This is a genomic window from Rhizobium sp. M10 (assembly GCF_002531955.1).
Lineage (GTDB): Bacteria > Pseudomonadota > Alphaproteobacteria > Rhizobiales > Rhizobiaceae > Rhizobium > Rhizobium etli_C.
In genome coordinates this window covers 113,497-170,440 of sequence record NZ_NWTA01000007.1, presented here as the reverse complement: position 1 = coordinate 170,440, position 56,944 = coordinate 113,497, and the positions used below count along the sequence as shown (strand labels likewise).

Genomic DNA, 56,944 nt, shown 5'->3' with positions numbered 1-56,944 from the left:
ATCATGCCGACGGCGTATTTGAAAACCTCGCGGCCTTCCATGCGCAGCTTGCCGACGCTGCCGGTCGTCGACGGTCCGCCGTCGACATAAAGCTTGTCCTTGTGCGAACCGTCGGAACGCAGATGCGCGGTCAGCACGCCGCGGTCTTCAGACGTCCCCTCGCCTTCGGCCGCCTCCAGCACGATCGCGCCGGCGCCGTCGCCGAAGAGCACACAGGTCGTGCGGTCGTTCCAGTCGAGAATGCGCGAAAAAGTCTCGGCGCCGATCACCAGAACGCGTTTTGCAAGGCCGCCGCGGATATAGGCGTCCGCAGTCGTCACCGCATAGACGAAACCGGTGCAGACGGCCTGAACGTCAAAGGCGAAGCCGTGGCGCATGCCGAGACGGTTCTGGATGTTGACCGAGGTCGCCGGAAACGTGTTGTCGGGCGTCGAGGTGGCGCAGATGATGAGATCGATGTCGTCGGGCGTCAGCCCGCCATTTTCGAGCGCCGCCCGCGCGGCCGCCTCGCCGAGCGAGGCCGTCGTCTCGTCGTCGCCGGCCACGTAACGCTGGCGGATGCCGGTGCGCTGGACGATCCATTCATCCGACGTATCGACGATGGCTTCCATATCTTGATTGGTCATCACGCGCTTCGGAAGTGCGGCTCCGAATCCGCGAACCACTGAACGGATCATATTCGATTGAACCCCATCGCTCATGCCGCTTCCGGGCCCATCGGGGGCAGGCGCTTGGCATGATATTTCTTAAGATCGTTTTCTATTTTCTGATTGAGGCCGTTCTTGGCCATGTCGTAGCCGACCTCGATCGCGGCGGCGATGCCTTCGGCATTGGCGCCGCCATGGCTCTTGATGACGATGCCGTTCAGGCCGAGAAACACGCCGCCGTTGACCTTGCTCGGATCGAGTTTCTCGCGAAGCATGTCGAAGGCGCCTTTGGCGAAGAGGTAGCCGATGCGGGCGAGCAGCGTGCGCGACATGGCCGCACGCAGATATTCGGCGATCTGCTTGGCCGTGCCTTCGGCGGTCTTGAGCGCAATATTGCCGGAGAAGCCTTCGGTGACGACGACGTCGACGGTGCCCTTGCCGAGATCGTTGCCCTCGACGAAGCCGGAATATTCGAGCGAATCGATATTCGCCTCGCGCAACAGCCTACCGGCCTCCTTGACCTCTTCCTGGCCTTTCACCTCTTCGACGCCGACGTTCAGAAGGCCGATCGTCGGGCGTTCGATCTCGAAAAGCGCGCGCGCCATGGCGCCGCCCATCAGAGCGAAATCCATCAGCTGCTGCGCATCGGCGCCGATCGTCGCGCCGACATCGAGCACGATGCTCTCACCCTTCAGCGTCGGCCAGATCGCCGCGATCGCCGGGCGCTCGATATTGGCCATGGTGCGAAGACAGAACTTCGCCATCGCCATCAGCGCCCCGGTATTGCCGGCCGAGACCGCGACATCGGCATCGCCCGTTTTCACCGCTTCGATCGAACGCCACATGGTGGAGACATAGCGGCCACGGCGCAGCGCCTGGCTCGGCTTCTCTTCCATGCTGACCGCAAGCTCGCAATCGTGAAAGACCGATTTTTCCTTAAGTTTCGGAAATTTGGCGAGAACAGGATCGCACTGTTCCTTAAGACCGTAAAAAACGAAAGAAATATCCGGATGCCGATCCAGCGCCTTGGCAGCGCCGGGGATGACAACCTGGGGACCAAAGTCGCCACCCATGAGGTCGAGAGATATTCTGATCACGCGTCCCTGATCCTTCTTTCCGCCGAGGGGCGAAATTTCGGCCAAAATACTGGTTTTGGCGTCGCATACAACTGAATTGTGTCAAATGCCAGCGAGGCTTCAGTCCTTTTTCCAGTCCTTGAGAACCGCGAAAGCGGAGGGCTTTTTATCGTTCTCGCCGCTATCTTCGATATGACCTTCGAACTCGACGCCCTCTTTGCGCGGATAGGGGTCGATCGCAAGAGCGGCGAATTCCGCGACCACCTCGCCGGCATCGATCGTATCGCCGACAAAGGTCTCGGGCAGATCAGGACCGTCTGGATCGAGCAGCATTTCACCGGCGTCATTGCCGGGCTGGCGGGCAAGCTTGGAACCTTCAGGCACGAAAATCTGCTCGAAGTTTTCGTCGATGGTGGCTTCGACCGGTTCGAGCGTCACGACGCAGGACTGGACGATCTTCGCCTGCACGCGGCCCTTGACGCGCACGCCGTCGCGCTTCCAGCGGCCAATCTGCAGATCGGCGCTCAGAGCCTCGACGGAGACGACGTTCCAGGCCTCGGCGAGCGCCTTCAATTCGCTGGCGTCGGCCTCGATATGGACCTCGACGGGGTTGGCGGAGATATGGCCGACCTTGACGTGATAGGAGAAGGGAACATCGTCCCGATCGTTCTTCATTATTTCCTCCTTCAGGCGACCGGCGGCAGCGTTGCCGAGCCGCCGGCAATCATCTCTTCCGGAACGGCGGACAGATGGGCTTCTGCCGCCACCATCCAGCCGGCAAGGCCGGACATATCGGCCGGCGCCGGGCTTTCGGGGTAGATATTGCGCTGGAGGGCGAGCGCAAGCGCTTCGCGATCGCCCGCATCCATCGCCTTCGAATAGGCTTCGAGCCGGCCGTAGAACATGCCGGCGAGCTTCTTCATGCGTTTCGGCACGCTGTTGTCACCAATGCCGAGTTCGCGGATCGAATAGTCGATGTCCTGGAAAAAGGCGTCGACGATCTCCTGGGCGATCTCCTGGCCGCTGACAGCAGAGGCACGCGTACGGCGAAAATACAGAATCATCACGATCGACAGCATTTCGAAACGGCCCATGACCGTGTCCGGCACATTGAGCCGCTCATAAAGTTCCGGCATGCGCGCGGCGGCCGTCAGCGCCGCATATTGCCTGTCGACGATCGCCTGATTGTTGTTTTTCTTGCGGAAGAGACCGAAGATCATTGTTTTTTCCGGAAATGCCTCAATCTTCACGCCGGCTGGCGTCTGGCCTTGTTGCATGATTTCGAAAGCTGGTTTACCGAAGCAGGCGCGAATTGCAATGCCGATCGTAGCCAGTTTCGGGACGACGCCTTCGAGGCGTTGGGAAACAAATTCGGGACATTCGACCCGGAATGGCCACAATGGTTTTGCAGGAGGAAGCGTGCAAGGCCCAAACGGCTGCTATCGACACTCAAGGGAGTAGATGTCGTTGAAGAAACGGTATTTCAAGTCTGACATGAAGTTCTTCAGCAGCGCGGCCATTGCCTTCATAATCGCCTCAACCACTGCTCTTTCGGGCTGCCAGACCGGCACCGTGCTCAATGGCGGCTACGTCGCCGACCAGCAGTCGCTCAATCTCGTTCCGGAAGGCTCGAGCCGCGAGCAGGCGCTGCTTTCGCTCGGCACCCCGTCGACGACGGCGACCTTCGACGGCGAAGTCTTCTATTACATCTCGCAGCGGCGCACGCGTTCGGTCGCCTTTCAGAAGCTGAAGGTCGTCGATCAGAGCGTTCTGGCGATCTATTTCGACAAGGACGGCGTCGTCAGCCGCCGCGCCAATTATACGCTGCAGGACGGCAAGGTGTTCGACACGATCGGGCGCGTCACGCCGACCGGCGGCAAGGAACTCACCTTCCTGCAGCAGATGCTTTCCGGCGGCAGCGCTGCGAGCGCCGCCCGCAGCCTGTTCGGCGGCGGCGCCGGCGGCACGCCGCAGAATCCGAGCAGCCTGCGCTGATCGGACAAGCTTCAACGACAAAACCCGCCGGATCGCTCCGGCGGGTTTTTTGTTGACAAACCTCGTGTTTTTACTCGGCGTCATCTTCGGCCCAGGAGATTGGACGCCCGCCCCTCATCCGGCTGCCGCCACCTTCTCCCCGTAAACGGGGCGAAGGGCGATAGTCGCACTCTTTCCGTCCCTTACCAACGTCTCGCATGGCACGTCCCCTCTCCCCGTTTTTACCGGGAGAGGGTTAGGGTGAGGGGCTGCCAGCCGCTGTTGCAGCCATCAACCGGCGAGAACGGCGAGCAGCAGAAGTGCCACGATATTGGTGATCTTGATCGCCGGGTTGACGGCAGGGCCGGCTGTGTCCTTGTAGGGATCGCCGACGGTATCGCCGGTAACGGAGGCCTTGTGCGCATCCGAACCCTTCATGTGACGCACGCCGTCCTTGTCGACGAAACCGTCCTCGAAGCTCTTCTTGGCATTGTCCCAGGCGCCGCCGCCCGAGGTCATCGAGATAGCGACGAAGAGGCCGTTGATGATGACGCCGAGCAGCGATGCGCCGAGGGCGGCAAAGGCGGAGGCCTTGGAGCCGGAGATCAGAAGCACGCCGAAATAGACGACGATGGGCGCCAGCACCGGCAGCAGCGACGGCACGATCATTTCACGGATGGCCGCCTTGGTCAGAAGGTCGACGGCCTTACCGTAATCCGGCTTTTCCGTGCCCTGCATGATGCCCGGCTTCATCTTGAACTGGCGGCGCACCTCCTCGACGATCGAGCCGGCGGCGCGGCCGACGGCTGTCATGGCGATGCCGCCGAAGAGATAGGGAATCAGGCCGCCGAACAGCAGGCCGGCGACGACATAGGGGTTCGACAATTCGAAGGAGATTTCGCCGATATTGGCGAAGTAGGGATATTGGTCGCCATGGGCGGCGAAATATCTGAGATCGTTGGCATAGGCGGCAAAAAGCACCAGCGCACCGAGGCCGGCCGAACCGATCGCGTAACCCTTGGTCACCGCCTTCGTGGTGTTGCCGACGGCGTCGAGCGCATCGGTCGACTTGCGCACTTCCGGCGGCAGATGCGACATTTCGGCGATGCCGCCGGCATTGTCGGTGACCGGGCCAAAGGCATCGAGCGCAACGATCATGCCGGCAAGACCGAGCATGGCGGTGACCGCAATGCCGGTGCCGAAAAGGCCGCCGAGCTGATAGGTGGCAAGAATGCCGCCGACGATGACGATGGCCGGCAGGGCGGTCGATTCCAGCGAGACCGCCAGACCCTGGATGACGTTGGTGCCGTGACCGGTCACCGACGACTGGGCGATCGAAACGACCGGACGCTTGCCGGTGCCGGTATAATATTCGGTGATGACGACGATCAGCGCGGTGACGACGAGGCCGACAAGGCCGCAGACGAAGAGGTTCGTGCCCGTCACGTCGGCGCCGGCAACGGTGCCGAGCGAGCCCCAGCCGACCGTCAGCGAGGTGGCGGCGCCGAGACCGATGATCGACAAGAGGCCGGTGACGATGAGGCCCTTGTAGAGGGCGCCCATGATCGAGCCGTTCGAACCGAGCTTGACGAAGAAGGTGCCGATGATCGAGGTGATGATGCAGGCGCCGCAGATCGCCAGCGGATAGATCATCGCGGACTCGAGGATCGGCGCGCCGGCAAAGAAGATCGCGGCGAGAACCATGGTGGCAACGACGGAGACCGCATAGGTCTCGAAAAGGTCGGCGGCCATGCCGGCGCAGTCGCCGACATTGTCGCCGACGTTATCGGCAATCGTCGCCGGGTTGCGCGGATCGTCCTCGGGAATGCCGGCTTCCACCTTGCCGACGAGGTCGCCGCCAACATCGGCGCCCTTGGTGAAGATGCCGCCGCCGAGACGGGCGAAGATCGAGATCAGCGAAGCGCCGAAGCCGAGCGCCACCAGCGAATCGATGACGTCGCGCGAGCCGCTCTCATGGCCGAGACCGACGGTCAGAATAGTGTAGTAGATGGAGACGCCGAGCAGCGCGAGGCCCGCCACCAGCATGCCGGTGATCGCACCCGACTTGAAGGCGATGTCGAGGCCGGCGGAGAGGCTGGCGGACGCGGCCTGCGCGGTGCGCACGTTGGCGCGGACGGAGACGTGCATGCCGATGAAACCGGCAGCGCCTGACAGCACGGCGCCAATCAGGAAGCCGATGGCGGCCGTGGCGGAAAGAAGCAGCCAGGCTGCGATGAAGACAACGACGCCGACGAGGGCAATGGTGCGATACTGGCGCGTCAGATAGGCCTGAGCGCCTTCGCGGATATAGCCCGCGATCTCCTGCATCCGGCTGTTTCCCTGATCGGCGGCAAGCACCGACCGGGTTGCCCAGGCGGCATAGACCACCGAGAGCAGACCGCATGCAATTACGCATAAAAGAATGGTCATTTCGCTCTTTCCTCCCATAGGCCGGAGTTCACTCCTCCTCCGGCAGATACGCCGCCGACTCGCCTTCCTCTCCACAGAAATGCCACAGCTAAGCGGTGCGGAGATTGCGTGGTCGATCACGTGGCGTCAAGACCGCAACGGGCGAAAACCGTTACGCTGAGAAGAAAGACGAAGGGAGATCGTTTGGCGGCTAAGAACCTATCTCTTCGCCTCGCCGCGGACCTGCTTGGCGATGCGGTCGAGCACGGCGTTGACGAGCTTCGGCTCGTCGTCCTCGAAAAACGCCTGTGCGATCTCGACATATTCGGTGACGATGACCGCCACCGGAACGTCCTTGCGGTCAAGGAGTTCGAAAACGCCGGCGCGCAGGATGGCGCGCACGGTGCTGTCAAGCCGCGACAGAGCCCAATCATCCTGCAGCGCTGCAGCGATCAGCGGATCGAGGCGGACCTGATCACGCACCACGCCGGAGACGATGGAGCGGAACCAGCCGGCATCGGCCTTCAGGTAGGTCGCGCCGTCGATTTCCTGGCCGAGGCGATGCGCCTCGTATTCAGCGACGATTTCCAGAACGCCCGTGCCGCCGACATCCATCTGATAAAGCGCCTGAACGGCAGCAAGACGGGCAGCGCCCCGCTGGTTCGCAGTCTTGACCGGCCGTTCCGTCTTGTCGTCACTCATTCTTCATGCACCCAGTTTCTGCTTCAGCTCGATCATCGTCAGAGCTGCGCGAGCGGCAAATCCGCCCTTGTCCTTGTCCGAGCGGCGCGCGCGCGCCCAGGCCTGTTCGTCATTTTCCACGGTCAGTATGCCGTTGCCGATGGCAAGGGACTCGCTGACCGCGAGATCCATCAAAGCGCGCGAGGATTCGTTCGACACGATATCGAAGTGATAGGTCTCGCCGCGGATGACCATGCCGAGGGCGACATAGCCGTCATAATGCGTGCCGCCATTGTCGTCTCCATCGAGCGACATGGCAATCGCTGCCGGAATTTCCAGCGCGCCGGGAACGGTGACGACCTCAAAGGTGGCGCCGGCCTCTTGCAATGCGAAGGTCGCGCCTTCGAGCAGGGCATCGGCCATGTCGTCGTAGAAGCGGGCCTCAACGATCAAAATATGGGGAGCGGTCTCTCTCGGCATGGTTCACCTTCGGTTTATGGGGCGTTTTCCACTCGGCAGGCCGCGGTCAAAACATGCCTTCATCAGAATGGCAAGCACTTTCGCCCGATGCCGCAACGCCAAAGACGAAATATCGGCAAAGGGATAGCTGCACAGCTGAGCAGGCCTTTCAAACCAGTTTCCCCGGACGCCTGGAAAACGGCAATTCGAAGGCAATTTTCATGAAGAATTTTTAATGGATTTTCAGTGGCTTAGTCCATTGAATCGCGAAGAGGGCAACGCCAATTCCATGTCGTGACGAGACGATCCCCTGCAAAGACAGCCGACCGTCAAAGCAGATGAAAGGATACAATCATGAACCGCGTTGTCACAATCACCCTCGCCGCCGCCCTCTCCTCGCTTGCATTTGCCGGCGCCAGCCGGGCCGAAAGTCTTGGGATGAACACCGCCCACGGCATCGAGCAGACGCTCAGGACCTTCCAGGGCAATGACTTCAACGTCGAGCAGGTCCATAATTGGCGCAATCTCGATGACGAGACGACAGGCCCGCGCTCGGCGCCGGAACGCTCCGGCCAGGCCATCCGCGGCATCCAGGCTTCGATCGACGCCAACCGGTCGCTTGCCCGTCGGCTCAACCATGAAGGCGTCGACGTCCGCAACATCGTCAATGCCGAACAGGCGGCTGACGGAAGCCTGACGTTCTACGTCCGCTGAGGTTCCAGCGCATCGCCAACGACAGAGCGTCCCGGCGCGTTCCGCCCGAAGCGCGGCGCTCAAAGCATGGGCGGCGGTCTCCTCTCCGCCCATGCCGGGAATTTCCCGGATCAGCGCAGACGGGCATTGAATTTTCCGCCAAGATGATAGCTTCTCTTCCTGCAACAGGAGGACATCATGGCGACGGAACCGAAAACGGTGCTCAATATCGCCGATCTCGCGCTCGATCACTGGAAACAGGGCGAGTTCTACGAAGGGGCCGACGCCTCGTTCGGCGCACGTCTTGGTCTGGCCGGTCTCGGCATCAGCTATAATGAAGTGCCGTCGGGCAAATCGAGCTGCCCCTTCCACAATCACCATGTCGAAGACGAGCTTTTCTACGTGATCGCGGGCACCGGCGAATACCGCTTCGGCGACGAGCGCCATGCGATCAAAGCCGGCGACGTGCTCGGCGCGCCGGCCGGCGGGCCTGAAACGGCGCACCAGATCATCAACACCGGCACGGCGACCCTCGTCTATCTCGGCATCTCGACGATGGCGAAGACCGAGATCGTCGAATATCCCGATTCCGGAAAGTTTCTTGCCAAGACCAACAGAGATGGCGCAAGGCCCGGGCGATTCCGGCATATGGGACGCGCGGAAAATCCTCTCGATTACTGGGACGGCGAAGCCGGCGCCTGACCGTACAGCTTTCAGGGGAACCGATGTGACCGACATTCCGACGCTCGAAACGCAGCGGTTGATACTTCGCCCTCACCACCTCGACGATTTCGAAGCGCATGCAGCGTTGTGGGCGAACGAGGATGTCGTCCGCCTCATCAGCGGCGCGCCCTCGACGCGCGAGCAGAGCTGGGCCCGTATGCTGCGCATTGCCGGCATGTGGCATCATATGGGCTTCGGCTTTCTTGCGATCGAGGAAAAGGCAAGCGGCCGGTTCATCGGCGAAGCCGGATTTCTCGAAGCCCGCCGCGAAATGGAGCCGTCAATCGAGGGAACGATGGAGGTCGGCTGGGTGCTGATGCCGGCGGCCCAGGGCCGCGGTTATGCCACCGAGGCGCTGACAGCCCTGATCGGCTGGGCGGCAGCGCGTTTTCCGGGAAAGACAATGAGCTGCATCATCAGCCCCGAGAACGTGGCGTCGCTCAGGGTCGCAGCCAAGCTCGGCTTCCGCGAGACGGCGCGCGCACAGTATAATGGCGAAGTCATTCAGTTTTCGCGTTAGGGAATTTCGTCGAGCGGGTTGCCCAGCGCCCGTCGATATGGGAGGAGACCGACCGCTATTGCGGTCTTGTTGACACGTGCCGATATCGCCGATGGCGACAGCAGGCTCAAGCAAAAGAATGTCGACGCGCTTCGGCTTGCGGCACCCGACTTCATTCCCGGATAGATCCGGCTTCGCACCTGCTACGCGCAAGGAACGCGCTATAGAAACATCCCCAAGGCAGATACCTTCGCACCCCTCACGCTGACAGGAGGCAATGACGGGCGAGCAGCGTGGTAATTGCAGCCGGCAGAAACTCCCCATCCACAAGAGGCTGATTACAGATATGACCATTTTCATTGTTTGCCATAAGGATTTGCCGAGCTACCCTCCTCCGGAGGGCTCGAAAATCATATGGCTCAATTCCAAACCGCCTTTGGACAACAGGGGGATGGATGTTATCGCCGGTTATGATTTTTTCAGCGAGCCGGAGGAGATTCACGCGAAATTGTCAGGATCGCTGGGAACGCTAGTCATCGCAAAAGTCGTCTCGGAAGAAACTGTAAAACCTCGCAACATTACCATCTGGCAGTATCGTAAATTTTTAACAAGACTAAGAATCGGAACGCCGAATCCCGAATATCCCGGCATGAATATAGCAACTTCAGAAGAAGTAGAAATCACAAGACCAGAGAATCCGGCGATTTTTTCAGAAGATTTCTTTCTGCCTCGTCCATTGAATCTACATAACATATCGTATCACTATGCAGGCTGCCACAATATTGTTGACTTTTTCAGATATACGGCGTTTTCAGTCGAAGCAAATACTTTAACGCAAGCCGAAGCTTTGCATTTTTTTAATTCCGGCACTCTCGTTCCTGGAGGTATTGAGCTCGGCACATATCCGACGGACTGGTGGCTGGATACTTTTGTGCGCCTTGTGGCGCCGTCTCTTGAATTTGCGAAACGATATCAACCGTTTCAAGCCGAAGATCCCGTGCAGAAACGTGCGATCTCATTTTGCCAGGAGCGTCTGGGAAGCTATCTTCTAATCAAGCGGTTGGCCGAGCTCTATGGCAACAACCTGCCTGGGTTCTTGTTCGGAGATATGGCTACCGTATCGAATGATGGTGTTTATAGAACCGGCGTATAAACCGAGGCAATCCCAAACGTAGTATCGCAAGTCTTTGCGATACTGGCAGCAGAAGCGGCTGAGCGAGCAAAGCTGGCTAGAGAAAACTGACCCCGGATAGGTCGAGCTCCTGCAATCCCTCCAGGCTGACCAGCGAAAGTCCTGCGAACAGTGTGGCGCAAGCTTCACATCCAATAGTCGATACCCAAACCAGCCCGAAGCCGTTTCGTGAATCGCGAAGACGGCGGCCATGCACGAAGGACGATGCCTTGACGATCAATCAGCCTATTCCCGCTCTGCCGGCCGGTCTTCCTGATCTGGCGCTTCTCACGGAAAAAGCTGCCGGCACGGGGTCCGTCATTATCTACCAGCCTTATCTCGGCCCTTCGCAGCGCAGCCAGCTCGACGCGACTGCCGTACCGCTCGACATCTCATTCAACACGCAGGCTGCGACCCGCGAATACGAGCTCTTCCGCATCCTGCATGCGCATCACGAGGCGATCGGCCTCGGCGAGGACGTGTTCTGGGGACTGCTGTCCAGCAAATTCGAGGTGAAGTCGGTGACGAGCTTCCCATCCTTCGTTACCGAGGCGGAAAAGGCCAGGGCGGAAGGTGCGGACGCCTATCTCTACAATCCGCTGATCGGCCACGCCGCGATCTACAGCAACGTCTGGGAGCATTCCCTGCTTGGCGGCCGTCCAGGCATGGAGCCGATCTTCCTCCATATCCAGCAGCTCGGCTATCCGATCGCGCCGCCGCAAGACAAAACCGCCTTCATGTTCTGCAACTATTTCTGCGGCAACAGGAAGTTCTGGTCCGGATATTTCGCCTTTTGCGAAGTCATTCTGGAATCGCTGGAAAATGAATGGCGCCGCGGCACGCCGGCGGGCATTGCCTATGCCGGTTCGGCGCAGTATTCACGCGACGCCAACGCGACGATGCGCCCCTTCGTGATCGAGCGTCTGCTCGGGCTCTATGTCCAGCAGGCTGCTACAACAGGATTGAAGATCGCCGCCTTCGTGCCGGCGCCTGCCGATTTCGAGTGGAAGTTCGGTGGCCGCCTCGGCCGGATGCTGCATGGTCTCTTTTCCGCCAAGGAAGCTTTTCTTCAGAGCCCCGACGAGGCCCACTTGGCCTCTTGGCAGGAGGGCCGCCAACCACTGATCAAGCAGCCGCACCTTATCTGGTTCGCCGATGATCCGCCGGTCTGGATGCCGCGCGGCCAGTTCACGGGTGGCCGCGAACTGATGCGTGCCTATGCTCCGCAGGCTTCCGGCGCCTCCCCGGCGCCGCAGCAGGCTGTGCGTACCGAGATCCCCGCCGCCCAGAAGATCGAGCAGCCGCTTCGCAACGCATTGCAGCCCTTTGCCGGCGGATGGCAGGCCCACAAGGATCGCCATTGCATCTGGATCGTGACGCCTGCCAATTACAACCACAGCCACGCCTTCGACGAGGTTGCGCTCGGTCTGCAGGGTGCCTTCCATGAGCTGGGCGGTTCTGCGCCGATCGTCAGAGACATGAACGAGTTCGCGGACCGTGCGCCGATCATTTATGGCGGCAACCTCCTTCCGGCCGAAATCGTCGATCATCTGCCGAAGGACAGTGTCATCATCAATCTCGAGCAGGTGTCCGAAGAAAGCATCTGGATCAATTCGCGCTATATGTCGATCCTGAGGGCAATGCCGGTGCTCGACTACAGCCCGCGCAACCGCGAAAACCTTGCCGCCAAGGGTATCGATCACGCCGGCGTGCTCGAAATCGGTTACAACAGTTGCCTGAGCCAGATCCAGCATGCCGTCGTCAAGGATATCGACGTGCTCTTCTACGGCTCGATGAACGAACGCCGCCATCACATCCTGAAGACGCTTGAAGAGGGCGGGCTCAAGGTCGCGCATCTCTTCAACATCTATGGTGCGGAACGCGATGCGGCGATTGCCCGCGCCAAGATCGTCATCAACATCCATCATTATGCGAGCGGCGTCTTCGAGATCGTGCGCATTTCCTACCTGCTCGCCAATCGGGTTTGCGTGCTGACGGAAGGCGACATCCGCGATCCGGACCTCCAGCCCTTCATCGGCGGCTTGGCAATCGAGCCCTATGACGACATGATCGAGCGCTGCTACAAGCTGATCGCAGATGCCGACGAGCGCGATACCATTGCCGCAAAAGGCCTTGCCGCCATCCAGAGCCGCTCGCAGGCGGAGATGCTGATGAGCGTTATGAAGGCGGGCGCCTGATGAAGGCCGCAGAAAAGGTAAGTCATGCATATTGAGACCGCCGCCATCGAGGGCATCGTTGCGATCACGCCGCCACGTTTCGGCGATCACCGCGGCTACTTCTCCGAGGTATTCAAGGATGCCTGGTTCCGGGAAAATGTGGCCGACGTCACGTTCGTCCAGGACAATGAATCGCTTTCGGCGCAGGCCGGCACCGTCCGGGGGCTGCATTTCCAGATACCGCCCTTTGCACAGGGCAAGCTGGTGCGCTGCCTTGCCGGCCGGATCATGGATGTCGTCGTCGATATCCGCGTGGGATCACCGAGCTTCGGCAAATGGCTCTCTCAGGAGCTCTCACCGGACACCGGCAAACAGCTCTGGATACCGCCCGGCTTCGCACACGGATTCGCAACGATCGAGCCGAACAGCGTCATCAGCTACAAGGTAACCGCACCCTACAGCCCGCAGCATGATCGGGGCATCGCCTGGAACGATCCGGCGATCGGCATTCGCTGGCCCTTCGATGAGACAGACATCGTATCGTCCGACAAGGACAAGACGCTGCCGCGGCTCGCCGATCTGCCAAACCATTTTTCCTATTCAGCACAGCAACCCCAGGATTGATCGACGATGCGCATACTGGTCACGGGCGGAGCGGGCTTCATCGGATCGGCATTGGTGCGCCACCTCGTCAGCGAGATCGGCGCCGAGGTGCTGAATGTCGACACGCTGACCTATGCCGGTAATCTGGCATCGCTGAAATCCGTCGAATCGGCGCCGAACTATCAATTCCTGCGCGCCGACATCTGCGAGCGCGCCAGGATGCAGGAAGCATTCGCGTCCTTCCGCCCTGATATCGTCATGCATCTCGCGGCCGAGAGCCATGTCGATCGCTCGATCTCGGGCGCGGCTGATTTCATTCAGACCAACATCGTCGGCACATTCAGTCTGCTGGATGCCGCACGGCACTATTGGGATGGGCTTGACGCTCACGGCAAGAGTGCCTTCCGCTTCCTGCATGTCTCGACGGACGAGGTCTACGGCTCGCTCGGCGACGAGGGTCTCTTCGAGGAGACGACGCCTTACGATCCGTCCTCGCCCTACTCCGCCTCCAAGGCCGCGAGCGACCATCTGGCGATCGCCTGGCACCGCACCTACGGCCTGCCCGTCGTCGTCTCCAATTGCTCCAACAATTACGGCCCGTTCCATTTCCCGGAAAAGCTCATTCCGCTGATGATCCTGAACGCACTGGAGGGCAAGCCTCTTCCGGTTTACGGCAACGGCGCAAATGTTCGCGACTGGCTCTATGTCGAAGACCACGCCCGCGCACTCTTCACGATCGCATCCAGAGGGCGCCCCGGCGAAAAATACAATGTGGGCGGCCGCAATGAACGCAGGAACATCGATGTCGTTCATCGCATCTGCGCCATTCTCGACGGCGTCTACAGTGACAAGGCACCGCATGCGCGTCTGATCACCAACGTCACGGACCGCCCCGGACACGACGCACGCTATGCGATCGATGCCACGAAACTCGAAAGCGAACTCGGCTGGAAGGCGCAAGAGACCTTCGAAACCGGCATTGAGAAGACCGTGCACTGGTACTTGGAAAACGAATGGTGGTGGAGGCCGCTGCGCGAAAACGTCTACTCCGGCGAACGCCTCGGCCTTTTCAAGGGGTGATAAGCGATGCGCATTGCCGTCACCGGTAAACAGGGCCAGGTCGTACAGTCGCTGCTCAGACGCGGCGCCGAAACGGGCGTCGAAATCATCGCGGTCGGCCGCCCGGAAATGGACCTTTCGGATCCTGCAAGCATTGCAGCCGCCTTCTCGGCTCTGCGCCCGGATGTGATCGTCTCCGCCGCCGCCTATACGGCGGTCGATAAGGCCGAGAGCGAAGCCGAGCTTGCCTTTTCCGTCAACGCGGTCGGCGCCGGCGCGGTGGCCGAGGCTGCCGCGCGGATCGGGGTCCCGGTCATCCACATTTCGACCGACTATGTCTTCAGCGGCGACAAGGCCTCTGCCTATTGCGAAGAGGATGCGACCGGGCCGATCTCCGTCTACGGGCGTTCGAAGCTCGCGGGCGAGACGGCCGTCGCGGCGGCGAACCCGAACCATGTCATCTTGCGCACCGCCTGGGTCTATTCGCCCTTTGGCACCAATTTCCTGAAAACGATGCTGCGGCTTTCCGAGACGCGCGATCTTCTTCGCGTCGTCGCCGATCAGACGGGATGCCCGACCTCGGCACTCGACATCGCCGACGCGGTTCTTGCGATCGCAACCCGGGTCGTCGCCGACGCTGACCCATCGCTCCGCGGCACCTTTCACCTGACCGGCAGCGGCGAAGCAAGCTGGGCGGACTTCGCCGAAGAGATATTCGCGGCGCTTCTTAAATCGGGCGGCAGAAACGTCGGCGTCGAGCGCATCCCGACGACGGACTATCCGACACCGGCCAAGCGTCCCGCCAATTCGCGTCTCAACGGCGACAAGCTCGCCAGAACATATGGAATCCGGCTCCCCGAGTGGAAGCAGTCCATGACGATCGTCATGCAAGACCTTTTGAACAAAGGTCTTTAAGGAGAAAGCATGAAGGGGATTATTCTTGCCGGCGGCACGGGCACGCGTCTGCATCCGATCACGCAGGCCGTGTCGAAACAGTTGATGCCGGTCTACGACAAGCCGATGATCTACTATCCGCTGACGACGCTCATGCTCGCCGGCATCAGGGAGCTGCTGATCATCACGACGCCCCACGACCTCGAAGCCTTCAAGCGCCTTCTCGGCGACGGCTCGCAATGGGGAATTTCCCTGACTTATGCCGTACAGCCGAGCCCGGACGGCCTCGCCCAGGCCTTCATCATCGGCGCCGACTTCGTGCACGGTGACAGCTCGGCACTCGTCCTCGGCGACAACATCTTCTACGGGCACGGACTGCCGGAAATCATGAAATCCGGCACGAGTCGTGGGGAAGGCGCGACGGTCTTCGCCTATCACGTCACCGATCCGGAACGCTATGGCGTTGTCGGCTTTGACGAAAAGATGAATGCGCTGTCGATCGAGGAGAAGCCGAAGGCGCCAAAATCGAACTGGGCGGTGACCGGCCTCTATTTCTACGACCAGCAGGTGGTCGATATCGCCGCCAACCTGAAGCCGTCGCCGCGCGGCGAATTGGAAATCACCGACGTCAATCGCGCCTATCTCGAGCGCGGCCAGCTTTTCGTGGAATTGATGGGCCGGGGCTATGCCTGGCTCGACACCGGCACGCCCGACAGCCTGCACGATGCCGCAGGTTTCGTCAGCACGCTGGAGAAACGCCAGGGCTTCAAGATCGCCTGCCCCGAAGAAGTCGCCTGGCGCATGGGTTACATCTCGCAGGACGACCTCGCCAAGCTGGCAGAGAAGCACGGCAAGAGTGCCTACGGCCAATATCTGACGAAGCTCTCCCCGGTTTGGTGAGCTATCTGGGCGGCCAGACGCGCCGTCCCTTTCAACTCGCGCATGACACCGAAAATCGACCGCGAGTTTCGGCGAAAGCCCCAGGAGATCGCGAACAGTCCCTCATCCGCCTGCCGGCACCGACCGGGGTCGAGCCACGCGTCTCGACCCGTCCTTCGGACCCCCGCTTGCGGGGCGAAGGGGATATGCCGCAACGTCTCCGTCCCTCGCCCAGTTCTCGCAGGGCACGTCCCCTCGCCCCGTTTACGGGGAGAGGGTTAGCGTGAGAGGCAGCCATTGGCTCACATCGGACAATCGTAGCGTAACTTCGAAAATCGATGGCGGTTTCGATTCAGGCGCTCGGAAATTCCGCCAGCCGGGCGGCGTAGCGCGCCATGGTGTCGACTTCGAAATTGACGAAATCGCCAGCCTGGCGCTCGCCCCACGTTGTCACTTCGAGCGTGTGGCGGATGAGCAGGACGTCGAAATCCGTGCCGTCGACCGCGTTGACGGTCAGCGAGGTGCCGTCGAGGGCGATCGATCCCTTGGGGGCGACGAATTTCGCCAGATGTTCGGGTGCGCGCAGGCGGTAACGCGTGGCGTCGCCCTCCGATGTCACCGAAAGGATTTCCGCCTTGCCGTCGACATGGCCGGAAACGATGTGGCCGCCGAGTTCGTCGCCGATCTTCAGCGACCGCTCGAGGTTGATGCGGCTGCCTTCCCGCCAGGTGTCGATCGTCGTCAGCCGCAGCGCCTCCTCCCAGGCCTCGACCTCAAACCAGCGGCCGTTGCTGCCTTCCTGCGGCAGGCCGGTCACGGTGAGGCAGATGCCGGAATGGGAGATGGAGGCGCCCATATCGATGGTAGCAGGGTTGTAGGAGGTCGCAACGCGGAGCTTGATGCCCTCCTTTAGCGATGAAACGGACTCGATCGTGCCGATATCAGTGACAATTCCGGTGAACATCAACTCTCTCTTTCATATTCATCCAGGCGATCTGCGCCAAATTTACGCGTGCCCATATGGGCGAAACCGGATGGTATGTCGGTTGCATCAAGCGGCGATTCAATACCGTCCGCGCCGATGATGCCGGGCGCCTGGTAAAGCTGGATGCGGTCGACGAGACCGGCTTCCAGGAAAAGCCGCGCCGTCTTGGCGCCGCCCTCGACCAAAAGCGAAGAAATGCCGCGTGTCGCAAGCGCCGGCAGCAGGATTTCCGGATGATAGGGATTGCAATAGACGATCTCGACGCCGGCGGCTTCGAGTGCGGCGCGGCGGGATTCGACCTCGTTAGTGTCAGAGGGTGCGTTACCCCCCTCTGCCCTGCCGGGCATCTCCCCCACAGGGAGGGAGATTGGCTGGGAGCTTGCTCCCCGCTCCACATCGTCTCTCGAAGTCGAACCATCGCCATGTGTAGCTGAGGAACTCAGGTCGTGCTCCTTGCCAATCTCCCCACTTGTGGGGGAGATGTCCGGCAGGACAGAGGGGGGTATCCCCTCCACATCCGCCGTTAAAGGCGACACGTCCTCACTCGCCACCACGATGACCGGCACGTCTCGCGCCGTCGCAACCAGCTTGCTCGTCAGCGGCAACGCCAAAGACGGATCGAGCACGATGCGAACAGGCGACTGCGCCTCCAGGCCGGGTGTGCGCACCGTCAGCAGCGGATCGTCCGATATCGCCGTGCCGATGCCGACCAGGATCGCGTCGGTTTCGGCGCGCAGCGCCTGCACCTCGGCGCGGGCCTCCGGGCCGGTGATCGCCACCTGCCCCTCCCCCTTGCGGCCGATCATGCCATCGGCGGAAACGGCAAGCTTGAGAGTCACATAGGGCCGGTTCTTCGTCTGGCGGGTGAGATAACCGGCCAGCGAACGCCTGCCCTCGGCTTGCAGTACACCTGCATCCACCTCGATACCGGCGTCGCGCAGCATGGAAATGCCGCGGCCGGAAACCCGCGGATCGGGATCGGTGACGCTGATGACGACGCGGGCGACGCCAGAGGCGATCAGCGCCTCGGCACAGGGCGGCGTCTTGCCGTGATGCGAGCAGGGTTCGAGCGTGACATAGACGGTGGCGCCGCGGGCAAGTTCGCCGGCTTCGGCGAGCGCTTGCGGCTCGGCATGCGGACGGCCGCCGCGAGCGGTGACCGCTTGGCCGACGATGACGCCATCCTTGACGATCAGGCAGCCGACGGAAGGGTTGGTGGCGGTGCGGCCAAGATGCCGGCGCGACAGCCGGATCGCCGCCGCCATGAAACTCTCGTCATGCGGCGTGATGCTCATGGCTCATCTGTCCAGCGGGTCGCGGGCGATCTTGGCGTTGATTTCGGAAATAACCTTCTCGAAATCCTCGGCAAGCGAAAAATCCCGATAGACCGAGGCGTAGCGCACGAAACCGACATCGTCGAGGCTCTTCATGGCTTCCAGCACCTGCAGGCCGATCTGCTCGGAGGAGATTTCGGTCTCGCCGGAGCTTTCCAGCCGGCGAACGATGCCGGAGACGGCGCGCTCGATGCGGTCACGCTCGACGGGGCGTTTGCGCAGCGCCACTTCGAAGGAGCGCACCAGCTTGTCGCGGTCGAAGGGCACCTTGCGGCCGGTCTTCTTGATGACCATCAGCTCGCGCAGCTGCACGCGCTCGAAGGTCGTGAAGCGGCCGCCGCAATCCGGACAGATACGCCGCCGGCGGATGGACGTATTGTCCTCCGCCGGGCGCGAATCCTTGACCTGAGTATCTTCCGAACCGCAATAGGGGCAGCGCATCGCTACTCCTTACCCCATGTAGTCATACATTGGGAAGCGGTCTGTGAGGTTGACCACCTTGCCGCGCACGGCGGCTTCGACCGCGGCATTGCCTTCGTCGGAATTGGCGACCTTCAGGCCGTCGAGAACCTCGACGATCAGGTTGCCGATTTCGCGGAATTCGGCTTCCTTGAAGCCGCGCGTCGTGCCGGCCGGCGCGCCCAAGCGCACGCCCGAGGTGACGAAGGGCTTTTCCGGGTCGAAGGGAATGCCGTTCTTGTTGCAAGTGACATAGGCGCGGCCGAGCGCTGCCTCGGCGCGCTTGCCGGTGGCATTCTTCTTGCGCAGGTCGACGAGCATCAGATGGTTGTCGGTGCCGCCGGAGACGACGTCGAGACCGCCTGACATCAGCGTTTCGGCAAGCGCCCGGGCGTTCTTGACCACCTGAGCGGCGTATTCCTTGAACTCCGGCTGCAGCGCCTCGCCGAAGGCGACCGCCTTGGCGGCGATGATGTGCATCAGCGGGCCACCCTGCAGACCGGGGAAGACGGCCGAATTGAACTTCTTGGCCAGATCCTCTTCATTGGTGAGGATGACGCCGCCGCGCGGGCCGCGCAGCGACTTGTGCGTCGTCGTCGTCGCGACATGGCAATGCGGGAACGGCGAAGGATGCTGGCCGCCGGCGACGAGACCGGCGATGTGAGCCATATCGACCATCAGATAGGCGCCAACCGAGTCGGCGATCTCGCGGAAGCGCTTCCAGTCCCAGATGCGGGAATAGGCAGTGCCGCCGGCGATGATGAGCTTCGGCTTGTGCTGTTCGGCCTTGCGGGCGACGTCATCCATGTCGAGCAGGTTGTCGCCTTCACGCACGCCGTAGGAGACGACGTTGAACCACTTGCCGGACATGTTGACCGGCGAACCATGCGTGAGGTGACCGCCCGAATTGAGATCGAGGCCCATGAAGGTATCGCCGGGCTGCAGCAGCGCCAGGAACACGGCCTGGTTCATCTGCGAGCCGGAATTCGGCTGGACGTTGGCGAAATTGACGCCGAACAGCTTCTTGGCGCGCTCGATCGCCAGTTCCTCGGCGATATCGACGAACTGGCAGCCGCCGTAATAACGCTTGCCCGGATAACCCTCGGCATATTTGTTGGTCATGATGGAGCCCTGGGCTTCCAGCACGGCGCGGGAGACGATGTTCTCGGAAGCGATCAGTTCGATCTCGTGCCGTTGGCGACCGAGTTCCTTTCCGATCGCGCCGAAAATCTCGGGATCGACGTCCGCAAGCGAGCGATTGAAGAAGGATTCGGTGGAAGCATTGGTCATGGGCGGGCTCCTCAACTGGAATGCGCGAAGGTATTATCCTTCCCCTGTGGCAAGGGCAATACGAAGAACGACATTTGCTGAGCAAAGCGCGCGCTCCAGTCATTTTGCGACAGCGCGGCGCCGAAGAATCGCAGCTCGGGGATAAAGCGCCCTCGCCGGAATAAAAAAACCGCGCCGGGAGGGCGCGGTTCGAGGGTGCGATGCAGAGGTCGCCGCTTATTGCACCGGCTGTTCCATGCCAGCCGTGGTATCGAGCGCCAATTCGGCATTGCCGTCCATCTGATAGATGTCGTCGCGGAACTGGACGATGCCGTCGGGCATGCCCCAGGCGGAGATGTAGACGAAGTAGACCGGAACTTCCGCCGCGAGCTTGATCGGCGTGTTGACGCCGGTTGCGATCACCTGCTCCATCTGCTGGCGGCTCCAGCCGGGGGTCTCGCGCAGCAGCCAGTTCGTCAGGTCGCGCACGTTCTGGACGCGGACGCAGCCCGAAGATTCAAAGCGCATCAGCTTGTTGAACAGGCCCTGCTGCGGCGTGTCGTGCATGTACTCGCCGTTCTTGTTGTAGAAGTTGATCTTCGTCGAGGCCATGGCGTTGATCTTGCCCGGATCCTGACGGAACATCAGGTTCGGCGCCTCGCCGTTCCAGTCGACCGTCTCGGGCGCGACTTCGTTGCCCTTGCCGTCGATCAGGCGGATGGCGTTCTTTTCGAGATAGGTCGGATCCTTGCGCATCAGCGGCATGATGTCCTTCTCGACGATCGAGCGCGGCGCGGTCCAGTAGGGATTGAGAATGACCTCGTAGATCTTCGAATTGACGAGATGCGTCGGGCGGCTCAAGCGGCCGACAACCGCGGTATGACGGGTCGCGACACTGCCGTCTTCGACAGCCTCGACATAGGCGGCCGGAATATTGACCATCAGGTGACGGCGTCCCAGGTCTCCGGGGAAGGTCTGCAGACGGATGAGGTTGGTGTTCAGCTGCTGCAGACGGACATCGGCGGGGATGTTCATCGCCTTCAGGGTGAATTCGCCGAGGACGCCATCGGCCGGCAGACCGTGACGCGCCTGGAAGCGCTTGACGGCGCCGTCGACATAGGAATCGAAGGCGCTCGACATGCCGGCTTCGCGCGGCAGGTCGCCGGTGATCGCCAGACGCTGGCGCAGCGCCTGAACGGCGGGATGGCTGACGCCGAGCTGCAGGCGCTGGTCACCGGGATTGACTTCAGGCCAGCCGCCGGCGGACGCGATCTGCTGATACTGCAGGATCGCCTGCTGGGCGCTGGCGACCGATTGAGGCCCGAGGATCGGCGTGTTGGAAACGACGGCCGTCGCCGTACGCGAAGCCGCCTTGGCGTCGAACTGGTCGTCCCAGTTGCCGCGCCGCGGCGCGTTCAGGAGCCCATCGAGCGCCGATTGCGCAAATGCAGGCCCGGCAGCAAGCGCGCCGGCGCCAACCGTTGCCGCCGACGCCAGGAAAGCGCGGCGCGAGAGAGCTTCAATTCCGTTTTTCTTCGACATAGTCCCAACCACTGAATGCCGCGATAAAGGAAAGCCGCGGCTCTTTGCGATATCACTGCGCCGTAACGCAGATCTCTGTGCATTCGTTGTCCCGGCGCATCAAAAAATTCCGCTGGTCGCATCACCGAAACGCGATGCGACAGCCTGAACATTTCCGATCGGTTCAAGCGCCGGTTGTTAAACCTTCCGCTGCCACACCAATATGGCCAATTCGTGTTACCGGCTCGGAAGATAGACCGCCGGCTGCCGGAGACACGACGCAACGAACCATGACGGGCTAAACGGTGCCGGTTAATAACGGCTAAAAAACGGCTTGAATACAGGCGATAACGCTTGCCTGCCCTGCGTTGCAAAGATGCCACGCGGGCAAACGGCAAAACCGGACGCGCAGGGACACGTCCGGTTTTCTGCAACCCTGAAAGGAGGTCAGGGATTTTAGAGACGATACATGATCGAGTCGTTCCAGAAGCGGTCGAGGCGCTGGAGCAGCTTGTTCATCTGGGTGAACTCGTCGGTGCCGATGCCGCCGACCTTGTCGATCGAGGCGATGTGGCGTTCGTAGAGCTTGGCGACCGTCTCGGCGATGTCCTGGCCGGTTTCGGTCAGGCTGATGCGGACCGAGCGGCGGTCGATGCGCGAGCGCTGGTGGTTGATGAAGCCGAGATCGACCAGCTTCTTGACGTTGTAGGAAACGTTGGAGCCGAGATAGTAGCCGCGGGAGCGCAGCTCGCCGGCGGTCAGCTCGGAATTGCCGATGTTGAAAAGGAGCAGCGCCTGGATGGCGTTGACGTCGCTGCGGCCCTGACGGTCGAACTCGTCCTTGATGACGTCGAGAAGACGACGGTGAAGACGTTCAACAAGATGAAGGGATTCCATGTAAAGATCACGGATGCCCTGATCCTGCTGGTCACGGAAGTTCGATACCGCCTGCGGCTTGATTTTCGTGTTCATATTGACTGCCTCACTGTTTGATTGGCGGTGTCGTTTTCTTCCCGCCTTGAGTGAGACCCTATCGAATACATATAAAATTCGACTTAAACCGCAGGCTTAACGGAGCCTTACTGGAAACCCCACGTTGTCTCAGGGTAAATCAACGCTTACCTGGCGGCGGTGCCGGCGCTTTTCCAGCCACAGCAGCAGGCGGAAAATGCAGTAGACAGCGGCGACCATGAGATGCAGCAGGATGATCAGCTTGTTGGGGCCGAAAATATCCGGCAGCAGGCCATACATCAGCACCTGGCCGCCGGCGGCGAGCACCCAGATGACCGGCCCCCAGGAGACGGTGAGCCATAGGCCGAGGGAGGCGACGGGGAAAAGCACGGCAAGGCTGGTGCTCGCAACCTTCCATGGCAGGCTCAACAGATCGAAGCGGCCGGCGCCGACCAGCGAATAGCCGACGAGCATCGCCCAGTATTGCAGGCCGAACCAGAAGCAGGATAGGGCGACCAGCCTCAGGAAGAGAATGAAGAGGAGATCCGCCAATGTGCGTTTCGGGATCGTCGGGCTATCGGTTTCCATGGCGCAGACATCGGTTCCGGTTGTATCGTCATAAGGGTGTTTTCCGCCGCGGCCAATCGTCCGGTTTGGATTTTCCGGGCGCCATGATAATGAGCGCTCCGATAAATGGAATGGGCCAGGGACAGATATCATGCAGGACAGGACGCATCTCGTCGACGACATCACCGGCCATCGCCGCATGCGGCGTAATCGCAAGGCGGATTGGACGCGCCGGCTGGTGCAGGAGAACCGGCTGACGGTCGACGACCTGATCTGGCCGATCTTCATCGTGCCGGGTTCCGGCATCGTCGATCCGATCGCGGCCATGCCCGGCGTCAACCGCATGAGCATCGACAAAGCCGTCGAAGCCGCACGCGAAGCGGCCGGCCTCGGCATTCCGGCGCTCGCCACTTTTCCGAACATCGAAATGGAACTGCGCGACGAGACCGGCTCGAACAGCCTGGAAGCCAATAACCTGATCAACCAGGCGACGGCGGCGATCAAGAAGGCTGTCCCCAATATCGGCGTCATCACCGACGTGGCGCTCGATCCCTTCACCAGCCATGGCCATGACGGGATCCTGAGAGACGGCGAGATCGTCAATGACGAGACCGTCGACCAGGTGGCGCGCGCCGCCGTGATGCAGGCGGATGCCGGCGCCGACATCATCGCGCCGTCGGAGATGATGGACGGGCGCATCGGCGCGATCCGCATGGCGCTCGACGCGGCCGGACACCAGAACGTCGGCATCATGAGCTATGCGACGAAATTCGCTTCCGCCTTCTACGGCCCCTATCGCGAGGCGATCTCGACCGGCGGGCTGCTGAAGGGCGACAAGAAGACCTATTATATCGACCCGGCGAACGGCACCGAGGCGATCCGCGACGCGGCCCTCGACGTCGAGGAAGGCGCCGACATGCTGATGGTCAAGCCGGGCCTGCCCTATCTCGACATCTGCTGGCGGATGAAGGAGGCCTTCGGCCTGCCGACCTTCGCCTACCAGGTCTCCGGCGAATATTCCCAGATCAAGGCGGCGGCGATGAACGGCTGGATCGACGGCGAGCGGGCGATGCTGGAAACGCTCTTGTCGTTCAAGCGGGCGGGATGTGACGGCATTCTCACCTATTTCGCGGTCGAGGTGGCGAAAATCCTCGGAAAACGGTGAGTGTAGGGCGATTATTGTATTTCGCCCTTCCGACACCATATCAGCGGCATCGCTTTTTCGCAGGAGATCGAGATGAGCTACAACCCCAATCCGCTTTTTGCCGCACCGGAGGACTGGCGCGCCTATAGCGGCGTGTTGAGCCGCCGCGTCCTTGCCTTCATCCTCGACTACCTCATCGTGGCGCTGCTGTGGATCCCCGCAGCGATCGTGCTGTTCTTCCTGTCGATCATCACGCTCGGGCTGGGCTTCCTTCTCTACCCTGCCCTCTTCGTCATCGTCGCCGGGATTTACTTCGGCCTGACCGTCGGCGGACCGAGCCAGGCCTCGCTCGGCATGCGGGCGATGGGGATCGCGATCGTGCGCGTCGATGGACGGCCGATGGATTTCCTGACGGCGATCGTACATCTGGCGCTGTTCTGGATCCTCAACTCGGTGCTGACGCCGCTCATCCTGCTTGCCGGCCTGTTTATCGAACGCAGCCGCCTCATTCACGACCTCTTGGTCGGCACGGTGACGGTGCGCACGGCCTGAGACCATGGCTGAGACCTCGCGGCGGAGACGAAAAAAGTCTCCACCTTCCCTGTGCCCGGGATGACGACGCTCCATATCTAAAATTAGAAGACCGAAATGAAGGGCGGAGACCGCCGCGCTGTTGACGTTTTCTATTCTTAGGTCATGCTGTCAGAAAACGGCACTGTCTCGACAAGGAAATTTCCGCGACAAATGAATACGCAGACGACGCCATCCCCGCAGTTTTATCTGACGGCTCCGGCTGCGTGTCCGTATCTGCCGCATGAGATGGAGCGCAAGGTGTTCACTCATCTGGTCGGCCCGCGGGCGGCCGAGATGAACGACATCCTGACGCAAGGCGGTTTCCGCCGCTCGCAGAACATCGCCTACCGCCCGGCCTGCGAATCCTGCCGCGCCTGTGTTTCCGTGCGGATTCTTGCCCAGGAATTCGAGCCCACGAAATCGATGAAGCGGGTGCTTGCCGCCAATTCCGACGTCATCGCCACCGAGTTCACCGCCCAGCCTTCCAGCGAACAATATTCGCTCTTCCGACGCTATCTCGACTACCGCCACCAGCAGGGCGGCATGTCCGACATGACCGTGCTCGACTATGCGATCATGGTGGAAGACACACATGTGAATACGCGAATCGTCGAATACCGCCGGCGCGAGGAAGGCTCCGGACTGGAAGAGCGGCCGAAGGGCGAGCTGCTTGCCGCGGCGCTGACCGATACGATGAGCGACGGGCTGTCGATGGTCTATTCCTATTTCAATCCGGCGCTCGAGCGGCGTTCGCTCGGCACCTTCATGATTCTCGACCATATCAGGCGCACTAGGGCGCTGGGCCTGCCGCATGTCTACCTCGGCTACTGGGTTCAAGGGTCGCGGAAAATGGATTACAAGACACGCTTTCAGCCACAGGAGCATCTGACCCCGCGCGGCTGGGAACGCTTCGATCCCTCCTCCATGCCTGAAAGCCCGCACGACTGAATGTCCGCTGTTTCCGATCACCGGAAGGGTCTGCTGCTGACGGCGATCGGCGGGCTGGCGCTATCCATGGATATCCCGCTCGTCCGCCTTGGAGGCGGTGATATCTGGTCGATCCTGGGAATACGAAGTGCAGCGACGGTTCTGGCCACGCTCGTCATCCTTGGAGCAATGCGCCTTGCCTCGGGCAAATGGCCAGTGCTCGTTCCAGGTCGGCCCGGCCTGCTCGCCGGTCTGCTCTACGGCCTCTCCTCCCTCACCTTCGTACTGGCCGTCTTCAATACGACCACAGCCAATGTCGTCTTCATCGTCGCCTTCAACCCGATGTTCGGGGCGCTTCTTTCCTGGATTTTCCTCAAGGAAAAGCCAGAGCTTGCAACGCTGATCGCCATGCTGTTCATGATCTTCGGCGTCGGACTGATCGTAAGTGAGGGTCTCTCCAGCGGCCATTTCTTCGGCGACGCCATGGCGCTTGTCAGCGCGCTTATTCTTGCCGCAGCCATCACGATCGGGCGCGCCTCGCGGCGGGAAATGGGCTTCGTGCCGCTGCTTGCCGCCATCCTGCCGACCGTCCTCGGCCTTGCGCAAGCCTTGCCCTCAGGGCTTTCCATCGCCCACCCCGGGTGGATCCTCCTCAACGGCGCCATCGTGATGCCGGTCGCCTTCTGGTGCCTGGCGACGGGACCACGCTACCTCTCCGCCCCTGAGGTCGGCATGTTTTACCTGCTCGAAACGGTGCTCGCGCCGATCTGGGTCTGGCTGATCTTTGCGGAAACACCGGCCACGATGACGCTCCTCGGTGGCGGCATCCTTGTGACGGCGATCGCCGGGCATTGTTTCTGGATGGTGCGGGGTAGAAACGTCAGGCCATTGGCGGAATAGATGTTGTCGCCTGTCCATCCCTGATGTTATAACTCTGTTACCACATCAGGGAATGAGCAAATGAACGTCACCATCCGCAAGATCGGCAATTCCGACGGAGTTATTATCCCGAAGGAAGTTCTCGACCGTCTTGGATTGAAGACGGGCGACTCGCTGGAATTGCAGATGGAAAACGGCGGCATCAAAATGAAGCCGGTCGATGAGGATCTGTCTCGTCAACTTGAGGCGGCGCGTTATTTCATGGACAAGTATAAGGTCGCCTTGAAAAAGCTGGCCGAATAATGGCCTTCAAATTCCTGACGAGACCCTTGGTGGAAACTCTGCAGAAAATGCAGATCGAGCGCTTCGGCGGTCTTACCGGTCTGCGTGACGAAGACGCGCTGGAATCCGCTCTCGGGCGGCCGATGCACAACGCGCATTATGGCTGCGACGACGCTATCGAACTCGCCGCCGCCTATCTTTTCGGCCTTGCCCGCAACCACGCCTTCGTCGATGACAACAAGCGGATCGCGATCGTCACGGCAGGCGTTTTCCTTCTCGAAAACGGCTACGAGATCGAAACGACCGATGCCAATCTCTACGCTTTTGTTCTTGCCGTCGCAGCCGGCGAGATCGACGAAGAAGGTGCTGCCCGCTTCCTCAGGGATTTCAGCGTGCCACTCAACCCGTAGCCTTCATCTGCTGCTGTTCCAGCTCCCGGCCGAGCCCTTCCATGATATGCGCCCAGCCTTTCCGGGTCTTTTCCTCGTGTTCGGCCCATTCAGCGCACATTTCGTGGGTCAGCGTCAGACGGCTGCCGCCGCCGAGCGGCTCGATGTCGATTTCGACGCGGTCGCAATTGTGGTCGTGCTCTTCGACGGAGAAGCAGAAGACCATACGGCGCGGGCGCTTCAATTCCAGGAAAACGCCCTGGTGGAAGGCGTCGCCGGTCGGGCGGCGGTCGACGATGAAAAAACGACCGCCGACATGCGGATCGATGTCGGCGCGGATGACGTGACCGTCATCGGTGGCGAACAGGAAGCGGCGGGCGATTTCGGGGTTGAGCCAGGCGTCATACACGACAGCGGGCGACGCTCTGTAGGTATGGCTGACATGCAATTTGATGGTGCTGGCGGGCATCGATTTTCCTCCGGTAGAGCACGCGCGCCTTTCCCAGGCGCACGGGCCACAGCCGTTCCATCCGCCCACAGAACCGGCCTTCTCTTCTTTCGGGTAACAGCAATGAGATAGAGAAGTTCCGACACCCGCCAAGAGTCGGGCGCGGAATTTTTATGGCTCAGAGCATTTCGGTTCTGTTCGAACCAGGAAAATGCTTGGCTCTTCGTTTTCATGCAATTCCAGACAGAAAACCGCTTCGCACTCTTCCTGGAATTGCTCTACCCGGCAAATTTGCCGCTACGCGGAAAACCCTTCGGCACGGTGCGCCCGGCGCTGGCGCGGTCGCCCAGCCATTCGGCAAGCTCGTCCTTGTTCTTCGTGAAGGTGCGGCCGGCACTGTCTTCCCAGACGAGGCCGTCCGATATCGCAAAGCAGCGGACGTCGGAAATGCCGCCATCCTTGTAACGCTGCAGGCGAACGCCCTTGCCGCGCGACATTTCCGGCACCTGCGTCAAGGGAAAGACCAGCAGCTTGCGGTTTTCGCCGACGACGGCGACATGGTCGCCGCTGACCGGCACCAGCAGCTGCGTTTCCTCGGGCAGCGCGACATTCATGATCTGCTTGCCCTTGCGGGTATTGGCGACCAGCTCGGCCTCGGCAACGACGAAGCCGTTGCCGGCTGTGGAGACGATCAGCTGTTTGCGCGCGGGATCGTGGACGAAAGCGGTCAGCACGGCCTGGTCGTTGTCCATATCGACCATGATGCGCAGCGGCTCGCCGTGGCCGCGACCACCCGGCAGCTTGTCGCCGCCAAGCGTGAAGGCCTTGCCGCCTGTCGTGACGATCAGGATCTTGTCCGTCGTCTGCGCCGGGAAGGCTATCTTCAGGCCGTCGCCCTCCTTGAAGGTCAGCGTCGCCGTATCGGCGATATGGCCCTTCAGCGCACGGATCCAGCCCTTTTCGGATATGACGACGGTGATCGGTTCCTTCTCGATCATCGCCTGCTGGATGGCTTGCTCATCGGCTTCGGGTGCGTCGGCAAACTGGGTGCGGCGGCGGCCGACCTCGGTCGCCTTGGCGAATTTCTTCTTCACCTCGCCGATTTCCCAGGCGACCGTCTGCCACTGCTTGTCGTCGGAGGCCAGCAGCGCTTCGATCTCGCCCTTTTCCTTGGTGAGTTCGTCGAACTCCTTGCGGATCTCGAACTCTTCGAGCTTGCGCAGAGAGCGCAGCCGCATGTTGAGAATCGCCTCGACCTGATTGTCGGTGAGATCCCAGCGCGCCACCATGACCGGCTTCGGCTCATCCTCCTCGCGGATGATCCTGATCACCTCGTCGATGTTGAGATAGGCGATCAGCAGGCCGCCGAGGATTTCGAGACGTTTTTCGATCGCGGCCAGACGGAAGCGCGAGCGGCGTTGCAGGACCTCGCGGCGGTGATCCAGCCACTCTTTCAACACCTCGTTCAGCGCCATGACCTTCGGGATGCGGCCCATGGACAGAACGTTCATGTTGAGCGGGAAGCGGCTTTCGAGTTCCGTCAGCTTGAACATCGATTCCATCAGGATCGTCGGATCGACGCTCCTGGATTTCGGCACCAGGACGACACGGATGTCCTCGGCCGATTCATCGCGGATATCTTCGAGCAGCGGCAGCTTTCGCGCGATCAGCAGCTCGGCGATCTTCTCGATCAGCCGCGACTTCTGCACCTGGAAGGGAATTTCGGTGATGACGATCTGGTAGCCGCCGCGGCCGAGATCCTCGGTCTGCCATTTCGCCCGCACACGGAAACCGCCGCGACCGGTGCGGTAGCTCTCGATGATGCTGTCGCGGCTGTCGATGATGATACCACCGGTCGGAAAATCCGGGCCGGGAATGAATTCGACAAGCTTTTCGACGGTCGCATCGGGATGCTTGATCAGATGCAGGGCGGCGTCGCAAAGCTCATGGGCATTGTGCGACGGGATCGAGGTCGCCATGCCGACGGCAATGCCGGAGGAGCCGTTGGCGAGCAGGTTCGGGAAGGCGCCGGGAAGGACGACCGGCTCGGAATTCGATTCGTCGTAGGTGTCGCGGAAGTCGACGGCATCCTGATCGATGCCTTCGAGCAGCAGTTCGGAGACCGCCGTCATCTTCGATTCGGTGTAACGCATGGCGGCCGGGCTGTCGCCATCGATATTGCCGAAATTGCCCTGGCCGTTGACCAGCGTGTAGCGCTGCGAGAAATCCTGGGCGAGACGGGCAAGCGCATCGTAGATCGACTGGTCGCCGTGCGGATGGTAATTTCCCATCACCTCGCCGACGATCTTGGCGCATTTCCTGAAGGCCGAAGTCGGCCTCAGCCCCATCTCGTTCATTGCATAGACGATGCGGCGATGCACGGGCTTCAACCCGTCGCGCACGTCAGGCAGAGCGCGATGCATGATGGTCGACAGCGCATAGGCGAGGTAACGCTGCTCGAGCGCCGCCTTGAGGTCGACCGGTTGGATATTGTCGTCGTCTCCGCCGGAAGGCGGCAAAATCTCTTGTCCCATGGGTCTTGACTAGCCCAGAAGAGGCTGGCGGGCAAGGAATCCGGGGTATTGCAGCTGTGGATGAAGTCTTGGGACTGACATCAAAGGATGGGACAAACCCTTCGCCGCAATTTGGACTTCGTTTGCCGCTCCTTTCAACGGAAATTTAGAAGTCCGCAAATATAAAGCAGGCCCAATCCGTAGTAGCGTAACTGCAGAGTTCCAACCGCCACCACGCCACCAGAGGAATCACCCCATGAACATTTACCGGACAACGCGGCTGATGCTGTCGGGCGCAGCCTTTTTCTCGCTCGCCGGCTCGGCCTTCGCTCTCGATGGCGCCGATCTCTTGAAGAAGATCAATGCCGCCTATGAAGCGCAAGGCGGAACGATCTCCGCTGACGGCGTCAATATCGACGGCACGACCGTGACGTTGAAGAATGTTACGTTTAAGCCGACCGGCGGCGAAAGCCTGCCCATCGGCGAAGTCACCCTGTCCGGCGTCGAAGAAGACGAGGATGGCGGCTATTACATCGAAGAGGCGGCCTTCCCCGACATCAACAAGACGGGAGATGGCGTAACCGTGACGGCGCAAGAGCTGACGCTCGGCGGCATCTCCGTCCCGGCAACGCCAGGCGGCGACACGCTCGACACCATGATGCTTTACGAGACCGCCCATACCGGCCCGCTGAAAGTGGTCAAGGACGGCGCGGAAGTGTTCTCGGTGCTTCAAAGCGACATGAATCTGACGCTGCGCGAGGACGAATCCGGCTTCGATTTCGACGGCGCCTTCAAGAGCATGAAGGCCGATCTCAGCAAGACCGACGATCCCAAGACCAAGGATGCGATCGAGAAACTCGCCCTGCAGCACGTCCAGGGCGACATCACCATGAAGGGCGCCTGGGAGCTCGGGCCCGGCACGATCGACGTTTCGGAAATCGCCTTCGACTTCACCAATATCGGCAAGCTCAACCTCGGCTTCAAGATCTCCGGCTATACGATGCCCTTCGTGAAGTCGATGCAGGATGCGATGAAGGAGTCCGAAGCCAATCCGAACAAGGAACAGGCGCAGCAGGCGCTCGGCCTTGCCATGCTGGGTCTGATGCAGCAGCTGTCCTTCGAAGGCGCACAGGTACGCTTCGAAGATGCCTCGATCACCAAGCGGGCGCTCGATTATGCCGGCGCGCAGCAGAACATATCAGGCAAGCAGATGGCGGATTCGCTGAAGGCGATGACGCCGATCATGCTGGCCCAGCTCAACATCCCGGAACTGCAGAACGCCGTTTCGGCCGCCGTCAACACCTTCCTCGACGACCCGAAGAGCCTGACCGTCAAGGCCGCCCCTGAAAAGCCGGTGCCCTTCCCGACGATCGTCGGTGCCGCCATGGGCGCTCCGAACACGCTGCCGCAAGTGCTCGGCGTCAAGGTTTCGGCCAACGACTGATCGCTTTGATCTGACCACGAAAAGGCCCGGCCGTTCGCACCGCCGGGCTTTATCTTTTTGAAGGCGACCTCTCTCCGGCCTCATCCTGAGGTGCCCCCGCAGGGGCCTCGAAGGACGAGGCTGGCCACCGAGGTTCATCTTGCAGCGCGGTGGTGCCGGGCCGTAAGGAGGCCGGTCGGCGCTTTGCAGCCTGTTATATCAGTCCTTCTTGACCGGCGGGATCGGCCGGATCGACAGCTCGCGCAGCTGCGTCGGGGTTGCCGGGGTCGGCGCGCCCATCAGGAGGTCCTGGGCCTGCTGGTTCATCGGGAACAGCGAGATCTCACGTAGGTTCTTGGCGCCGACGAGCAGCATGACGATGCGGTCGATGCCGAAGGCCGCACCGCCATGCGGCGGGGCGCCGTACTGGAAGGCGCGGTAGAGACCGCCGAAACGATCCTCGACGTCCTGCTGGCTGAGGCCGACCTTCTCGAAGGCGGCGACCATGGTTTCCGGCGACTGGTTGCGGATCGAGCCCGAGGCGATTTCGAAGCCGTTGCAGACGGCGTCGTACTGGAAGGCCTTGATCGTCAGCGGATCCTGGTTCTGCAGCGCATCGAGGCCACCCTGCGGCATCGAGAACGGGTTGTGGGCGAAATCGACCTTCTTCTCCTCGTCGTTCCATTCGAAGAAGGGGAAGTCGACGATCCAGCAGAGTTCGAAACGGTCGCGGTCGACGAGGTTCAGTTCCTCGCCGGCCTTGGTGCGCGCTTCGCCGGCAAACTTGTAGAATTTTTCCGGCTCGCCGGCGACGAAGAAGCAGGCGTCGCCATCGCCGAGGCCGAGCTGGGTGCGGATCGCTTCGGTGCGCTCCTCGCCGATGTTCTTGGCGAGCGGTCCCGCACCTTCGAGCTTGTCGTTCTCGCTGCGCCAGAAGATATAGCCGAGGCCGGGCTGGCCCTGGCTCTGCGCCCAGGCGTTCATCCGGTCGCAGAAGGCGCGCGAGCCGCCGGTCTTTGCCGGGATCGCCCAGATCTGAACCTTCGGGTTGGAGGCGATCATGCCGGCGAAGACCTTGAAGCCGGAGCCGGCGAAATGCTCGGTCACCGCTTCCATGACGATCGGGTTGCGCAGATCCGGCTTGTCCGTACCATATTTGCGGATCGCCTCGTCATAGGGGATGCGCGGCCATTCCTTGGTGACCGGCTTGCCTTCGGCGAACTCCTCAAAAATCTGGGTCATCAGCGGACCCATGGTGTTCCAGACGTCTTCCTGGGTGACGAAGCTCATTTCGAGGTCGAGCTGGTAGAATTCGCCCGGCAGGCGATCGGCGCGCGGGTCTTCGTCGCGGAAGCACGGCGCAATCTGGAAATAGCGGTCGAAACCGGCAACCATCAGCAACTGCTTGTACTGCTGCGGGGCCTGCGGCAGCGCGTAGAAGGTGCCGGGATGGATGCGCGAGGGAACGAGGAAGTCGCGCGCGCCTTCTGGTGAGGAGGCCGTCAGGATCGGCGTCGTATATTCGGTGAAGCCGACAGCGCCCATTTCGCGGCGCATTGCCGAGATGACCTGGGTGCGCTTGACGATGTTCCGGTGCAGCGTTTCGCGGCGAAGATCGAGGAAGCGGTATTTGAGGCGGACGTCTTCAGGGTATTCAGGCTCGCCGAAAACCGGCAGCGGCAATTCCTTGGCGGCGGAGAGCACTTCGATCTCTTGAGCATAGAGCTCGATCTCGCCGGTCGCCATGGTCTTGTTGACGGTGTCTTCGGTCCGCGCCTTGACGAGGCCGTCGATGCGGATGACCCATTCACCACGCACGGTCTCGGCCAGCTTGAAGGCCGGGCTGTCGGGATCGGCGACCACCTGGGTGATGCCGTAGTGGTCGCGAAGGTCGATGAACAGAACGCCGCCATGGTCGCGAACGCGATGGACCCAACCGGAGATACGGACGGTCGAGCCGACATCCGTCTTGCGGAGGGCGGCGCATGTGTGGCTGCGATAGCGATGCATGATCTCAATTCCTGGCATGTGGCTTAAGACGGCAGCAAGGGTTCAAAGGCCCTCAAGCGCCGACAAGAAAATCGGGCGGAAAAGCGCATGGACGCTCCGATTTGTCAAGGCTTGGCGCGTCCTCGCCGCGCGATTGGCACGCGTTTATGGCGAAGCTGCGGCCCGCATGCTGCGGCAGTTTGGCCGCGCCTGCCGTATTGATGAAGATGTCGGTCAACTTTAAAAGGAGGTGCATTTTCATCGTGGAGCCCCGCATGCCTTTGCTGACCCGCCGTAACCTTCTCAGGGCATCCGCCGTCGCGGGCGCCTACGGCGTCGGCATGGGCATTGCCGGCAAATTGGGGCTTGCCGCGGCCGCACCGGAGCCGCAGCTGCTGACGGCTGTGAAGACCGAGGCCATGCTGACTGAGGCGGGACCGACCCGGGACGTCATGAGCTGGGGTCACGACGGCATGCCGCCGGTTCTGAGGTTGACGAAGGGGCGGCCCTACGCGGCACGGCTGAACAACCAGCTGGACGAGCCGACGACGATCCACTGGCATGGGCTGCGCATCGACAACCGCATGGACGGCGTGCCCTTCGTGACCCAGCCCTATATCTATACCGGCGACAGCTTCGACTATGCTTTCACCCCGCCCGACGCCGGCACCTTCTGGTATCACCCGCACTGCAACACGCTGACGCAGATCGGCCACGGCATGACCGGCATGCTCGTGGTCGAGGACCCGGCCGATCCCGAATTCGATGCCGAGGTGCTGCTGAACCTGCGCGACTGGCGCCTTGGCGGCGACGGACAGTTCATCGCCCCATTCCGTCCGCGCGATGCCGCCAAGAGCGGCACCTACGGCACGGTGCGCACCGCCAACTGGCATCAGGAGCCGCAATATGACGCGCCGGCCGGAGGGCTGGTGCGGCTGCGCATCGCCATCACCGACGTGACGCGCATTTTCTCGCTGACGATGGCGGGCGCCGATGCGACCGTCATCGCCATCGACGGCAATCCGGTGCCGAAACGCTTTCCCCTCGAGCTCCTGCAGATCGGGCCCGGACAGCGGCTCGACCTTGCCGTGCGCATGCCGGACGGCGAAGGCGCCGTCGCCACACTGGAAGATATCCGCGGCACGACGCCGAAGACGATTGCCAGCCTGCGTGCCGTCGGACAGTCATTGAAACGCGATATCGGCGATCTCGGCCCGCTTGCCGAGAACCCCGTTCCGAAGGCTGATCTTTCCGCCGCCGAAGAGATCCCGCTGGTGTTGAGCGCCACGGCGGAAAATGCCGCCGTAGAGAGTATCTGCGGCACGCTCGGCTACAGTTTCTGGGCGATCAACAAGGTGCCCTGGCCAGGCGACACCCCCGACCCGACGGCGCCGCTGGCGGAACTGAAGCTCGGCAAGAGCTATGTCTTCAATCTGGAGAACACCACGCCGCACGCCCATCCGATCCATCTGCACGGAATGAGCTTCACCGTGATCTCCTCCTCGACGCGGGAGGTGATGCCGCTCGTCTCCGATACCTACCTCGTCCAGCCGGACGAGAAGGTGCGATTGGCCCTCGTCGCCGACAATCCCGGCGACTGGGTGCTGCATTGCCATATCATCGAACATCAGAAGACCGGCATGACCAGCTATGTCAGAGTGAGCTGAAGCATTGCTTTGCCTCAGTTCGGACGTGATTCTTCGTCAGCAGTGCGCGAAGCTTATGCTGTTGTATTGACATATCGAAGCGAAAGGAGAAGGAAGGTTCAACCGACCTTTTCCTTGCGAATGAATTGATATGATCGAAACCACCGCCGATTTGGCGGCCGCCTGCAAAGAGCTGGCCAAGTCCGACTTCATTACCATCGACACCGAATTCCTGCGTGAGACGACCTTCTGGCCGGAGCTCTGCCTGATCCAGATGGCCAGCCCGACATTGGAGGTTCTCGTCGATCCGCTGGCCAAGGGCATCGACCTCGCCCCCTTCTTCGAGCTGATGGCCGACACCAAGGTGCTGAAGGTCTTTCACGCGGCGCGCCAGGACATCGAAATCATTTTCAATCGCGGCAATCTCATTCCGCATCCGATCTTCGACACGCAGGTTGCTGCCATGGTCTGCGGTTTCGGCGACAGCGTCTCCTACGATCAGCTGGTCAGCCGCATCAAGAGCGTCCATATCGACAAGTCGTCGCGCTTCACCGACTGGAGTCGCCGGCCGCTCTCCGACAAGCAGCTGGAATATGCGCTGGCCGACGTTACGCATCTGCGCGACGTCTATCTGTCGCTGAAGGCCGAACTCGATCGCGAAGGCCGTACGTCCTGGCTCTCCGAGGAAATGGATATTCTCGAGGCGCGCGAAACCTACGACATGCATCCCGACGATGCCTGGCAGCGGCTGAAGATGCGTCTGCGCAAACCGCAGGAGCTGGCGATCCTGAAATATGTCGCCGCCTGGCGCGAGCGCGAGGCGCGGGCACGCAACGTGCCGCGTTCGCGCGTATTGAAGGACGATGCTATCTATGAGATCGCCCAGCAGCAGCCCAAGGACGCCGAAGCGCTCGGCCGCTTGCGCACCATTCCGAAAGGCTGGGAGCGCTCCGCCTCCGGCACGGCCGTCGTCGAAGCCGTCAATGCGGCACTCGCTCTTCCGAAGGCAGATATGCCGCATGTGCCGCGGCAGACGCAGGCGCCGGAGGGCGCAGCTGCCGCCGTCGAGCTGTTGAAGGTGCTGTTGAAGCTGATCTCGGAAAAACACGGCGTCGCGCCGAAGGTGATCGCCAACAGCGAGGATCTCGACAAGATCGCCGCTGATGGCGAGAAGGCCGACGTCGCTGCCCTGCACGGCTGGCGGCGCGATCTTTTCGGCGAGCCGGCGCTGCAGCTGATCCAGGGCCAGATCGGACTGCGATTTGCCGGCCGGAAGGTTGAAACCGTCGCGCTCTAACACCAAATCGAATTCGCTTGACGCTGTTTTCCCAGCTGAAACAATGGCCGGGCAAAACTGCGAAGCGAAGGGGCTGCATGCGGGAAATATCTCCGACGCAGAATTGGATCCTGATCGTCCTCGTCCTGGCGGCGAGCGGCGTCGTCTATGATTCGATGTTCTACTCCGATCAGACGCCGGTCATCGGGGCGATCTTCGCGCTGTTCATCGGCATGCCGATCATCGCCTTCGAGCGCAAGGTGCTGTTCCGCGGGCTCTACCGGCGCATCCAGAAGCTGCCGACCTTCGCCTTCATCATCACCGAACTGGTGATCTACGAAATCCTGATGAGCATCGGTTTTGCCTGCGCCGGCCTGCTGCTTCGCTCGCTCGGCGCGCTGAAGCCGTCGTCGCTCCTCGAGCTCGTCATCATGCCGTTCGACGTCTTCCTCTATGCGCTTGCCGTCTGCTCGGCGCTGATCTTCATCCTGCGCGTGCGGGAGCTGCTCGGCCGCGAAGTATTCATCAGCATGCTCATCAGCCGCTATCGCAATCCGGTCAAGGAAGAGCGTGTCTTCCTGTTCATCGATCTCGTCGATTCGACGGCTTTTGCCGAAAAGCATGGCGACCTCCGGGCGCAGCAGCTGCTGAGCTCGCTGTTTGCGACCTTCGCCGAGCCGGTCCGGCGCCACAAGGGCATGATCAACGACTATGTCGGCGATGCGGCGATCATTACCTGGCCGCTTGCCCGCGGCGTCAAGGATGCGCGCTGCGTGCGCTGCATCTTCGATATCATCGCCGATATCGAAGCCAATGCCGCCGGCTGGCGGAAAAATTACGGACAGGTGCCGAAGCTTCGCGCCGCTATTCACGGCGGCGAGATCATCACGGCGGAAGTCGGCGTCGACCACCACAAGATCAGCTATTTCGGCGACACGGTGAATACGACCGCCCGGTTGGAGACGCTCTGCCGCAGCCTGAACCGGCAGGTGCTGATCTCCGCGGAGCTTGCCCGGCGCATGACCTTTCCCGACGACATTTCCTGCGACGATCTCGGCATCCATGCCGTCAAGGGACGCGGCCAGGCGCTCGGCGTCATGGCACTTTCCTCGCGGGCGGTGACCGTGCTCAACACCCCCGCGGTCGTTCTGCACGGCTGAGCAACGCTCTTATCACCCCGTCACCAAAGCTTCACCCAACCGTCAATTCACTGACACGGAAGCCCTGCTAAGCGGAAGCCATTCGCATCCGTTCCATGGGGATATTATGAAGAACGTCCTTTTTGCTTCCGTATCGCTTTTCATTCTGATTGCCGGCCCCGTTTCGGCCGATCAGCAGCAATTCCCGGCCAAGCTCGCCGGCCAGGCGATCCTGCCTGCCAACACCATGGTTGCGGCTCCGGCCGACGCCCCCGACTTCCTCAAGCATTCCGGCAAGTTCACGACGCCGGACCGCAAGCGCACCGAAGCGCTCGGCACCGTTCCCGGCAAGGACGGCGCACGTGTGACCGACCTGAAGCTTCCGTTCGACGGTCAGCCGATCCAGGGTTTCTCGGGCATCAAGACGATGGCCGACGGCACCTTCTGGACGCTCTCCGACAACGGCTTCGGCTCCAAGGCCAATTCTTCCGACTCCATGCTGTTCCTGCATGAGATGAAGTTCGACTGGGCCGCCAACAAGGCTGAAGTGGTCAAGAACCTCTTCCTCTCTGACCCGAACAAGATCGCTCCGTTCCCGATCGTGCTCGAAGGCACCGACACGCGCTACCTCACCGGCACCGACTTCGACATCGAATCGATCCAGCCGGTTGCCGATGGTTTCTGGCTCGGCGACGAGTTCGGCCCCTATATCCTGAAATTCGACACTGCGGGCCGTCTGACCGATGTCATTGCGACCACGCTCGACGGCAAGCCGGTGCTGTCGCCCGACAATCCGCTGATCCAGCTGCCGGGCAATCCGGCCGCGAAGATGCCGGTCTTCAATCTGAAGCGCTCCGGCGGCTTCGAAGGCCTTGCCATGTCGAAGGACGGCGCCAAGCTCTACGGCCTGCTCGAAGGCGCCATTTACAAGGATGACGGCCAGTTGGAAACGGCCGACGGCCACACCGCCATCCGCATCATCGAATTCGACGTCGCCGCCAAGAAGTGGACCGGCCGCAGTTGGCTCTATCCGTTCGAGGACAAGGGCGTGTCGATTGGCGACTTCAACATGCTCGACGATGCGACCGCCCTCGTCATCGAGCGCGACAGCGGCGCCGGCACTTCCGACAAGGCCTGTGCCGATCCGAAGCAGCCGAAGCCGGATTGCTTCGAAGCGCCGGCCGTGCTGAAGCGCGTCTACAAGATCGAGTTCAACGACGCCAATGCCGGCAAGGCCGTCCGCAAGATCGGCTATATCGACCTCTTGAACATCCAGGACCCCGACAACAAGAAGAAGGCCGGAGCCAAGGACGGCGTCTACGACATGCCGTTCGTGACGATCGAGAACGTCGATCGCGTCGACGCCACCCACATCATCATCGGCAACGACAACAACCTGCCCTTCTCGGCCGGCCGCGCCCTCGACAAGGCCGACAATAACGAGTTCAGCCTGCTCGAGGTCGGCGAGTTTTTGAACGCGAAGTAAGTTGGGTTTGATGTGAGATGGAGGGGCGGTGCGTGAGCGCCGCCTTTTTCTATTCTTGTGACCAGCACGGTGAGGGAGCAGCCACGTCGTACGTTCCCTCAGGCTTCCGACGCGTGAAAGAGGTATTCGGCGCCGCCACACACCTCTTCTCCCCAGCGGGGAGAAGGTGCCGGCAGGCGGTTGAGGGGGTGAGCGGCAAAGCCGCGAATGCGTTGAGCGTAAGCGAAAGGCAATGATTGGTGTGCCGTGTGGCCCCTCATCCGACCCTTCGGGCCACCTTCTCCCCGCTGGGGAGAAGAGGGAGCAAGCACCACCCTACTCGAACCGAAACGCCAGCCGCTTATTCGTCAGCCGCGACAACTGCTGCAGGCGGCCGTCCAGGCGTTCGCCGGCGAAATCGCGGTATTCGGAGGGAACGACGAATTCGAGGTCGAAGTCCGGGGTCGATGATTTGCGGAAGGTCAGGTTCTTGACGATGCCCGGCATCGAGGCCGAGAAGAGGTAGACGACGCGGAGCATGCCGCCGAGCAGCTTGGCGCGCTCGATGAAGGGCGGCGTGGCGATCTGCGCCAGCGGGCCGGTGGCGCCGTCGTCGTGCAGACCCTCGAAACGGTAATAATTGGTCAGTGCGATGAAGGCGCGGCCGGGATGGCTGATGCCGACGAAGGAAGAGTGGGCGATGACGTTCAGCGCCTGCAGGCCGCGATAGTCGGGGTGGGCGCGCCAGCTGATATCGGCGAGCAGACAGGCGGCCTGGCGATAGCGGCTTTCCTCTTCGGTTTCCTGGACGTCGAAGAAGGGCATCATCCGACCGGTCCATTCCGCCAGTTCGCGGGCATGCTCGGGCGAACGGGCACGCAGGATCGCCAATTCACCGGCGGCGGCCAGAAGCGGATCGAGGCGGCGCTCGGGCTCGGACAGCAGCGAGTAGAGATAGCCCTCGCGCACGCCCTGTGCCGAGAAGGAAATCATCGACGGCCTCATCGCGCTCAGCACTTCCTTCATGGCGACGGCGCCGAAGGGCAGCAGCGAACGGCGGTGCTTAGACACGGCTTGCAGAGCTGGCTCGCGTGAATCGCGCGCGGTCACCACCTGTTCGAGGAACAGCATCATCGCCTCGAGCGAGACCTCATACCCCTGCATCATGTGCAACGGATAATGGGTGATCTCCATGTGCAGCTTAGCGATGTTTCGCCAGGTGCCGCCGACGGCGTAGAAGGTGCGCCCCTCGCCTTTCGACAACAGCTTTGCCGTCTTCACCTGCTTCCGGGCGAAGGCTCTGGCCTTGGAAAGCGAGCCGCCGGCATATTCCGACAGGCGCAGGCCGCCGAGCGGCAGCGTGATGCCCTTGCCGACTTCCTTGCCCTTGATATCGATCAGCTCCAGCGAGCCTCCGCCGAGGTCGCCGGCAATGCCGTCGGGATTGAAGAAGCCGCTGATGATGCCGAGCGAGGCGAATTTCGCCTCCTCCTCGCCCGAGAGCACGCGGACCTTGCGGCCGAGGATGGTTTCCGCCTGGTGGATGAAATCGGGACCGTTGCTCGCCTCGCGGGCAGCAGCCGTCGCCAGCACATACATGGTGGCGGCGCGCGCCTGGTCGGACAGAGCCTTGAAACGGTGTAGCGCCGCCAGAGCCCGGCCGACGCTCTCTTCATCCATCTTGCCGGTGACGGCTATGCCCTTGCCGAGGCCGCAAAGGACCTTTTCGTTGAAGAGAATGGTCGGCGAGCGGGACATGCCTTCGTAGACGACGAGACGAATGGAATTCGATCCGATGTCGACAACGGAGACCGGAGCGATCCCTGGAAGGCGCCCCTGGGCTTCAGATTCAACCATTTAGGTCCAGTTTTACTTGTTGTTGCGGCCTTCGAGCAGGCCGGCGATCAGTTTCGGCGCGCTGGACTTCAGAGCTTCACCACGGCCCGACAGGCTCGGATTGGTCATGAAATACTGCTGCGCATTGAACGGTTCCTCGCCCCTGCGCACTTCCATGCGGCGCGACGTACCGTCGGGCAATATCTCGTAGCTTTGCTGATTGTCAATCACGTTGCCGAGCATAATCTGTGACAAGACCTGCTCGTGAACAGTCGGATTCGTCAGCGGAACCATGGTCTCGACGCGGCGATCGAGATTTCGCGGCATCATGTCGGCCGAACCGATGTAAACCAGCGCCTTGTCGGACGGCAGGCCGTGGCCATTGCCGAAGCAGAAGATGCGGCTGTGCTCGAGGAAGCGGCCGACGATCGACTTGACGCGGATCTTCTCTGAGAGACCGGGCACCTGCGGACGCAGGCAGCAGATGCCGCGCACGACGAGATCGATCTCCACGCCGGCATGGCTGGCGCGATAGAGCGCGTCGATGATATCAGGGTCGACGAGCGAATTCATCTTCATCCAGATCGCCGCCGGCGCGCCGTTGCGGGCATGCTGGATCTCTTCCTCGATGTGCCGCAGGATGCGCGGGCGCATCGTGTAGGGCGAAATCGCCAGCTGCATGCCCTGTTCCGGCTCGCCATAGCCGGTGATGAAGTTGAAGATGTTCGCCATGTCGTGGGCGATGACGGGATTGCAGGTGAAATAGGAGAGATCCGTATAGATCTTGGCGGTGATCGGGTGATAGTTGCCGGTCCCGAGGTGGCAATAGGTCCTGAGCTTGCCCTCCTCACGCCGGACGACCATCGACATCTTGGCGTGGGTCTTGAGCTCGATGAAGCCGAAGACGACCTGCACGCCGGCGCGTTCGAGGTCGCGCGCCCAGCGGATGTTCGCCTCTTCGTCGAAGCGGGCCTTGAGCTCGACCAGCGCCGTCACCGACTTGCCGGCCTCGGCGGCGTCGATCAGCGCACGGACGATCGGGCTGTCATTGGAGGTGCGGTAAAGCGTCTGCTTTATCGCCAGGACGTCAGGATCGCGCGCAGCCTGGAGAAGAAACTGGACGACCACGTCGAAAGATTCGTAGGGGTGATGGACGACCATGTCCTTTTCACGGATGGCGGCGAAGCAGTCGCCGGCATGTTCGCGGACGCGCTCGGGAAATCGCGCATTGTAGGGAAGAAACCTGAGGTCGTCGCGCGGCGCTTTGGCGATCTCCGACAGCGTGTTCAGCGCCAGAAGACCCGGCAGAACGGCGACGCGGTTATCGGGGATGCTGAGCGCCTGGACGACGAACTGGCGCAGCGAAGCCGGCATTTCCGAGTCGGTCTCGATGCGGATGACCTTGCCGCGGCGCCGCCGCTTCAGCGCCGTTTCGAAGAAGCGGACGAGATCCTCGGCCTCTTCCTCGACTTCGATATCGCTGTCGCGGATGACGCGGAAGGTACCGGAGCCCTGCACCTCGTAACCCGGGTAGAGCCGGTGGATGAAGATGTTGGCGACATCTTCGAGCGTGATGTAGCGGATCGTATTCGCATCATCCGGCAGCCGGACGAAGCGGTCGAGCGCCGGCGGCAGGCGCAGGAGCGCCGTCATCGGCTCGCGGCCGTTCTTGCTGACGAGCTGCAGGCCGATCGAGAAGCCGAGATTGGGAATGAACGGGAATGGATGGGCCGGGTCGATCGACAGCGGCGTCAGCACCGGGAAAATCGCCTGTTCGAATTCGGCGGCCAGCCACTGGCGGTCGGCATCGCTGAGCGCGCCGGGGCGCACGATCAGGATGTCTTCCTTGGCGAGATATTGCTGCAGCACGGCGAGCGAGGCCTGCTGCTCCATCTGCAGATGGTCGATCTCCTGCAGGATCGAGTCGAGCTGCTCGGCCGGGGTCTTGCCGTCAGGGCTGCGGATGGCGATATTCTGGCGCACCTGGCCTTCGAGACCGGCGACGCGCACCATGAAGAACTCGTCGAGGTTGGCGGCCGAGATCGACAGGAAGCGGACGCGCTCGAGCAACGGATGCTCGGTGTTCAGCGTCTCTTCGAGGACGCGACGATTGAATTGCAGCCAGGAGAATTCGCGGTTGATGAAGCGCTCGGGGCTGGTCAGCAGCTCTTCCAGCGCGGGCGTGTTGTCGTTGATCTCCGGAGTGAGTTCCTGATGTTCTGCGACTGCGCTATCCATGGTCCGCTACCCCGTTTTCAATCGCGACGGCAATTATATCAGTTTCACGACGGAACTGTGACAGTCAATCGGCCGGTTCCGAATTTCCCAATTCATTCAATACCTCGGCAGCAAGAGACCGGGTGATCTTCGTGCCCCGGGACAGGGCCAGCCGGTCGAGCCTTTCGACGATCGTCTGGGCCGCGTTCAGCGACCGCTCCATGCGGTTGACGATATAGAGCACGAGTTTGTCATCTATATAAAGCTGCCGGTCGGCGAAGAGCTTGACGATCACCTGCGACAGCAGTCCTTCGTCGGGTTCGCCGATCTCGACGACCGTCGCAGCCTTCAGGCGCGAGCGCAGATCGGGCAGCGAAACCGGCCAGGAGATCGGCCAGAGGCGACTGGTCATCAACAGACTGGTGCCATGTTCGCGAACGCTGTTGATGACGTGGAAGAGCGCATTGTCGTCGAAGCCGAGGCGGTCGGCATCCTCGAACAGCACCGGGCCGGCGGCGGCGGCGACGGCGGCGTCCGAGCCGAGCTCGGGGTGAATGCTGACGGCGCCGCTCAATTCCCGCCAGATGCGGGCGAGATGCGATTTCCCAGAACCGACCGGACCGGCAAGCACGACGACCGGGGACGGCCATGCCGGCCAGGCATCGACGATCGACACGGCGGCGGCCAGACGCTCCGAGATCAGGAGATCGTCGCGGCCGCTGGCGGCATCGTGCGAAAAAACCAGCGGCAGCTGCTCTCCGGCTTTGCGCTTCGGATCAGCGTTCTTGACGTCATTCATTGGGAACTGATTTCGTCTTCTGAGCGCGGTCACTCGGCGACCCGCCAAAATAAAGATCGCTCTGAAGGTAGCGCGAAAGCGCGAAGCGAACAAGGACGCCGACGGCCGCGGCGGCCGGCACCGCGACCAGAAGCCCGACGAAACCGAAGAGCGCGCCGAAGGCAAACAGCGCAAACATCAGCCAGACCGGATGCAGGCCGACGCTGGAGCCGACGAGCTTCGGCTGCAGAATGTTGCCTTCCAGGAACTGGCCACTGAAGAAGACGGCAAGCACCAGCCCGATCCAGGGATAATCCGGCCAGAACTGCACGAGGGCCACGCCGACGGACAGAACGAGGCCGACCAGCGAGCCGACATAGGGAATGAAACTGATCATGCCGGCAAAGAGGCCGATCAGCAGGCCGAAATTCAGGCCGACGAGGGAGAGCCCGGCGGCATAATAGATGCCGAGGATGAGGCAGAGCGAGCCCTGGCCGCGAATGAAGCCGGCGATCGCCTGATCGATCTCCTTGGCGATCTGACGGACATCGGCGACGTAATCGCGCGGAATCCACTGATCGACCTTGGAGATCATGCGGTCCCAGTCGAGCAGGATGTAGAAGGCGACAACGGGGGTGACGACGAGCAGCGATATGACATCGACGATCGCCTTGCCGGAATTCCAGATCTGCCCGAACAGCCCCGTCAAAAAGCCCATACCTTCGGAAAGAATGCCGGAGAAATTATCCTTGATCGTGCCGGCCTGACTCCTGACCCATTCCGGCAGCAGCGAGTTTTTCGAGGTGTCGATGAACTGCTGCAGCTGGCTGATATAGCCCGGCAGCCGCTCGGCGAAATCGTTGAACTGGCTGACGAGCACGGGAATGAGGATCATCAGCGCCAGCGTGAAGGTGATCACGAAGGCGATCAGGATGACGATCGTCGCCATCATGCGGCTCAGGCCAAGCCGCTGCAGCCTGTCTGCCACCGGATCGAGGAAATAGGCGATCGCCATACCGGCGATGAAAGGCAGCAGGATCGAGCTGAAGACATAGAGAAAGACGATGAAGAGGACGAGCACGGCCAGCCAGAAGAAGATCTGGCGCTTCAGACTGTTGCCGCTGATATGCTGTGGCATCGCTTCCCCACTGATCGCTCGCCGCTAAACGCCCGCGTCTTCTCCGACCCGGTCATTCAGCACATAGGATGCAGGCGCAAAGATGGTCAACCCTGTCGCGGCAATTCCGGAAAATGCCGGCTGAAGACGCGGGAAATTGGGGGCTTTTCCCATGCAGCGCTTGCATAAACGCCCCTGTCATGCAATTGCGACCGGCAGATGACGCGGCGCGTCCGCCGCCTGAAAACAGCCATCGGAGACCAGCATGAGCCAGTCTGGGAAAAACGGCCTGACCTACAGCGATGCGGGCGTCGACATCGATGCCGGCAACCTCCTCGTCGAGAAGATCAAGCCGGCGGTGCGCTCGACGCGGCGTCCGGGCGCCGACGGCGAGATCGGCGGCTTCGGCGGGCTCTTCGACCTCAAGGCCGCGGGCTTTACCGATCCGGTTCTCGTCGCCGCCAATGACGGCGTCGGCACCAAGCTGAAGATCGCCATCGATGCGGACTATCATGACACCGTCGGCATCGACCTCGTCGCCATGTGCGTCAACGATCTCGTGGTCCAGGGTGCCGAGCCGCTGTTCTTCCTCGATTATTTCGCCACCGGCAAGCTCGACCCCGCCCAGGGTGCCGCGATCGTCGGCGGCATTGCCGCCGGCTGCCGCGAGGCCGGCTGCGCGCTGATCGGCGGCGAGACCGCCGAAATGCCCGGCATGTATTCCTCCGGCGATTACGATCTTGCCGGCTTTGCCGTCGGCGCTGCCGAACGCGGCAAGCTGCTTCCCTCCGGCGACATTGCCGAGGGCGACGTGATCCTCGGCCTCGCCTCCTCCGGCGTCCATTCCAACGGCTTCTCGCTGGTGCGCAAGATCGTTTCGCTTTCCGGCCTCGGCTGGGATGCACCGGCGCCGTTCGCCGAAGGCAAGAAGCTCGGTGAAGCGCTGCTGGAGCCGACCCGCATCTATGTGAAGCCGCTGCTGAAGGCGATCCGCGAGACGGGTGCGCTGAAGGCGCTCGCCCATATTACCGGCGGTGGCTTCCCTGAGAATATTCCGCGCGTGCTGCCGAAGCATCTGGCGGCCGAGATCGACCTTGCGGCCGTCAAGGTACCGCCGGTCTTCTCGTGGCTCGCCAGGACGGGCGGCGTCGAAGCCAAGGAAATGCTGCGCACCTTCAACTGCGGCATCGGCATGATCGTCGTCGTCGCCGAAGAGAATGTCGCCGCCGTATCTAAGGCGCTTGAAGCCGAAGGCGAAAAGGTCGTTACGCTCGGCCGCATGATCGCCCGCGCCGAAGGCGCTGCCGGCACGGTCTACAAGGGTACGCTTGCCATATGAGCACGCCGCGCAAACGCGTCGTCGTCTTCATATCGGGTGGCGGCTCTAACATGATGGCGCTGGTGGCGGCCGCCAAGGCCGGCGATTATCCAGCCGAGATCGTCGGCGTGATATCAGACAAGGCGGAGGCCGGCGGGCTTGCCAAGGCAGCGGCCGAGGGCATCGCCACCTTTGCCTTCCCCCGCAAGGACTATGCCAGCAAGGATGCGCACGAGGCGGCGATCTTTTCGGCGCTCGACGAACTTTCACCCGACATCCTCTGCCTGGCCGGCTACATGCGACTGCTGACGCCGACCTTCATCCAGCGCTACGAAGGCCGGATGCTCAACATCCACCCTTCCCTGCTGCCGCTCTTCCCGGGCCTACACACCCATCAGCGCGCCATCGACGCCGGCATGCGGATTGCCGGCTGCACGGTGCATTTCGTCACCGAGGGCATGGACGAAGGGCCGGTGATCGGCCAAGCGGCAGTGCCCATCCTTTCCGGCGACACGGCAGAAAGCCTTGCCGCACGCGTGCTCACCGTCGAACACCAGATCTATCCGCAGGCGCTGCGGCTCTTTGCCGAAGGCCGCGTGACGATGGAAAGCGGCAAAGCCATCGGCGCCGAGGCTTCGGCGGCTGCCCCTAAGTCCCATCTCATCTCGCTGATCGGCGACCGCGCTTAGGCCGCCAGCGCCCGCAACGGATGCAGCGTACCGTCGCTATAGACGAAGCGGCCGGCGCGGAAGGTGGCGCGGATGCGGTTGATGTCACCGGGTTCGACCGCGACCAGATCGGCGCGCTGGCCGAGGGCGATCTCGCCGCGGTCCAGGAGGCCGGCGGAGCGGGCGGCGTTGCCGGTCGCCATGGCGACGGCGGCCGGCAGGCGGCCTTCCACCATATCGGCGAGCTTGAAGATGCCGGGCACGAAGGCGGCCGGGTGATAATCGGCGGCGATGACGCTGAGCAGGCCCGCCCTTGCGGCATCGAGGGCGCTGAGGTTGCCCGACATCGACTGGCCGCGCAGCGCGTTCGGTGCGCCCATCAGCGTCCAGAGGCCGCGGCGGCGCGCCTCTTCGGCCGCGGGTGCGGTGACCGGAAACTCACTGATGGTGACGCCGAGGTCGTGCATTTCGGCGACCTTCTCGATGCTGTCGTCGTCATGCGAGGCGAGCGACAGCTTGTGCTTCAGCGACAGCGCGACAATCTCTCTCAGCTTAGCCTCGATGTCGGGATTATTGCGCATGGCGATGCGCTTGGCGACGATCTCGGCGGCCATTTCCTCGGAGATGGCGCGGCGCTCGGAAATGCTGAGGATATAGCTTTGCAGGTTGTTGTACTGGCCCTGGCCGGGCGTGTGGTCGGTGAGCGACACCATGTCGATCTGGTCGGCATTCAGCAGGCGCTCGAGCGCCGGCGCGGCGCCGACATTGGTGATTTCGTAGCGGGCATGGACGCGGTGGTCGATCAACAGATTGTCGCGCAGGCGGTTGATGCCCTCGATTACCGCCGACGTCGTCTCCAGCGAGCGGACATGGCCGTAGACGCTTTCGGTGGCGAAGGAGACGGCGGCAAAGGCGGTGGTGACACCGGCGGCGGCAAGCTTCTTGTCGAGCTCGTGGATGCCGAAATCGATCGGCATGGTCGCGTTCGGCCGCGGCGCGATCTCGCGCTCGATCATGTCGCCGTGCAGATCGACGAATCCCGGCATCAGCAGCCGTCCGCCGCCGTCGATGGCGGCGCCGGCGACCGGCTCCGGCCGGATCTCGGCGATGACGCCATCCTCAACACGCACGGAACCTTCGCTCACCACCTGGTCGGGGAGAACGAGGGTGAAATTGCTGAGCCACATGGGCTTTCTCCTGACCGCATCCGATGATCGACAAAGCGCAGCGGATAGAACCGCTTCGTGACAAACGTATGAATTCTCAAGCGCTGGCAGCTCCATGCGAGAGCCGCCATGGGTGCAATCGGCGCGTCGCCCGAGACGCCCGACCGTTATCCGATCCTATTCCTGTTCAACGCCGCCCATTGCAGCAGCATGATCGTCTTGGCGTCGAAAATCTCGCCGGCCTCGATCATTCGGGCAGCATCGTCTAGCGGGATTTCCAGGACCTCGATATCCTCGTGCTCCTCCTCCAGGCCGCCGCCTTCGGCGATGCGGTCTTCGGTGTCGATGAGGGCTGTGAAGAAGTGGACGACTTCGGTGATGGCGCCCGGCGACATATAACATTTGAACAGAAAGCGCGCCTCGCGCAGGCGATAGCCAGTCTCCTCCATCGCCTCGCGGCGGATCGCCGCTTCGGGATGGTCGTCGTCGAGCAAGCCGGCCGGCACCTCGATCATCCAGGCGGGATCGCCGTTCAGATGAACGGCGAGGCGGAACTGGCGGACGAGAACGACGAGGTCGCGTTTGGGATCATAAAGCAGGATGCAGGCGGCGGGCGTGCGGTGGTAGACCTCCCGCTTCAACTGCTGGGTCGCGCCCTTGCGATCGATGTAATCGAGCAGATAGCTGCTCAACCGCGTCCAGCCATTCGACAGCGTTTGCTCGCTGACGATCTTCATGCGTGATTTCGGCTGCATCATGCTGTGTCCCTGCGAAGCCAGACCTTGTTGTCGTGTATGGCCGCTCCGCCATAGGGCGCAACGGGGTCGGCGCCGGTCAGAACGTTGATGCCCTCGCCGTCGACATGCGCCTTGTTCGGCCAGAGGCCCTCGGCGATCAGCACGCCCGGCTTGACCTCGGTGGTGATGCGGGCATGGATGCGAAGATCGCCGCGGCCGTTGCCAATCCGGACAAGATCGCCATGCGCGATGCCATTGGCCTCGGCATCAACAGGATTGATCATGACCTCGGGGCGGCCTTCCTTCTGGCGCGACGTCTTGGTTTCGGAAAAGCTCGAATTGAGGAAGTTGCGGGCGGGCGACGTGGCCAGACGGAAGGGATGCTCGGGATCGGCGACTTCGATGACATCGACCTGATCGGGGAAGACAGGCAACTCCCCATGCGGCCCGAGCGCGCCGATCGCCGCCGGCGGCTTATTCGGCGCCGGCTGGTTGATCCAGTCCGGCCGGAAGTGGAACTTGCCGTCAGGATGAGCAAAACCGTTGAGGAAATGCGCCTCCTCGAAAGCCGGCTGGCGATCGAACCATTTGTGTTCGAGGAAGTGATCGTAATCCGGCAGATCGCTCGATTTCAGGATGCGGTCGACCATTTCGCGGGCGGTGAAGCCGAAGCCGGGGCGATCGGCAACGCCGAGGCGCTTTGCCAGTTCCTCGATGACGAAGAGATTCGTGCGCACGGTTGGCGGCGGCTCGACCAGCTTCGGCCCGAGCAGGATATGGTTCTGGCCGCCGGCCCGATAGATATCGTCATGCTCGACGAACATCGTCGCGGGAATGACGATATCGGCGATCTCGGCCGTTTCGGTCATGAACTGCTCATGCACGGCGACGAACAGGTCGTCGCGGGCAAAACCGCGCCTGACGAGACGCTGCTCGGGGGCGATGTTGGCCGGGTTGGTGTTCTGGATCAGCATCGCCGTCACCGGGCCGCGATGGCGCAGCGCCACCGGATCACCGGTCAGCACCCGGCCGATCTGCGACTGATCGAGCATGCGGATATCGGCATCCTTCATCGACCGGCCGGTCAGTTCCGCATTGTTCATGCGGAAGATATCGCTGTTGGAATGGAAGGCGCCGCCGCCCTCATATTGCCAGGAGCCGAGCACGGTGGCGACCGAGGCGGCCGCATGCATCGCGACCGCGCCATTGCGCTGGCGGGTGAAGCCATAGCCCAGGCGGAAAAAGGTCTTCTTCGTCGTGCCGACGAGGCGGGCGAAGGCTTCGATCTCCTCGACGGAAAGGCCGGTGATCTCGGCCGCCCATTGCGGCGTCCTGGATTTCAGATGCGCTTCGAGACCCTCGGGATCATCGGCATATCTCGCCATATAATCCCGGTCGGCATAGCCGTCGCGGAAGGCGATGTGCATGACGGCGCAGGCCAGTGCCGCATCGGTGCCGGGCCTGACGATCAAGGCCATGTCGGCCTGCTTCATCGTCGGATTGTCGTAAATGTCGATGACGACGATCTTGGCTCCGCGCTCCTTGCGCGCCTTGATGGCGTGGGTCATCACGTTGACCTGGGTCGAAACCGCATTGGTGCCCCAGATGACGACGCAATCGGTGCGGCCCATCTCGCGCGGGTCGGGGCCGCGCAGCACGCCAGTCGCCATGGTGAAGCCGGTCCAGGCCGGATTGGTGCAGATCGAGGAGAAGAAGCCGGAATAGCGCTTGGCGTGGCGCAGACGCTCGATCGAATCGCGCTGCACCCAACCCATGGTGCCGGCGTAAAAATAGGGCCAGATCGCCTCGCTGCCGTCCCGTGCCTCGGCCTTGACGAAGGCTTCAGCGATCTCATCCAGCGCCTCGTCCCAGGAAATCTGCTGCCACTGCCCTGCCCCCTTGGCACCGCTGCGGCGCAAGGGATGCATCAGCCGGTCGGGATGGTAGAGACGTTCGGCATAACGGGCGACCTTGGCGCAGATGACGCCCGCGGTGTAGGAATGATCATTGGCGCCGCGCACGCGGCCGATGCGGCCGTCCTCAGATAGTTCGACCTCCAGCGCGCAGGTGGAGGGACAGTCGTGCGGACAGGCCGTGTGGCCGACCTTGTTGCCGAGCTTCTGGGATTTGGCGTCGATGGGGGTCGCAATGTTCATGGCATTTGTATATTCCAAGGCTTGAATGGCCAAAAGCCAGAAAAACTCCCCATGACGCGAATTCATACGGACATCAGCGAAAATGAACTACCGCCACATCTACCACGCGGGCAATTTTGCCGATGTGCTGAAACATGCCGTGCTGGCGCGGCTGATCCGCTACATGCAGAAGAAGGATGGCGGCTTTCGCGTGCTCGACACGCATGCCGGCATCGGGCTCTACGACCTTTCCTCCGAGGAGGCGCAGAAAACCGGCGAATGGCTCGAGGGCATCGGCAAGCTGATGGAGGCCGACCTCGGACCGCAGGTGTCCGAGCTGCTGGAACCCTACCTCTCGGCAATTCGCGACCTCAATCCCGAGGGCGGCATCCGCTTTTATCCGGGATCACCGAAACTGGCGCGCATGCTGTTCCGGCCGCAGGACCGGCTGTCGGCGATGGAGCTGCATCCCGAGGACTATGCCCGCTTGCATCGGCTGTTCGAAGGCGATCACCATGCCCGCATCACCGAGCTCGACGGCTGGTTGGCGCTCGGTGCGCATCTGCCGCCGAAAGAAAAGCGCGGCATCGTGCTCGTCGATCCGCCCTTCGAGGAAGAGGACGAATACCAGCGTCTGGCCAAGGGGCTGGAGAGGGCCTATCGGCGCTTTCCCGGCGGCACCTACTGCCTGTGGTATCCGCTGAAGAAGGGCGCCCCGATCAAGGAATTCCACGAGACGCTGCAGGCGCTCGACATTCCGAAAATGCTCTGCGCCGAACTGATCGTCCGCAGCGATCGCGGCATGACAGGACTGACGGGCTCCGGCCTCGTCATCGTCAATCCGCCTTTCACGCTGAAGGACGAGCTGCATCAGCTGCTGCCGGCGCTGAAAGACCATCTGGCGCAGGACCGTTTCGCCTCGCACCGCGCCTTCTGGCTGCGCGGCGAGAACAAGGCGGTGAAGGACGATTGACCCCTTAACCCGCTTCGGGAATAGTCCGCCGCAGTGTCACAATCTCGTCAGGTATCTCATGAAGCTCCTTTGGTCGCCGCCCTCCCCCTATTCCAGCAAGGTGCGGATGGCCGCGCATTTCCTGGACCTCGAGTTGAACGCCATCCGAGTCGACACCAATACGGCGCCGGCGATCCTGGTGGAGAATAATCCGCTCGGCAAGATCCCGACGCTGCTGAGCGATGACGGCGCCTCGGTCTTCGACAGCGTGGCGATCATGCACTATTTCGACCGGCTGGCGAAGGGCAAGCTCTATCCCTCCAAGAAGGGCAAACGCACGGATGCCGACGTCCTCGAATCGCTCTGCGACGGCATCTGCGATTGCCTGTTGGCGATCATGTACGAGCGGCGTTTTCGCGATGAGGAAAAGATCCACCAGCCCTGGATCGACCGGCAATGGAAGAAGGTGACGAGCGGGCTTGCGCATCTGAGCGCCAACCCGCCGAAATTGGGCAAGAAACTCAACGGCGGGCATTTCGCCTTGGCCGCCACGCTCGGTTATCTCGATCTGCGCTTCAGGGGCCAGTGGGAAGCCGATCATGCGCCGCTGATCGACTGGTTGCGGCAGTTCGAAAAGAAATTCCCCGCCTATCAGGAACTCAAGACCAGCGCATAACCGGGACAGAGCGTTGAAACATCAACGGACAGCAAAAAGCCGGGCGATTTGCCCGGCTTTTCCATGTTTGAATTATTCCGTTCGGCTTAGAACTTGACGCCGATACCGAGCTTGACGCTGTTCTCGTCGTAACCGCGCGAGAAGCTCCCGGAGTCGAGGTCGTAGTCCTTGCTCTGGTAATCGGTGTAGCGATATTCCAGGCGCGTCGTGATGTTGTTGGTCACGAAGGCTTCGACGCCGGCGCCGACCGTATAGCCGTAAGCCGTCTTGCTTTCGTCCGAGGTGTCGTCGGAGACCTTGATGTTGCCGAGGGCAAGACCGGCCGTACCGTAGAGCAGGAAGGGGTTCATGTCGTAGCCGACGCGGCCACGGACGGAGCCGTTCCAGCCATACTTGTTCTTGACGCCGCCCGAGGAAACGTCGTCGCCGCTGTAGCCGAGGTCGGATTCAACGCCGTAAACGATCTGGCCCTGCTGCCAGTTGTAGCCGGTGAAGACCTGGCCGCCGAAACCGTAGGTGTGACGGTCGGAACCGAAGTCACCCATGTTGTAGGTGCCGGCGCCGCCGAGGTAGAAGCCCTCCCAGTTGCCGGCCGGCTTGACCGGGGCGTCCTGGGCGATCGGTGCTTCCGGAACCTGATCGACGGCATCGGCCGCCTGAGCTGCCGAGACGCCCGCGATTGCAAAAGCAGAGGCCATGAGGCCAGCAATGAGTACACGCATACTTTTCTCCTTTCAGTCCCGCGCCGCTTTTCATCTGTCTATCAGCGAAGCATTGGCGGGGAAATTGCCAGATGTCCCTTCCGGATCGAGACTGAAATTGAAACTGAAATGCGGATTTGAAAGAGCCAAATTGTGATATCATTGTGGCTGCCGCATGGCCGAAATTCGATGTTGCTTAAGCGCAACATACACTTCATTAACCATACCGAAGTGTTAAACTTAAAATACCTATTTTAAGAAATCACATTCTTAAATAATACATAGAATATCGGGCCAACGAAGGCAACCGCAGCGGCCTATTTATATAATCTCCCCGGCCACCTATATAGTCTGCCAACAGACTCGCGGGATCAGAAGGCAAGATTTTGAACCACAAAAGACTTCGCGCGGCCCTCATAACCGGGGCTGCCAAGAGAATAGGCCGGGCAATCGCCGAAGACCTTGCTGCACATGGCTTTTCCGTCGCCATCCATGCGAACGGCTCCGTCGGCGAAGCCGAAGAGTTGGCGGCGGAATTGCGGCGGAAGGCATATCGGGCGATCGCGCTCAAGGCCGACCTTACCGATATCGGCGAAACCAGCGAGTTGATCAAAAGAGCGTCGGAAGCACTCGGTCCGATCGACCTGCTGGTCAACAATGCCTCCATCTTCCGCCAGGATTCGGCCCGCGGTTTCGACGCGGAAGCATGGGCGCAGCATTTCGATATCCATGTGCGCGCGCCCTCGATTCTTGCCGCAGCCTTTGCCGAGCAGTTGCCTGACGAAACGACCGGACTGATCGTCAACATCATCGACCAGCGCGTCTGGGCGCTCAATCCGGGCTTCTACTCCTATACGCTCTCCAAGGCGGTGCTCTGGACGGCGACGCAGACGATGGCACAGACCTTTGCGCCGAAGCTGCGCGTCAACGCCATCGGTCCCGGCCCGACGGTGCGCAGTGCGCGGCAATCGGAAGAGGACTTCCAGGCTCAGATCGACGGGCTTATCATGAAGGCAGGGCCGGGATTCGGCGAGTTCGGACAAACGATTCGCTTCCTCTTCGACACGCCCTCGATCACCGGCCAGATGATTGCCCTCGACGGCGGCCAGCACCTCGCCTGGCAGACGCCCGACGTGGCGGAGATTACGGAATGAACGGACGAAAGCTGCCGGATGGCGGCGTTCTCTACGACGATTCGGACGAGAGCGAAGACGATATCGAGGTGGAAGGCGAGGTTTCCGCCGCCCCCCTCGCGGCAGCGGTCGACTGGAACGCCGGCAGCCTCAACGAGACCGGGCTCATCGGCGCGGAACTGATCGGCGAATTCGTCAAGCGGCTGCCGAACAGCCCCGGCGTCTACCGCATGTTCAATACCGAAGGCGACGTGCTCTATGTCGGCAAGGCGCGCAGCCTGAAGAAGCGTGTCGGCAACTACGCCGTCGGCCGCGTGCATTCCAACCGCATCGCCCAGATGGTGCGGCAGACGGCGAACATGGAATTCGTGACGACGCGCACGGAAACCGAAGCGCTGCTGCTGGAAGCGAATCTGATCAAACGCTTGCGGCCGCGCTTTAACGTGCTGCTGCGTGACGACAAGTCGTTTCCCTATATTCTGATCACCGGCGATCACCGGGCGCCGGCGATTTTCAAGCATCGCGGCGCCAGGGCGCGAAAGGGTGATTATTTCGGGCCCTTCGCTTCGGCCGGCGCGGTCGGGCGGACGATCAATTCGCTGCAGCGCGCCTTCCTGATCCGCACCTGCACCGACAGCGTCTTCGAAACGCGCACGCGCCCCTGCCTGCTCTACCAGATCAAGCGCTGTTCCGGGCCCTGCACGCACGAGGTCAGCGACGAGGGTTACGCCGAACTGGTGCAGGAGGCGAAAGACTTCCTGTCCGGCAAGAGCCAGAAGGTGAAATCGCACATGGCCGAAGCGATGAACCAGGCGGCCGAGGATCTCGACTTCGAGCGGGCGGCGATCTACCGCGATCGCCTGGCGGCACTTTCGCATGTGCAGAGCCACCAGGGCATCAATCCTGCTGGAGTCGACGAGGCCGACGTTTTCGCCATCCATCACGAAGGCGGCGTCTCCTGCATCCAGGTGTTCTTCTTCCGCACCGGCCAGAACTGGGGCAACCGTGCCTATTTCCCGAAGGCCGATCCGCAGCTTTCCAGCGCCGAAGTGCTGAATGCCTTTCTCGCGCAGTTTTATGACGACAAGCCGGTGCCGAAACAGATCATGCTGTCGGAGACGATCGAGGAACTGGAGCTGCTCGCCGCGGCGCTCAGCGAAAAGGCCGGCCACAAGGTGTCGATCCTGGTGCCGCAACGCGGCGAAAAGCGCGATCTCGTCGACCATGTCGTCGGCAATGCACGCGAGGCGCATGGGCGAAAGCTTGCCGAGACCGCGTCGCAGTCACGGCTACTCGAAGGCTTCAAGGACACCTTCGGGCTTGCCTATGCGCCGCAGCGCATCGAAATCTACGACAACTCGCACATCATGGGCACCAATGCCGTCGGCGGCATGGTGGTGGCGGGGCCGGAAGGCTTCGTAAAGAACCAGTACCGCAAGTTCAACATCAAATCGACCGACATCACCCCGGGCGACGACTTCGGCATGATGAAGGAGGTGATGACGCGGCGCTTCTCGCGGCTGATCAAGGAGGAAGGCATTCCCGACCGGACGGCGCAGGCAACGGCAAGCGACGCCGCCGACATGCCCTTCCCGGCCTGGCCCGATGTGATCCTGATCGACGGCGGCCAGGGGCAGATGACGGCGGTGCGCGCCATCCTCGCCGAGCTCGGCATCACCGACAGCGTCATGGCGATCGGCATCGCCAAGGGTGTCGACCGCGATGCCGGGCGCGAACGCTTCTTTCCGCCGGGGCGGGAGAGCTTCACGCTGCCGCCGCGCGATCCGGTGCTCTACTTCATCCAGCGCATGCGCGACGAGGCGCATCGTTTCGCGATCGGCTCGCACCGGGCCCGGCGCAAGAAGGAAATGGTCAAGAACCCGCTCGACGAGATCGGCGGCATCGGCCCGTCACGCAAACGGGCGCTGCTGCAGCATTTCGGCACGGCGAAAGCGGTCTCGCGCGCCGCGCTTTCCGACCTGATGGCAGTAGAGGGCATCTCGGAAGCCGTCGCCAGGCAAGTTTACAACCATTTCCACGAGGACGCCGCGAAATAACCGGCGGCCGTCGCAAATTCCACGCAAAGGCAGTGAAAAGACAGAAACAATGTTGACGGTCTGCGGTCAAAGCCGTCATCTACGGCATCGGCCCCGAAAATCGGAATCGATTTTCGTAAAGACGCGCGGCGCTATCGCGGCGCATCAGTTCAGAGAAACGATCCCATGGCATCGCGCGCGTACAGCATCCCCAACCTTCTGACTTACGGCCGCATCCTCGCCGTGCCGCTGATCGTCCTCTGCTTCTTCATCGAAGGCAGATTGTCGATCAGCAATACGGCGCGCTGGGTGGCGCTGTGGATCTTCATCATCGCCTCGCTCACCGATTTC

The 56,944-nt window shown here is 61.7% G+C and carries 53 protein-coding genes and 1 pseudogene (2 of these 54 running past the window's edge); 28 read left to right on the top strand and 26 right to left on the bottom strand.

Annotation, left to right across the window (positions count from 1 at the left end; translation table 11 throughout):
• From CO671_RS14075 to CO671_RS14060, 4 genes are all read right to left on the bottom strand, one after another.
• On the bottom strand, positions 1-677 hold the 5' portion of the coding sequence (locus tag CO671_RS14075; RefSeq protein ID WP_097606523.1) for a beta-ketoacyl-ACP synthase III. The gene continues 295 nt to the left of window position 1, outside the view; only the first 677 of its 972 coding nucleotides appear in the window; the start codon lies at positions 675-677; its stop codon lies off the left edge, out of view.
• A 20-nt stretch (positions 678-697) separates the two neighbouring features.
• A complete protein-coding gene (gene plsX / locus CO671_RS14070; protein WP_097606522.1) occupies positions 698-1,744 on the bottom strand; it encodes a phosphate acyltransferase PlsX in 1,047 nt (348 codons plus the stop codon).
• 99 nt (positions 1,745-1,843) lie between these two features.
• On the bottom strand, positions 1,844-2,398 hold the full coding sequence (locus CO671_RS14065; protein ID WP_010028962.1) for a DUF177 domain-containing protein: 555 nt from the start codon (positions 2,396-2,398) through the stop codon (positions 1,844-1,846).
• A gap of 11 nt (positions 2,399-2,409) precedes the next feature.
• Positions 2,410-3,000: a ubiquinol-cytochrome C chaperone family protein gene (locus CO671_RS14060; protein ID WP_097606521.1), complete on the bottom strand. Its 591-nt coding sequence runs from the start codon at positions 2,998-3,000 to the stop codon at positions 2,410-2,412.
• 184 nt (positions 3,001-3,184) lie between these two features.
• Between CO671_RS14060 and CO671_RS14055 the strand changes: the two genes are divergently transcribed.
• A complete protein-coding gene (locus tag CO671_RS14055; RefSeq protein WP_064682165.1) occupies positions 3,185-3,718 on the top strand; it encodes an outer membrane protein assembly factor BamE in 534 nt (177 codons plus the stop codon).
• A 270-nt stretch (positions 3,719-3,988) separates the two neighbouring features.
• Here the strand turns inward: CO671_RS14055 and CO671_RS14050 are convergent, their stop codons facing one another.
• The 3 genes from CO671_RS14050 to ribH all read right to left on the bottom strand — a co-directional run bounded on the left by CO671_RS14050 (position 3,989) and on the right by ribH (position 7,267).
• Positions 3,989-6,127: a sodium-translocating pyrophosphatase gene (locus CO671_RS14050; protein WP_077993278.1), complete on the bottom strand. Its 2,139-nt coding sequence runs from the start codon at positions 6,125-6,127 to the stop codon at positions 3,989-3,991.
• A 198-nt stretch (positions 6,128-6,325) separates the two neighbouring features.
• Entirely contained in the window at positions 6,326-6,808 is a 483-nt protein-coding gene (gene nusB / locus CO671_RS14045) for a transcription antitermination factor NusB (RefSeq protein WP_097606435.1), read from the bottom strand.
• A 3-nt stretch (positions 6,809-6,811) separates the two neighbouring features.
• The gene (gene ribH, locus CO671_RS14040) at positions 6,812-7,267 is read right to left on the bottom strand and encodes a 6,7-dimethyl-8-ribityllumazine synthase (RefSeq protein ID WP_004674116.1); all 456 of its coding nucleotides are present in this window, start codon (positions 7,265-7,267) and stop codon (positions 6,812-6,814) included.
• A gap of 333 nt (positions 7,268-7,600) precedes the next feature.
• Here ribH and CO671_RS14035 point away from each other — a divergent pair, with 333 nt between their 5' ends.
• From CO671_RS14035 to rfbA, 9 genes and pseudogenes are all read left to right on the top strand, one after another.
• The gene (locus tag CO671_RS14035; protein WP_097606434.1) at positions 7,601-7,960 is read left to right on the top strand and encodes a hypothetical protein; all 360 of its coding nucleotides are present in this window, start codon (positions 7,601-7,603) and stop codon (positions 7,958-7,960) included.
• 177 nt (positions 7,961-8,137) lie between these two features.
• Positions 8,138-8,641 (top strand): cupin domain-containing protein, encoded by a 504-nt coding sequence (locus CO671_RS14030; protein WP_097606433.1) that lies wholly within the window; start codon positions 8,138-8,140, stop codon positions 8,639-8,641.
• Between the two features lie 25 nt (positions 8,642-8,666).
• On the top strand, positions 8,667-9,182 hold the full coding sequence (locus CO671_RS14025; RefSeq protein WP_097606432.1) for a GNAT family N-acetyltransferase: 516 nt from the start codon (positions 8,667-8,669) through the stop codon (positions 9,180-9,182).
• 325 nt (positions 9,183-9,507) lie between these two features.
• Complete coding sequence (locus tag CO671_RS14020; protein ID WP_097606520.1) at positions 9,508-10,314, top strand: hypothetical protein; 807 nt, start codon at positions 9,508-9,510, stop codon at positions 10,312-10,314.
• Positions 10,315-10,562: 248 nt separating this feature from the next.
• A pseudogene (locus CO671_RS14015) lies at positions 10,563-12,565 on the top strand (glycosyltransferase family 1 protein).
• Positions 12,555-13,133, top strand: a complete 579-nt coding sequence (rfbC, locus tag CO671_RS14010; RefSeq protein WP_097606430.1) for a dTDP-4-dehydrorhamnose 3,5-epimerase — start codon at positions 12,555-12,557, stop codon at positions 13,131-13,133. The pseudogene CO671_RS14015 and the gene rfbC overlap by 11 nt, the downstream one beginning before the upstream one ends.
• Positions 13,134-13,139: 6 nt before the next feature.
• Complete coding sequence (gene rfbB, locus CO671_RS14005; protein ID WP_097606429.1) at positions 13,140-14,192, top strand: dTDP-glucose 4,6-dehydratase; 1,053 nt, start codon at positions 13,140-13,142, stop codon at positions 14,190-14,192.
• Positions 14,193-14,198: 6 nt separating this feature from the next.
• The gene (gene rfbD / locus CO671_RS14000; protein WP_097606428.1) at positions 14,199-15,086 is read left to right on the top strand and encodes a dTDP-4-dehydrorhamnose reductase; all 888 of its coding nucleotides are present in this window, start codon (positions 14,199-14,201) and stop codon (positions 15,084-15,086) included.
• 9 nt (positions 15,087-15,095) lie between these two features.
• Positions 15,096-15,965: a glucose-1-phosphate thymidylyltransferase RfbA gene (gene rfbA, locus CO671_RS13995; protein ID WP_097606427.1), complete on the top strand. Its 870-nt coding sequence runs from the start codon at positions 15,096-15,098 to the stop codon at positions 15,963-15,965.
• A 331-nt stretch (positions 15,966-16,296) separates the two neighbouring features.
• Here the strand turns inward: rfbA and CO671_RS13990 are convergent, their stop codons facing one another.
• The 7 genes from CO671_RS13990 to CO671_RS13960 form a co-directional block, all read right to left on the bottom strand.
• The gene (locus CO671_RS13990; RefSeq protein ID WP_097606426.1) at positions 16,297-16,908 is read right to left on the bottom strand and encodes a riboflavin synthase; all 612 of its coding nucleotides are present in this window, start codon (positions 16,906-16,908) and stop codon (positions 16,297-16,299) included.
• On the bottom strand, positions 16,908-18,224 hold the full coding sequence (gene ribD / locus CO671_RS13985) for a bifunctional diaminohydroxyphosphoribosylaminopyrimidine deaminase/5-amino-6-(5-phosphoribosylamino)uracil reductase RibD (RefSeq protein WP_097606425.1): 1,317 nt from the start codon (positions 18,222-18,224) through the stop codon (positions 16,908-16,910). Before ribD ends, CO671_RS13990 begins: the two co-directional genes overlap by 1 nt.
• A gap of 3 nt (positions 18,225-18,227) precedes the next feature.
• Positions 18,228-18,704: a transcriptional regulator NrdR gene (gene nrdR, locus CO671_RS13980; RefSeq protein ID WP_003547190.1), complete on the bottom strand. Its 477-nt coding sequence runs from the start codon at positions 18,702-18,704 to the stop codon at positions 18,228-18,230.
• 9 nt (positions 18,705-18,713) lie between these two features.
• Positions 18,714-20,012, bottom strand: coding sequence for a serine hydroxymethyltransferase (gene glyA, locus CO671_RS13975; RefSeq protein WP_097606424.1), 1,299 nt, complete (start codon positions 20,010-20,012; stop codon positions 18,714-18,716).
• Between the two features lie 216 nt (positions 20,013-20,228).
• Positions 20,229-21,533 (bottom strand): L,D-transpeptidase family protein, encoded by a 1,305-nt coding sequence (locus tag CO671_RS13970; protein WP_097606423.1) that lies wholly within the window; start codon positions 21,531-21,533, stop codon positions 20,229-20,231.
• A gap of 435 nt (positions 21,534-21,968) precedes the next feature.
• Positions 21,969-22,484, bottom strand: a complete 516-nt coding sequence (locus CO671_RS13965; RefSeq protein ID WP_004673822.1) for a MarR family winged helix-turn-helix transcriptional regulator — start codon at positions 22,482-22,484, stop codon at positions 21,969-21,971.
• Positions 22,485-22,613: 129 nt separating this feature from the next.
• Positions 22,614-23,051, bottom strand: a complete 438-nt coding sequence (locus tag CO671_RS13960) for a DUF6163 family protein (protein ID WP_064682151.1) — start codon at positions 23,049-23,051, stop codon at positions 22,614-22,616.
• Positions 23,052-23,181: 130 nt separating this feature from the next.
• Between CO671_RS13960 and hemB the strand changes: the two genes are divergently transcribed.
• From hemB to CO671_RS13930, 6 genes are all read left to right on the top strand, one after another.
• A complete protein-coding gene (hemB, locus tag CO671_RS13955; RefSeq protein WP_097581704.1) occupies positions 23,182-24,195 on the top strand; it encodes a porphobilinogen synthase in 1,014 nt (337 codons plus the stop codon).
• A gap of 72 nt (positions 24,196-24,267) precedes the next feature.
• Positions 24,268-24,726: an RDD family protein gene (locus CO671_RS13950; RefSeq protein WP_009994177.1), complete on the top strand. Its 459-nt coding sequence runs from the start codon at positions 24,268-24,270 to the stop codon at positions 24,724-24,726.
• A gap of 192 nt (positions 24,727-24,918) precedes the next feature.
• Entirely contained in the window at positions 24,919-25,695 is a 777-nt protein-coding gene (locus tag CO671_RS13945) for an arginyltransferase (RefSeq protein WP_097606422.1), read from the top strand.
• Positions 25,696-26,574 (top strand): DMT family transporter, encoded by an 879-nt coding sequence (locus CO671_RS13940; RefSeq protein WP_097606421.1) that lies wholly within the window; start codon positions 25,696-25,698, stop codon positions 26,572-26,574.
• 60 nt (positions 26,575-26,634) lie between these two features.
• The gene (locus CO671_RS13935; protein ID WP_097606420.1) at positions 26,635-26,856 is read left to right on the top strand and encodes an AbrB/MazE/SpoVT family DNA-binding domain-containing protein; all 222 of its coding nucleotides are present in this window, start codon (positions 26,635-26,637) and stop codon (positions 26,854-26,856) included.
• The gene (locus tag CO671_RS13930) at positions 26,856-27,245 is read left to right on the top strand and encodes a type II toxin-antitoxin system death-on-curing family toxin (RefSeq protein ID WP_097606419.1); all 390 of its coding nucleotides are present in this window, start codon (positions 26,856-26,858) and stop codon (positions 27,243-27,245) included. Before CO671_RS13935 ends, CO671_RS13930 begins: the two co-directional genes overlap by 1 nt.
• Here CO671_RS13930 and CO671_RS13925 read toward each other — a convergent pair.
• Positions 27,235-27,693 (bottom strand): SRPBCC domain-containing protein, encoded by a 459-nt coding sequence (locus tag CO671_RS13925; RefSeq protein ID WP_097606418.1) that lies wholly within the window; start codon positions 27,691-27,693, stop codon positions 27,235-27,237. The two genes, CO671_RS13930 and CO671_RS13925, sit on opposite strands and share 11 nt — an antisense overlap.
• Positions 27,694-27,950: 257 nt before the next feature.
• Positions 27,951-30,206 carry a DNA topoisomerase IV subunit A gene (gene parC, locus CO671_RS13920; RefSeq protein ID WP_097606417.1) on the bottom strand — a complete coding sequence of 752 codons (2,256 nt, stop codon included), beginning with the start codon at positions 30,204-30,206 and terminating at the stop codon, positions 27,951-27,953.
• Between the two features lie 235 nt (positions 30,207-30,441).
• On the opposite strand from parC, the gene CO671_RS13915 reads away from it, so the two are divergent.
• Positions 30,442-31,629: a hypothetical protein gene (locus tag CO671_RS13915; RefSeq protein ID WP_097606416.1), complete on the top strand. Its 1,188-nt coding sequence runs from the start codon at positions 30,442-30,444 to the stop codon at positions 31,627-31,629.
• A 198-nt stretch (positions 31,630-31,827) separates the two neighbouring features.
• Here the strand turns inward: CO671_RS13915 and aspS are convergent, their stop codons facing one another.
• Both aspS and CO671_RS13905 read right to left on the bottom strand, forming a co-directional pair.
• Entirely contained in the window at positions 31,828-33,618 is a 1,791-nt protein-coding gene (gene aspS, locus CO671_RS13910; RefSeq protein WP_097606415.1) for an aspartate--tRNA ligase, read from the bottom strand.
• A 52-nt stretch (positions 33,619-33,670) separates the two neighbouring features.
• Positions 33,671-33,859: a hypothetical protein gene (locus CO671_RS13905; protein ID WP_141514296.1), complete on the bottom strand. Its 189-nt coding sequence runs from the start codon at positions 33,857-33,859 to the stop codon at positions 33,671-33,673.
• Positions 33,860-33,872: 13 nt separating this feature from the next.
• Between CO671_RS13905 and CO671_RS13900 the strand changes: the two genes are divergently transcribed.
• The 4 genes from CO671_RS13900 to CO671_RS13885 all read left to right on the top strand — a co-directional run bounded on the left by CO671_RS13900 (position 33,873) and on the right by CO671_RS13885 (position 39,144).
• Positions 33,873-35,264: a multicopper oxidase family protein gene (locus tag CO671_RS13900; protein WP_097606414.1), complete on the top strand. Its 1,392-nt coding sequence runs from the start codon at positions 33,873-33,875 to the stop codon at positions 35,262-35,264.
• A gap of 130 nt (positions 35,265-35,394) precedes the next feature.
• Positions 35,395-36,540: a ribonuclease D gene (gene rnd, locus CO671_RS13895; protein ID WP_097606413.1), complete on the top strand. Its 1,146-nt coding sequence runs from the start codon at positions 35,395-35,397 to the stop codon at positions 36,538-36,540.
• 77 nt (positions 36,541-36,617) lie between these two features.
• Positions 36,618-37,679 (top strand): adenylate/guanylate cyclase domain-containing protein, encoded by a 1,062-nt coding sequence (locus CO671_RS13890; protein WP_097606412.1) that lies wholly within the window; start codon positions 36,618-36,620, stop codon positions 37,677-37,679.
• Between the two features lie 106 nt (positions 37,680-37,785).
• Positions 37,786-39,144, top strand: coding sequence for an esterase-like activity of phytase family protein (locus CO671_RS13885; RefSeq protein ID WP_097606411.1), 1,359 nt, complete (start codon positions 37,786-37,788; stop codon positions 39,142-39,144).
• A gap of 315 nt (positions 39,145-39,459) precedes the next feature.
• On the opposite strand, the gene ppx is transcribed toward CO671_RS13885, so the two are convergent.
• The 4 genes from ppx to CO671_RS13865 all read right to left on the bottom strand — a co-directional run bounded on the left by ppx (position 39,460) and on the right by CO671_RS13865 (position 45,092).
• Positions 39,460-40,980 carry an exopolyphosphatase gene (ppx, locus tag CO671_RS13880; RefSeq protein ID WP_010035474.1) on the bottom strand — a complete coding sequence of 507 codons (1,521 nt, stop codon included), beginning with the start codon at positions 40,978-40,980 and terminating at the stop codon, positions 39,460-39,462.
• A 12-nt stretch (positions 40,981-40,992) separates the two neighbouring features.
• A complete protein-coding gene (locus tag CO671_RS13875) occupies positions 40,993-43,197 on the bottom strand; it encodes an RNA degradosome polyphosphate kinase (RefSeq protein WP_097606410.1) in 2,205 nt (734 codons plus the stop codon).
• Between the two features lie 64 nt (positions 43,198-43,261).
• Complete coding sequence (gene hdaA / locus CO671_RS13870) at positions 43,262-43,975, bottom strand: DnaA regulatory inactivator HdaA (RefSeq protein WP_010035472.1); 714 nt, start codon at positions 43,973-43,975, stop codon at positions 43,262-43,264.
• Positions 43,968-45,092 (bottom strand): AI-2E family transporter, encoded by a 1,125-nt coding sequence (locus tag CO671_RS13865; RefSeq protein ID WP_097606409.1) that lies wholly within the window; start codon positions 45,090-45,092, stop codon positions 43,968-43,970. The genes hdaA and CO671_RS13865 overlap by 8 nt, the downstream gene beginning before the upstream one ends.
• 244 nt (positions 45,093-45,336) lie before the next feature.
• Between CO671_RS13865 and purM the strand changes: the two genes are divergently transcribed.
• Together purM and purN are read left to right on the top strand one after the other, a co-directional pair.
• Positions 45,337-46,410 carry a phosphoribosylformylglycinamidine cyclo-ligase gene (gene purM, locus CO671_RS13860; protein ID WP_097606408.1) on the top strand — a complete coding sequence of 358 codons (1,074 nt, stop codon included), beginning with the start codon at positions 45,337-45,339 and terminating at the stop codon, positions 46,408-46,410.
• Positions 46,407-47,078: a phosphoribosylglycinamide formyltransferase gene (purN, locus tag CO671_RS13855; protein ID WP_010029875.1), complete on the top strand. Its 672-nt coding sequence runs from the start codon at positions 46,407-46,409 to the stop codon at positions 47,076-47,078. Before purM ends, purN begins: the two co-directional genes overlap by 4 nt.
• Here purN and CO671_RS13850 read toward each other — a convergent pair.
• The 3 genes from CO671_RS13850 to CO671_RS13840 form a co-directional block, all read right to left on the bottom strand.
• Complete coding sequence (locus CO671_RS13850) at positions 47,075-48,244, bottom strand: alpha-D-ribose 1-methylphosphonate 5-triphosphate diphosphatase (protein ID WP_097606407.1); 1,170 nt, start codon at positions 48,242-48,244, stop codon at positions 47,075-47,077. The two genes, purN and CO671_RS13850, sit on opposite strands and share 4 nt — an antisense overlap.
• A 146-nt stretch (positions 48,245-48,390) precedes the next feature.
• Positions 48,391-48,981 carry an NUDIX domain-containing protein gene (locus CO671_RS13845; RefSeq protein WP_097606406.1) on the bottom strand — a complete coding sequence of 197 codons (591 nt, stop codon included), beginning with the start codon at positions 48,979-48,981 and terminating at the stop codon, positions 48,391-48,393.
• Positions 48,978-51,182 carry a molybdopterin oxidoreductase family protein gene (locus CO671_RS13840; protein ID WP_097606405.1) on the bottom strand — a complete coding sequence of 735 codons (2,205 nt, stop codon included), beginning with the start codon at positions 51,180-51,182 and terminating at the stop codon, positions 48,978-48,980. The genes CO671_RS13845 and CO671_RS13840 overlap by 4 nt, the downstream gene beginning before the upstream one ends.
• 16 nt (positions 51,183-51,198) lie before the next feature.
• Between CO671_RS13840 and CO671_RS13835 the strand changes: the two genes are divergently transcribed.
• Together CO671_RS13835 and CO671_RS13830 are read left to right on the top strand one after the other, a co-directional pair.
• A complete protein-coding gene (locus CO671_RS13835; RefSeq protein WP_010035005.1) occupies positions 51,199-52,068 on the top strand; it encodes a 23S rRNA (adenine(2030)-N(6))-methyltransferase RlmJ in 870 nt (289 codons plus the stop codon).
• Positions 52,069-52,126: 58 nt separating this feature from the next.
• A complete protein-coding gene (locus CO671_RS13830; RefSeq protein WP_097606404.1) occupies positions 52,127-52,723 on the top strand; it encodes a glutathione S-transferase family protein in 597 nt (198 codons plus the stop codon).
• Between the two features lie 86 nt (positions 52,724-52,809).
• Here the strand turns inward: CO671_RS13830 and CO671_RS13825 are convergent, their stop codons facing one another.
• Positions 52,810-53,445 carry an outer membrane protein gene (locus CO671_RS13825; RefSeq protein ID WP_010034999.1) on the bottom strand — a complete coding sequence of 212 codons (636 nt, stop codon included), beginning with the start codon at positions 53,443-53,445 and terminating at the stop codon, positions 52,810-52,812.
• A 365-nt stretch (positions 53,446-53,810) separates the two neighbouring features.
• On the opposite strand from CO671_RS13825, the gene CO671_RS13820 reads away from it, so the two are divergent.
• The 3 genes from CO671_RS13820 to pgsA form a co-directional block, all read left to right on the top strand.
• Positions 53,811-54,578: an SDR family oxidoreductase gene (locus CO671_RS13820; protein WP_097606403.1), complete on the top strand. Its 768-nt coding sequence runs from the start codon at positions 53,811-53,813 to the stop codon at positions 54,576-54,578.
• Complete coding sequence (uvrC, locus tag CO671_RS13815; RefSeq protein ID WP_097606402.1) at positions 54,575-56,614, top strand: excinuclease ABC subunit UvrC; 2,040 nt, start codon at positions 54,575-54,577, stop codon at positions 56,612-56,614. The genes CO671_RS13820 and uvrC overlap by 4 nt, the downstream gene beginning before the upstream one ends.
• A 165-nt stretch (positions 56,615-56,779) precedes the next feature.
• Positions 56,780-56,944: the beginning of a CDP-diacylglycerol--glycerol-3-phosphate 3-phosphatidyltransferase gene (pgsA, locus tag CO671_RS13810; protein ID WP_010034988.1), read on the top strand. 426 nt of this gene lie beyond the right edge of the window; only the first 165 of its 591 coding nucleotides appear in the window; it begins with the start codon at positions 56,780-56,782; its stop codon lies off the right edge, out of view.

Bases quoted from the DNA above. Each gene is read 5' to 3' on its own strand.
- uvrC (WP_097606402.1), top strand. From the start codon at position 54,575: ATGAACGGACGAAAGCTGCCGGATGGCGGCGTTCTCTACGACGATTCG.
- CO671_RS13940 (WP_097606421.1), top strand. From the start codon at position 25,696: ATGTCCGCTGTTTCCGATCACCGGAAGGGTCTGCTGCTGACGGCGATC.
- rfbD (WP_097606428.1), top strand. From the start codon at position 14,199: ATGCGCATTGCCGTCACCGGTAAACAGGGCCAGGTCGTACAGTCGCTG.
- CO671_RS13990 (WP_097606426.1), bottom strand. From the start codon at position 16,908: ATGTTCACCGGAATTGTCACTGATATCGGCACGATCGAGTCCGTTTCA.
- glyA (WP_097606424.1), bottom strand. From the start codon at position 20,012: ATGACCAATGCTTCCACCGAATCCTTCTTCAATCGCTCGCTTGCGGAC.
- CO671_RS13875 (WP_097606410.1), bottom strand. From the start codon at position 43,197: ATGGATAGCGCAGTCGCAGAACATCAGGAACTCACTCCGGAGATCAAC.
- CO671_RS13970 (WP_097606423.1), bottom strand. From the start codon at position 21,533: ATGTCGAAGAAAAACGGAATTGAAGCTCTCTCGCGCCGCGCTTTCCTG.
- aspS (WP_097606415.1), bottom strand. From the start codon at position 33,618: ATGCATCGCTATCGCAGCCACACATGCGCCGCCCTCCGCAAGACGGAT.
- CO671_RS14050 (WP_077993278.1), bottom strand. From the start codon at position 6,127: ATGACCATTCTTTTATGCGTAATTGCATGCGGTCTGCTCTCGGTGGTC.
- CO671_RS14060 (WP_097606521.1), bottom strand. From the start codon at position 3,000: ATGCAACAAGGCCAGACGCCAGCCGGCGTGAAGATTGAGGCATTTCCG.
- CO671_RS13850 (WP_097606407.1), bottom strand. From the start codon at position 48,244: ATGTGGCTCAGCAATTTCACCCTCGTTCTCCCCGACCAGGTGGTGAGC.
- purN (WP_010029875.1), top strand. From the start codon at position 46,407: ATGAGCACGCCGCGCAAACGCGTCGTCGTCTTCATATCGGGTGGCGGC.
- CO671_RS13900 (WP_097606414.1), top strand. From the start codon at position 33,873: ATGCCTTTGCTGACCCGCCGTAACCTTCTCAGGGCATCCGCCGTCGCG.
- rfbC (WP_097606430.1), top strand. From the start codon at position 12,555: ATGCATATTGAGACCGCCGCCATCGAGGGCATCGTTGCGATCACGCCG.
- purM (WP_097606408.1), top strand. From the start codon at position 45,337: ATGAGCCAGTCTGGGAAAAACGGCCTGACCTACAGCGATGCGGGCGTC.
- CO671_RS13835 (WP_010035005.1), top strand. From the start codon at position 51,199: ATGAACTACCGCCACATCTACCACGCGGGCAATTTTGCCGATGTGCTG.
- CO671_RS13865 (WP_097606409.1), bottom strand. From the start codon at position 45,092: ATGCCACAGCATATCAGCGGCAACAGTCTGAAGCGCCAGATCTTCTTC.
- nusB (WP_097606435.1), bottom strand. From the start codon at position 6,808: ATGAGTGACGACAAGACGGAACGGCCGGTCAAGACTGCGAACCAGCGG.
- CO671_RS13925 (WP_097606418.1), bottom strand. From the start codon at position 27,693: ATGCCCGCCAGCACCATCAAATTGCATGTCAGCCATACCTACAGAGCG.
- CO671_RS13950 (WP_009994177.1), top strand. From the start codon at position 24,268: ATGAGCTACAACCCCAATCCGCTTTTTGCCGCACCGGAGGACTGGCGC.
- rfbB (WP_097606429.1), top strand. From the start codon at position 13,140: ATGCGCATACTGGTCACGGGCGGAGCGGGCTTCATCGGATCGGCATTG.
- CO671_RS13825 (WP_010034999.1), bottom strand. From the start codon at position 53,445: ATGCGTGTACTCATTGCTGGCCTCATGGCCTCTGCTTTTGCAATCGCG.
- CO671_RS13890 (WP_097606412.1), top strand. From the start codon at position 36,618: ATGCGGGAAATATCTCCGACGCAGAATTGGATCCTGATCGTCCTCGTC.
- CO671_RS14030 (WP_097606433.1), top strand. From the start codon at position 8,138: ATGGCGACGGAACCGAAAACGGTGCTCAATATCGCCGATCTCGCGCTC.
- CO671_RS13960 (WP_064682151.1), bottom strand. From the start codon at position 23,051: ATGGAAACCGATAGCCCGACGATCCCGAAACGCACATTGGCGGATCTC.
- CO671_RS13930 (WP_097606419.1), top strand. From the start codon at position 26,856: ATGGCCTTCAAATTCCTGACGAGACCCTTGGTGGAAACTCTGCAGAAA.
- CO671_RS13915 (WP_097606416.1), top strand. From the start codon at position 30,442: ATGAACATTTACCGGACAACGCGGCTGATGCTGTCGGGCGCAGCCTTT.
- rfbA (WP_097606427.1), top strand. From the start codon at position 15,096: ATGAAGGGGATTATTCTTGCCGGCGGCACGGGCACGCGTCTGCATCCG.
- CO671_RS14020 (WP_097606520.1), top strand. From the start codon at position 9,508: ATGACCATTTTCATTGTTTGCCATAAGGATTTGCCGAGCTACCCTCCT.
- parC (WP_097606417.1), bottom strand. From the start codon at position 30,206: ATGGGACAAGAGATTTTGCCGCCTTCCGGCGGAGACGACGACAATATC.
- CO671_RS13965 (WP_004673822.1), bottom strand. From the start codon at position 22,484: ATGAACACGAAAATCAAGCCGCAGGCGGTATCGAACTTCCGTGACCAG.
- nrdR (WP_003547190.1), bottom strand. From the start codon at position 18,704: ATGCGCTGCCCCTATTGCGGTTCGGAAGATACTCAGGTCAAGGATTCG.
- hdaA (WP_010035472.1), bottom strand. From the start codon at position 43,975: ATGAATGACGTCAAGAACGCTGATCCGAAGCGCAAAGCCGGAGAGCAG.
- rnd (WP_097606413.1), top strand. From the start codon at position 35,395: ATGATCGAAACCACCGCCGATTTGGCGGCCGCCTGCAAAGAGCTGGCC.
- ribD (WP_097606425.1), bottom strand. From the start codon at position 18,224: ATGAGCATCACGCCGCATGACGAGAGTTTCATGGCGGCGGCGATCCGG.
- CO671_RS13845 (WP_097606406.1), bottom strand. From the start codon at position 48,981: ATGATGCAGCCGAAATCACGCATGAAGATCGTCAGCGAGCAAACGCTG.
- hemB (WP_097581704.1), top strand. From the start codon at position 23,182: ATGCAGGACAGGACGCATCTCGTCGACGACATCACCGGCCATCGCCGC.
- ribH (WP_004674116.1), bottom strand. From the start codon at position 7,267: ATGCCGAGAGAGACCGCTCCCCATATTTTGATCGTTGAGGCCCGCTTC.
- CO671_RS13935 (WP_097606420.1), top strand. From the start codon at position 26,635: ATGAACGTCACCATCCGCAAGATCGGCAATTCCGACGGAGTTATTATC.
- CO671_RS13905 (WP_141514296.1), bottom strand. From the start codon at position 33,859: ATGAAAATGCACCTCCTTTTAAAGTTGACCGACATCTTCATCAATACG.
- CO671_RS14065 (WP_010028962.1), bottom strand. From the start codon at position 2,398: ATGAAGAACGATCGGGACGATGTTCCCTTCTCCTATCACGTCAAGGTC.
- ppx (WP_010035474.1), bottom strand. From the start codon at position 40,980: ATGGTTGAATCTGAAGCCCAGGGGCGCCTTCCAGGGATCGCTCCGGTC.
- CO671_RS13830 (WP_097606404.1), top strand. From the start codon at position 52,127: ATGAAGCTCCTTTGGTCGCCGCCCTCCCCCTATTCCAGCAAGGTGCGG.
- CO671_RS14035 (WP_097606434.1), top strand. From the start codon at position 7,601: ATGAACCGCGTTGTCACAATCACCCTCGCCGCCGCCCTCTCCTCGCTT.
- CO671_RS13840 (WP_097606405.1), bottom strand. From the start codon at position 51,182: ATGAATTCGCGTCATGGGGAGTTTTTCTGGCTTTTGGCCATTCAAGCC.
- CO671_RS13945 (WP_097606422.1), top strand. From the start codon at position 24,919: ATGAATACGCAGACGACGCCATCCCCGCAGTTTTATCTGACGGCTCCG.
- CO671_RS13885 (WP_097606411.1), top strand. From the start codon at position 37,786: ATGAAGAACGTCCTTTTTGCTTCCGTATCGCTTTTCATTCTGATTGCC.
- CO671_RS14055 (WP_064682165.1), top strand. From the start codon at position 3,185: ATGTCGTTGAAGAAACGGTATTTCAAGTCTGACATGAAGTTCTTCAGC.